Consider the following 56,450-nt stretch of genomic DNA (forward strand, 5'->3'; position numbering starts at 1 on the left):
GGTGGCGATGACCAACGACTCCGACTACGGCCTGGCCGGATCGGTATGGACGGCTGACACCGACCGGGCTCTGTCCATCGCCGCCCGGGTCCGCAGCGGCACCCTCGGGATCAACCAGGGCTACACCATGGACCCGTTCGCCCCGTTCGGCGGCGTCAAGGGCAGCGGCTACGGCCGCGAACTGGGACCCGAGGGAATCGACAGCTACCTGGAGATGAAATCCATAGCGGTTTCCTGATCGTCGTCAGCCGCACCGAAACCGATCGTCAACCCGCCGACGGCGCCGAGGCCCGTTCCATTTCACGGGCGCGCTTGAGCATGCTTTTTGCGGCCCGCATCGACAACGCGGGCGAGAGCCGCTCAAGGTACCAAAAGACCTTCCACCATGCGGGCACCACGATGATCGCGTCTCCGCGCAACACGGCGCGAAGGGCGCGCTCGGCGAATTTCTCCGGCGCCAGCGGGCGCATCCGCTCCCACATTTTCAGGATTTCCTCGTTGCTGATGCCTGCTAATTCCGTCCGTCCGTACTTGCCGCCGGTAAGGATCGGGGTCCGGATCACTCCGGGACAGAGCACCGAGACCTGCACCCCGTGGCGCTCGGCCTCTAGCCGTAACGATTTCGACAACGCGACGACGGCGTGTTTGGTGGCGGTGTAGCTTGCCTGGCCCGCGGTTGTCATGAGACCGGCCATGGAGGCCGTGTTCACGATATGCCCGGAGTGCTGCCGGATCATGATCGGATACACCGCTTGGATACCGTGCACGACACCGCGCAGGTTCACGTCGAAGACGTCGTTCCAATCGTCGAGCGTGTACTTGTCGACCTCACCGGCGACTCCGATGCCGGCATTGTTGAACAGGTAGTCGATCCGCCCGGACTGCTGCACCGCCTCGGCGACGGCGCGCTCAAACGATGGGTAGTCGCGCACATCGAGTTCGATCGCGTGCGCCTTACCACCGCCGCTGTTGAGGCGTTGTGCGAACTCCCGCGCAGGGCCGATCTGCCGATCGGCGATCCAGACCTCGGCGTGCCCGTCGACCAGCGCGGTGGTCAATGCCGCGCCGATGCCGGACGCGCCGCCGGTGACGAATGCAACCTTCCCGGACATGCTCGCTGCCATTTCAGCAGCCTAATCCCTGAATCGCGGCTGGTAGAGCGGATCGTGACAACGAAGCCGCCGAGGCGACCCACGTCTCTGTGAACCATGTGTCGGCCGGAATCGCCGGTTTCTCGGATACACAACGTGCCCGCGGTAACCTCATTCTCATAGCGCGCAACGCGCCAGGGAAGGGGACGAATCGCTCATGACCGACCTTGGCGACGACGTCGAAGTGACGCGCGGCGACCGCTTCATCAAGACGGCGGTCGAGATATTGGGCGAGACGGGACGCACCGACTTCACCGTGCAGGAGGTCGTCGCCCGCTCCAAAACGTCGTTGCGCGCCTTTTACCAGCATTTCAGCAGCAAGGACGAGCTGCTGCTCGCGCTGTTCGACCGGACCATCGCCCAATCGGTGCAAACCTGGCGCACCGAGACCGACGGGTTGGACAGCACCGCGGCGCTGAAGCTGGTGATCGATCGCGTCAGCCAGCAACCGGAATCGAGCACCCAAGACAGCCTCAATCGCGCACTGACCCTCTACAACCAACATCTGGCCGAGACCCGTCCACGCGACTACGCCCGGGTGCTCTCACCCTTGCATCGACTCATTCGCGACATCGTGGGGCAGGGCATCACCGAGGGCGTCTTCAACCCGGGAGTGGACGTCGGGGCGGCGGCCGCCATCGTCATGCAGACGGTGATGGGGGCACAGCGATTGCATTGGCTGGGAACGGAATTGAACGGAGCTCCGGTCGACGTCGGTCAACTGTATGACTTCTGCAGTCGCGCCCTGGGTATCCGGGACGGCGAAGAAGAATCGAGCACGCCGTCGCTGAGCGAACTTTTCGCGCAGATCGGCATGCGGCCGGGAACCCGCGATGGCGAATTCGCGATGACCATGCCGGTCAGCCCGGCCGTCGTCAACACGTCCGGGGCACTGCAGGGCGGCCTGATCGCGACGCTCGTCGATGTAGCGGGCGGACAATTCGGGCTGGACTACCTGCAGTCGGACACCACGATGACGACGGCGGACCTCTTCATTCGGTACCTGCGCCCGATCCGCCAGGGCTCCGCCTTCGCGGTCCCCCGGATGCTGCGGGCCGGGCGACGGGCGATGGTGATGCAGGTGGACATCTACGGCGAGGCCGGCGACGAGCTCGCCGCGACCGCGACGGTGAATTTCGCCGTCATCAACGGGACGACGCCGGAGCTTCCCAACTGGCCAGACGCTTAGCCGGGGCTACGAGCGTCACGCCAGCGTGGCAGTTGCCATCGAACGTCACGCCAGCGTGACGGCCAGCGCGACGACCGGGCCCCGGTGGCGCTACACGCGGCGGGACCAAAGTGGTAACGTCATTACCACCTACCGAGAACCCGAGTACTTCCGCAAGGAGATCGCCATGCCGTCTCGCGAACTTTCCTTCCCCGTTTTCGACGCGGACAACCACATGTACGAGCCGCAGGAGGCACTGACCAAGTTCCTCCCGGAGAAGCGCAAGAACGTCATCGACTACGTGCAGGTGCGCGGCCGCACCAAGATCGTGGTACGCGGCCACATCAGCGAGTACATCCCGAACCCGACCTTCGAGAAGGTCGCCAAGCCGGGCGCCCAGGAGGACTACTTCCGCAACGGCGCGCAGGGCAAGAGCTACCGGGAGATCCTGGGCGAGCCGATGAAGGCCATCCCCGCCTTCCGCGAGCCGGGCGCGCGGCTGGAGGTCATGGACGAGCTGGGCATCGACTACGCCCTGATGTTCCCGACCCTGGCCAGCCTGGTCGAGGAGCGCATGAAGGACGACCCGGAGATGACCCACGACGTCATCCACGCGCTGAACCAGTGGATGCACGAGCAATGGTCGTTCAACTACAAGGACCGCATCTTCGCCACCCCGGTGATCACGCTGCCGATCGTCGACCGCGCGCTAGAAGAGCTTCAGTGGTGCCTGGAGCGCGGCGCGCGCACCGTGCTGGTCCGCCCAGCGCCGGTGCCCGGCTACAAGGGCAGCCGGTCGTTCGGCCTCGAGGAGTTCGACCCGTTCTGGCAGGCCTGCATCAAGGCCGAGATTCCGGTCTCGATGCACGCTTCGGACAGTGGCTACTCGGAGTTCGCGAACGTGTGGGAGCCGGGCGACGAGTTCCTGCCTTTCAAGCCGACCGCGTTCCGGAGCTTCGCGATGGGCCACCGGCCGATCCTGGACGCGATGGGTGCGCTGGTCTGCCACGGCGCGCTCTCCCGCAATCCCGAGCTGCGGATCTTGTCGATCGAAAACGGCGCCGACTGGGTGCCGGACCTTTTCAAGGGCCTCAAGGGCGTCTACAAGAAGATGCCGCAGTCGTTCAGCGAGGATCCCATCGAGGCGTTCAAGCGCTGCGTCTACATCACCCCGTTCTGGGAGGACCGGTTCACCGAGATCGTCAAGATGGTGGGTACCGACCGGGTGCTGTTCGGCTCGGACTGGCCGCATCCCGAAGGCCTGAAGGACCCCATCTCCTTCGTCGACGAGCTCGCCGACTTCGACGAGGCCGACGTCGCAAAGATCATGGGCGGCAACCTGATGAAGCTGATGAAGGTGTCGGCGCCGGCGAAGAAACCCGTCTCGGCCTAGGGCGCTGGCCGGAACCTACTCCGATGCCCGGTGCCGTCGCGGGCCCGACCTGCTAAGCGCACACGAAAGAACTACATCGCCTCCTTGATCCCTCGTCGGATCAGCCAGACATTCGCCGGCCAGGCCGTTGCGAACCCGATGATCATCCCGATCTGCATCAGGAACCAGTACGCGGCCGAATCGGGATGCAGGGGCGACGGAAAGAGAGCGAACGACATCACGGCCATCCAGCCGAACAGGCCAACTTCAAATGCGGTGAGCGACAAGACGTCAGCCTTTGCCGCCGCGAGCATGCCTTTCCGGAAGCTCAGCCCGCGCATCGGGGCGATCGCGAAATACTGGAACAGGACACCCAACGCCAGGGCGGCGGCATAGTCGCCGATGTATTCGGGCAACAAGGCGCGCCCAAGCAGCTCCAAGCCGAGTGCGAAGACAGCGAATTCGGCGATGATGTCGCCGAGCGTGCATCCCGCGCCACAGTGACTTACCCCGATGGCGGTGGTAGCCCAATCCGGCTTATCGGGCGGTCGGTCGAGGTCGTGCTCGCGTAACCAGCGACGGCTGTTCGGACGGCCGTAGCGCCAATACATCCACAGCGCTACCGGCCCGAAATAGAGCGCGGTAACCGGCCAGACGGCCTCCATGATGCCCATCCGCTGTCGGTATCCGCGGGCGTAGATGTCGCCGAGAATTACGGCCGCCACTGTGAAGCCCAAAGCCAACGAGACCCATGAGACGGCGGTCAACCAGGTAGGTGGAACCATTATGAATCACCTCGCAGCGGGGTTGTCGTTTGCGTCCTGTCGGGACCGCCGAAGACCGAGACCACCCCTTTGGTCTCGAATAGCGCCAAGTGGACATCGGCAGCGGTTCGGTGACCGTGCTGGCGCAGGATCACATCCATGTCCTCGTGAGTCAGTCTGCAACGCAGCAGGTTCCGCTCGTCGAGTTGGCCATCACGGATGAGCACCCGTACCGGCGGATCGACGAGTCTGCGCACCCATGGAATGAACCGCAGGCGCGCGACAATGTCGTGCGCGGCGATCAGGGTGAGCAGCGCGGCCGCTCCGGTCAGCCACGAGGTGCCGGCGGCCGTCGCTGTGCGACCGACGATGGCACCCACCGCGACGGCGGTGACCCAGTCGAATGGCGTGAACTCAGCGATCGTGCGCCGCAGCGTCAGCCGGAAAGCCGCGGCGGCGGTGAGGAACAGTGCTAACGCCTTGACGGCCGCGTACAGCGCCGGCCGCCACCCGTTGTACAGCTCGAGTAATAGGTCGTGCATCACGATCACCCGTTTCACTCTCGATCGGTGCGCACATAACAGAACCACGTCAGGATCGCGAACCCGATGTAGCACCCGAGGAAGATCCATAAGGCCGGCGTCTCGGTGCGAGCGGTCAGGTAGGACTGCCGCAACACAATGTCGATGGCGAATCCACCGAACGCGCCGATCGAGTCGGCGAACCCAACCATCGCTCCCCCAACGTTTTTCGACCACTGCTTGCGGTCGTCGTCACTGAGATCGAGCGACCTACTGCGGGCCTCGAATACCGAGGGGATCATCTTGTATATTGATCCGTTGCCGGCCCCGGCTAGAAGGAACAGGCAGACGAAGCCGACGCCGTAACAGACTATCGACGTGGCGGTGAGGCGGCCGCCGTTGTTGTCCTCGAGCGTGCTGGCGAAGACGAGTAATCCGGCGGCGAGACTCATACCGCCGAAGACGGTCAACGTCACCCGGCCACCGCCTAAACGGTCGGCGAGCTTGCCCCCGTAGACCCGCGCCACTGACCCCAACAGCGGTCCCACAAAAGCGATTTGGGCCGCATGTAACGAAGCGTGGGCGGAGCTTTGCCCCGCTTCGGTGAATTTCATGTGCAGCACTTGGCTCAGCGCGAAGGAGAATCCGATGAATGAACCGAAGGTGCCAACGTAGAGCAGCGAGAGGAGCCACGAGTCGCGCTGCTTGATCATCTTTTTCATGGCAACGAAATTGACCCGGTACTCCTTGATGTTGTCCATGAACATGAAGGCGCCGATGCTGGTCGCGGTCAGCAGCACCATGTAGAGCCCCGACACCCAGTACGGCTGCCGGTGGCCGGCCACCGCGATCACCAGCAGGCCTACCAGCTGGATCGCCGGCACACCGATGTTGCCGCCGCCCGCGTTGAGCCCCAGCGCCCACCCCTTGAGCCGCTGCGGATAGAAGGCGTTGACATTGGTCATGGACGCGGAAAAGTTGCCGCCGCCGAGCCCGGTCAGCGCCGCACACACCAGATATGGCCACAGCGGCAGGCCTGGATTGGCCAGCAGGACGATCGTGCCCGCGGTGGGTATCAACAGCACCAGAGTGGAAACCACCGTGAAGTTGCGCCCACCGAAGATGCCGATCGCGGCCGTGTAGGGAATGCGCATCAGCGCACCCATTAGCGTATTGACGGCGACCAGGAGGAACTTGTCGCTTGCCGAAAACCCGTAGACCGATTCGGGCATGAAGAGCACCAGTACCGACCACAATGACCAGACGCCGAAGGCCACGTGGTCGGTCGCGATCGACCATGCCATGTTTCGGTGCGCGACGGCTTTGTTGCCGTCCTCCCAGGCCTTGGTGTCTTCCGGGTTCCAGTGCAGGATGTCGTGTGAGCGGGCCATGTTGACCGCGTGCCCGACCGCGCCTCTGGCAAACCCCACACACCGAATGATTGGCTGTGACTTACCTATTAAGTCGTTGTGAGGTGACCAAGCTATCCCATCCTCATCGGGCCCGGCCTTTGCAGCGGGCTGCTGGCGTGCCGAAGAGTCGGTACCCTTCGCCGGTGTCGATCTGCGGGTCCACCCCCTCCTGGAAGAGGATGATGATGTCCGAACCGCCGAATTGGAAGTAGCCGAACTCGTCGCCCTTTGCCATTTGTGTGTTTTCGACTGCGGTCAGCGTCACCGACGATACGTGCGCCATACCAACCGGAATCACCGCGACGACACCGATGTCGCCGCAGTCGGAAGCCGACGTGTCGATGGTGACCACGCCGCGGTTCTGAAAGAACTCGTAACCGGTGGTTGCGCTATCGCTGGACTTGAACTCGTGGCCGTCGAGAGACACCTGCATGAATACCTGTCCGCTGATGAGGAAGGTCTCTTTCACCAGGCCAGAGACGGGCAGGTGGTAACGGTGATACGAGTTGGGCTTCAGCATGTAGTGCACAAACGTCCCTCCGCCGAAGCTCTCGCTGTATGCGCTACCCTCAATGAGCTGCTTAATATTCCCAAAAGTGTTGACGCCTTTGAGGGTTACCGGCGGGATGTTGGAGTCGGTGTCGATGTCGTAGGCGTGCTGGAAGACGCAGTCGGCGGGAGAGGTCACCACCAAATTGCTGCCGGGTTCGGCGATCGGGCGCAGTCCCCCGTTCAATTCACGACCGAAGAACTGGTTGAACGTCAACCAACCGCTGGGCATGTTGGGCTTTCCGTCGACCAGCGACTCATGCACCCGATACTCGGGCGCGAAATCGATGAAGGACTGCAGGATCTCCGGGCTGAACGAATCAGCGGTGTCCAAGAAGCTGCCCCACTGCCGCGAGAACTCGGTCATCCAGTCGCGAAAGACCTTGGAGCCCTGCGGCGCGGCCCCGTCCACCCCCTGGTCAACGAGGAAGAAGAAGTGTGCTGTCCGGTCGCTGACCTCTTGGGCCTGTCGTTCAGCGGGGTCGGCCCCTTGCCATGCCTCCGCATCGGACTGGCGGGGCACCCATCTGACGAAGCTCTTCAGATACTCCTCGTACTCATCCAGGTTGGCCGGCCACTCCAGCGCGGCGAACAACTCCGGCCGCAACTCGGCCTCGGCCGATTCGCGAGCCTGCTTCAACGACCGCTCGAGGAGGTCCGCCAGTCCCTGTTCCTTCTCGATGACATCGCGCAGCTTTCGGATGATCGCATCAGGATCGCTCATCTCACTTCTCCCACGGTCATTCCCGACATGTTTCGTTCGTGAGGCGTACCCCCTCAAAGCCGAGATAACACAGGCCGCCGTGCGGCGGTCAGGCCAAGGGGACCGGCGAGCGAGTCCTTTTCCGGATTGCATTCGACCGTGATGGGTAGTCGGCGGTTGTGGTCGGGCTCATAGCTGAGCGATGATTCAAACGTAAAGAAGGCCCTGGCATGGCGATTCGACTGAGTAGCATCAACGTCTCCCCTGACGCGTTCGCAGCGGTGATGGCGACCGGAATCCTCTCCACCGCCGCCAAGGATCATCAGTACACGTCAACCAGCAACGCGCTCAGTGTGATCGCGCTGCTGGCTTGGGCGGTCTTGGTAGCACTTGCGGTGGTGCTCGCCACGGCCAAACGCCGGCTACTTCCCTGGGGCTTGGCGGAGCTCGAGAATTCGCTGCCCCTGTTCACTTTCGTTGCCGCATGCGCCGTGCTGTGCAACCGGCTTTCGTCCGCCCACCCGCTGATACTTCCGGTTCTTGGCGCCATTGCCGGTTCGGCTTGGCTGGGCCTGGCTCTATCCAGCCTGCGCAACCTGGCAACGCAGCGCTTGACTGCGTCGCGCGACCAGGTCCACGGCGCATGGTTATTGTTCAGCGTAGCCACGTCCGGCCTGGCAATCGTGGCCGCCAAGCTCGCAAGCAGTACCGGGCACGGTCAATGGTTGATAGCCGCGGTGGTTACGTGGGTTTTGGCACTGGCCATCTACATCGCGATGACCGCATTGATTGTGTGGCGCGCCGTCGACGAGCGGCTGGACCGTGAAGGATTCCAGCCTGACACTTGGATTTTGATGGGCGCGCTTGCCATCGCCGTGGTGGCTGGCCACGAAATTCACGTCCAAGCTCCAAACTGGCTGGCGGCGGGTGTGTTTGCGATCATGCTGACGGCGTGGGCAGCGGCAACGTTGTGGATACCGCCGTTGATCTATTTCGGTTTGCACCGCGTCGAGCAGCGGCCCAAGCTTTTGCGATTCACCGGCTCGTGGTGGACGCTCGTGTTCCCGCTGGGGATGTATTCGGTGGCCATCAACATGATCGCCAGCGAGGCTAATATGCGATCGCTGCACACCGTTGCACTAGTGTTCTTCTGGGACGCGCTGTTGGCCTGGTCGATAGTGGCGATCGCCGGTTTATTGCGCATCCCGCGAGCCCTCGCCGGTGCGCGCCAATAACGGCGCGCCGCCCCCGCCAAGTGGTTGTCCGGAGCCGTATTCGTCCGGGCCTGCGTCCGTTACGAACCCGGCAGCGTCACCCTGGGCTTTCCGTTCTTCACGTGTACCGCGTGCGTACCCGGTTTTTTTCGCAGTTCGTCCAGTAAGCCATCAAGGTGGTCGGGATCGGTGTGCCAATGCTGCACACTTTCCGGGTTCTCCGCCATGTCAGCCACAACGCGTTGCAAGTTTTCAGGCGAATCACTGTCTTTGAGACTTGCACCGTCTTTGGCCGAGCGGTCACGCCCCTTGCCGCCGGCGCCCGCCGCGGCCCTGGGCAGTGCGGCGCCGAGCGCGCCTCCGACCATGCCTGCCGCAGCCAACCCGCTGAAAAAGCTGCCCTCGCTCACCACGGCCGCGCCGATGGCGCTCTCCGAAGTGCCCGACAACACCGCGGCGACAGTCCTGATCGCGGGAGTGGCCACGGCCCAACTCGGTGGAACCGCTAGCCCTCCCACTAGGCCGGCCTGACCGACAGCCGCCGACACGGTCGTTCCCAATGCCGTTCCCGCCGAACCCAACCCGGTCGCGAGACTTGGGGTCGCGGCCTTGACCGCGACCGTCAGGTCACCCAGATGCCGCGCCCCGATCACCAAACCCATGATGGTGCTGATCATTACGTCATTGGCCGGCAGGACCGCCTTGGGTATCAGCTCCACGTTACCGGCGAGCTTCGCCAGCGGGGAAGAGTTCAGGCTGCTGAGAAAGCTCGCCAATGACGAGGACGGCGGCGGATCCACCGCCGCCGGAGCCGCAAGGCTTCGCAGCGCGGTGGGAGTCGCGGATGTCAGCTGGGACAAGGCGGACTGAGTGTTCGTTCCGGCTGAGGTGCCGACGCCCTGGTTCACGGCGGCGGTCTGCGCCGCGGTGCCGGCCGGGTTTGTATTTTGCGCGGGCGAATCGAACGGCGTTACCGCGGAGGCCGCCGCGGATTGGCCGGCGTAGCCGTACATTGCTGCGGCATCACGGGCCCACATGCCGGCGTATCGTGCCTCGTTTGCGGCGATAGCCGCGGTGTTCTGACCGAGTGTGTTCGTGGCAATGAGCGACTCGAGCTCGGCGCGGTTCGTTTCGATCACCGGCGGCGGTACGGTGGCCGCGAAGGCGGCCTCGTAAGCCGCCGCCGCCGCCCTGGCTTGGTTTCCCGTCTGTTCGGCTTGCGCTGCGGTGGCGTTCAACCACGCGGCGTATGGCGCGGCAGCGGCCGCCATGCTCGCCGATGCCGGACCCAGCCATGCGGTGGTCAGCCCCGAGATCACTGACGAATAGGAGGCTGCGGTCGAACGCAGTTCGGCGGCCAGCCCATCCCACGCCGCGCCGGCGGCCAGCATCGATCCCGATCCTGGGCCGGCATACATGCGCGCGGAATTGATCTCCGGTGGCAATGTCCCGTAATCCATTGCTAGCCTCCTTGATTCGCCGGGAGTGCGCTGGCGGTTTCAGCCGCTGATGGTGACGTCGCGCCGTTCGTCATCATTCGCCGGCCTCGTGGATCACAAAGATGTTCGCCGTGGTGGCCTCGCCGGCGGCGGGGGTGGCGCTCCCCATGCCGGCGGAACGGGCTGCCGCCCCGCCGGTTCCGGCCACGGCGCGGCCGGCCAACCCGGACAGGGCCATGTTGCCGACGAGGGTGCCCTGGCCGTCGGCGACAAGCGCCGCCGGGGCCGCAGCCAGGCTGCTCTGGGGCAATGTCGCGGCAACCGCCTTGATCTCGGGGGCGGCCGTTGCCCAGCCTTGCGGCACGGACAATCCGCCCACCACGCCCGCGCGGCCAATGCCCGCCGACACGGGCGCGCTGACCATGCGCGGCACTCCTACAGTGGTTGCCTTGGCCAGTGCTTTGGAGTAATTCTCCGCCGACCTGGTCAAGTTCGCGGCGGCCTGCGGGAGCAGATAACTTTGCGTGCCAAGGAGATAAGGAACACCGGGAATGGTGAACAACGACAATGGTGACAGCGGCCCGGTGATGAACCCGTCGAGCGCCGAAGCAAGGGATGGCGGATCGGCAGCCGCGGCGGGCGCCGCGGATTGCATGGGCGCGGCGAGGGTTTGCAGCGCCTCGGGCGTCGCGGCTAACAATTGCGGCAGGTGCGTCGCCTGGGCGCCGGCCGCCGTGCCGGTGGCTTGGCTGACCGCCGCAGCCTGCCCCGCGACGCCGGCCGGGTCGGTTGTCTGCGGCGGCGGCTGAAAAGGCGCCACCTGCGCAGCCGCCGCCGAGGAGCCGGCGTAGCCGTACATGGCGGCCGCATCCTGCGCCCACATCTCCAGGTACTCGGCCTGGGTGGCCATGATCGCCGGGGTGTTCTGCCCGAGAAAGTTCGTCGCGATCAGCGCCAGCAGCCGAGCACGGTTCGCCGCCACCGACGCCGGCGGCACGGTCGCCGCAAACGCGGTCTCGAACGCGGCGGCCGCGGCCCGCGCCTGGGCTGCCGTCAGCTCGGCCTGGCCGGCTGTAGTGCTCATCCACGCCGTGTAGGGCGCGGCCGCGGCCGCCATCGCCATCGACGCCGGACCCCGCCACCCGGCCGTCAACCCGGAGACAACCGAGGTGTGATTCGCCGCCGTGGCGTGCAGCTGCGCTGCCACGTCGTCCCATGCCACCGCCGCCGCCAACATTGGTCCGGCACCCGGGCCCGTATACATGCGAGTCGAGTTGATTTCCGGCGGAAGCACGCCGAAATCTATTGCCACACAATACCTCCTACCCAGGCCCGCAAATCGATCCACAATCCACCCCAAGCGCGGTGCATTGCTTCTTATCCCTCGGCGACTTCCCGGTTTGGACGTTTATACGCTGGGAGTGGGCGTACCGAATCCTGTCGATATCCTGAAAACAATTACTATGCGCAACTGTTTCCTGATGCATTATTTGGGGCATCGCATGTTGAAGCGATGCCCGCGGGGTACTCCCCGACCGATAGCGATGTCGGACGCTGCAGGGTGCGGGAAAGGAGGGCCCCATGAGCACGGCACCGGACGGTCATGTGCAAGTCAGCATCGATGACGACGTTGAGTTCTTTGCCGAGCAACTCAAGAGGTTGAAGGAACTCGGCGAGCAAAAGGAAGCGGAGGACGTCTTCAGCGACGAAGACATTTACGACCTCAGCGTCCGATGGGGAACGGCGCTCGCCGGACGGCTTCCGCGGATGGCGCACTACAGTTCCATCGGTCTGCTCACCGACGCCGACGAGCGCCGGTTTCAATCGCTGTGTGACGAATTTCGGGCGGTGTCGCCCCTGATCGAGAGATTCAAGCTGGCGCGGCCCAATCTCACGGATTTGCGAGAGGGCGGGACCAACAGGCGGGTGCGGCGCGCGGCGAAATGGCGACGCCTCCTTCGCCCATAGCTGGTGTCACGCGATTGTGGACCTGAGGGACACGGCGCGAGCCATTTGCTCCTCGGACAGAAAATCCTTGCCGCTCAACCTGATCGCGGTCCTGGGCTTGGGGCACTCGGGGTTGCGACACGTCAGCGCTACCAGGAAAGCGTCGGCGTCCTCGTCGAGAAAGAGAAAGCCCATGATCATCGCATCGCCGACCGCGAAATCCGTCGCGCCACAGGCCTCGCAGTGCCCGCCTTTGACGGCGATCAGGTCGAGCACACACTGACGCGCCACGGCATCCAAACCGATCAGCTCCGGACGCAAACCGACTTGCTCGCTGGCTCCCTCGGTCATGTCGGTCATCTCAGATCTCCACGTCCTTGTCGTAGAAGACGCGGTCCTCGCGCCAGCCCCCCGTCCCGAAGCCGATGCCGGCGAAGTCCTCGACGAACTCAATCTGGTTGATCCATTTGGTCATTTTGAAACCGACCTGAGTTTCGACCCGCAACCGCAACGGCGCACCATGCTTGATCGGTAGTGGCGCCCCGTTCATTTCGTATGCCAGCAGCGTCTGCGGCTTGCGGGCGAACTCCAGATCGATGACCTCGTAGAACTGGCCACCGCCATGTGAGGCCGGTTCGTCGGTGCTGTTGTCTTGCATGCTGAGGAAGCAGACGTATTTTGCCTGTGGCAGGGGGCGCACGAGTTCAACGAGTCGGCCCAAATGCAGGCCCTTCCATTCGGCGATGCTGGTCCATCCCTGTACACAGTTATGCATGACGCACTGCGACTCCGGCTCCGCCAGAGACCGCAGAGCGGCCAGGTCCAGCGTCACAGGATTCTCGACGAGGCCACCCACTCGCAGTCGCCAGTCAACGAAGTTATGGGCGGCCATCACTTTGAAGTCGATGCCCGTTGGGGGCTTGCCGTTGACTCGGTGTTGCGGAGAGATCTTGCTCGGCGGGTAATTCTGCCGGGAGTTGAGCGGCCGCAACAGGAGTAGCCGCGCACCGGTGGTCACGGCCCCGAGTACGCGCTGCACCGACCGGGGACTGCGATGGCTCCAGCTGGTGGCCGCCCAATGAATGGCGACAACGGCGCCGATAATCACGAAGGACAGCGCCGTAGCCCAATAGGCGTTGCGCACCGACCCGAAGATCATCAAGGCGGTGAGCCTGCCCCAGCCCCAGAAAAAAATCATCGACAGATGGATCGCGATGAACACAATGAACGCGAGCAGTCCGAAAAAATGGAGGCTGCGGGCCTTCTGACGGCCGCCGAACATTTGCACATACCACGGAAACCGCGCCTCGATCGCGGGAGACTGGGCGGCACCGGTCAGGATCTGGAAGGGTGCAAGCAGAAAGACAACACCCGCATAGGTCAGCTTCTGAATGGCATCCAAGGGTTCTCCGGGGAGCAGCGGCGGCAGGTTGAACGACATGTAGGTGACGATGTCGTTCCATGCCTCAGGAAAGATGGACCAGGAATACGGCCAATACCGGTGCCACTGCCCGGTCGCGAACAGCAGGATGTAGTAAGACAGCCCCACCAATATCCAGCCGATGACGGAGATGAAGTGCCAATGCCGCCCCATGCCCAACTGCGCATGGCCGGGCAGCGCAACGATCGGGTGATAGTCCTCTTCTTCGTCGAGCGTGTCGTATAACCGGTCCCGCGGCATGACTTTGCGGGTGAAGCGCGCCCATTCGCTGCCGGGTCTGCTGTCGTCCTGCCCATACAGCTTCGGGTGGGTGGAGAGGATTTCGATGCCGCTGCGAATGAGCAGCGTCAGAAACAGCACGTTCAGCCAATGGTCCACCCGCAGCCACACCGGGTAGTCGAGCGTCGTCATGCCTGAGCTCCAGTCAGTCGTACCACTGTTGTCGTTGCGGGTAGGCCACGTTGATGCCGGAGAGCACAGTCGTGTGCACCGCGATGAAGCCGGCGGCGAACACAACAGCGAACGTGCCCGGCGCTAGGTCCCATCGGCCGGTCAGCGCTTCCAGCCCCGGCAGGGTGACCCACCGGCTGACTACGTAGATGACGATGAAGGTCAGGCAGACCAGACTCCCCGAGTACCAGCCCACTTGTGGCACACGCGGTTTGGTGGCGAACACCATGGCGCCAGCGGCCGCCAGGCAACAGACGCCCAGCAAAGCAGAGTAGACGGCGAAGTACAGGGGCAACCCCGGTTCCGTGGTCAAGATGTAGGCATGCAGGGCCACCAGGCCCAGCAGCAGCGATCCGCCCAATGCGGTCACCGTTCGCGGCAGGTTGAAGGCGACCCAGCCATTGAGGGTAAGCACCGATGACGACACGATGCTTCGCCAGAGCGAGATCAGCCGCCCCAGGACGACATCGACCATGGGAGCGTGGTACCCACGCTGATTAATTACAAACCGTCCTGGTTAAATTGCCGGGCTCGAGCCGGCCCGCACGCCACGCTGGGAAACTGTTGCATTGAGCATGCGGCTGCCATTGATACTCTTACTGACTGTGCCTGGCGAGTGCTCAGCGCTTTGGGACCAGCTTGCGGGACTCAGCCCAGGAATGGGTCCGTAGGAGGAACGGTCAATGGCGGCCGAAAGAAACTGGGACAAGACCGTGGGCGCGGCCGACGACGTCCGCCGCATTTTCGAGAATGTCCCCGCGCTGTTGGTTGGCCTCGAAGGGCCCGACCACCGATTCATCGCGGTCAATGCCGCTTACCGAGCGCTCAGTCCGCCGATCGACAGCATCGGGCTGCTGGTGCGGGAGGTTTACCCCGAGCTGGAGAGCCAGCAGATCCTGCAAATGTTCGACCGGGTCTACGAGACGGGCGAACCGCAATCGGGAACCGAGTGGCGGGTGCAAGCCGACTTCGAGGGCTCGGGGACGGCACAAGAGCACTTCTTCGACTTCATCGTCACGGCGCGGCGCGGCGACGACGGCTCGATCGAGGGGGTACAGCTCGCCTTCGTCGACGTGACCGACCGGGTGCGGGCACGGCTGGCCGCCGAGTCGCGCATGGAGGAGTTGTCCGAGCGGTACCGCAACGTGCGCGACTCGGCCACCGTCATGCAGCAGGCACTGCTGGCGCCTTCGGTACCCGTCGTTCCCGGCGCCGACGTGGCCGCCGAATACCTCGTTGCCGCGGAGGACACGGCCGCCGGTGGCGACTGGTTTGACGCGATCCCCCTTGGGGATCGGCTGGTGCTCATCGTCGGCGACGTCGTCGGCCATGGCGTCGAGGCGGCCGCGGTGATGTCGCAATTGCGCACGGCGCTGCGGATGCAGATTGTGGCGGGGTACCCGCTCGCCGAGGCGCTGGCGGCGGTCGACCGCTTCCACGAACATGTGCCCGGCTCGAGGTCGGCCACCGTGTGCGTGGGGTCGCTCGACTTCGGCACGGGTGAATTCCAGTACTGCACGGCCGGGCACCCGCCGCCGCTGCTCGTCGGTTCGGAGAGCGATTCGCGTTACCTTGAGCCGTCCGGCGCCGGGCCGCTGGGCAGCGGCACGGGTTTCCCGGTGCGCACCGAATTCCTGGGCGTGGGCGACGCGGTCATGCTCTACACCGACGGTCTTATCGAACGTCCCGGCCGGCCGCTGGTGGCCAGCACCGCCGAATTCGCCGAATTGGCAGCCAACATCGCCGGTGGCCAGGGCGGGTTCGTGATCGAGTCCTCGGGGCGGCCAATCGACCGCATCTGTTCGGAGACGCTGGAACTGTTGCTGCGGTCGACCGGCTACAGCGACGACATCACACTGCTTGCGGCGCAACGGCGTACGCCGCCGCCACCGCTCCAGATGACGCTGGATGCCACGATTCATGCCGCACGCGCGGTTCGCTCCCGCCTGCGTCAGTGGCTCTCCGAGGTCGGCGCCGCCCCCGATGACATTTCCGACATCGTGCACGCGATCTCGGAGTTCGTCGAGAATGCGGTCGAACACGGTTACGCCACAGAGGTTTCCGACGGGGTTGTCGTGGAGGCGTCGCTGGCCGGAGACGGCAACCTGTACGCGTCGGTCATCGACCATGGGCAGTGGAAGGATCATCGCGAAGGCGAGCAGGGTCGCGGCCGCGGCCTGGCCATGGCCGAAGCCCTGGTATCCAGTGCCCAAGTCACTCACGGGCCCGGCGGAACCACCGCCAGCTTGACGCACCGCCTGTCGCGGCCCGCCAATTTCGTCACGGACACACTCATCAGCCGGGCCGATCAGCAGCAGCGGTCGGCGAACTCCGAATTCGTCTCCGTGGTCACCGAACCGGGCCGCATCGTCGTCAGCGGCGACGTCGACTCCACTACCGCCTCCACACTGGATCGCCAGATCGCGGTCGAAAGCCGTTCCGGCGTAGCGCCGTTGACCATCGATCTCAGCGCCGTTACCCAGCTCGGGTCGGCCGGCGTCAGTGCGCTGGCGGCCGCGCGCGACCGTGCACAACGACAGGGCAGTGAGTACGTGCTGGTGGCCCCGCCGGGGAGCCCGGCGCACCACGTCTTGTCTCTGGTACAACTGCCGGTGGCCGGCGGGCTCGCCGAGAATCTCGTCGCCGAGGGCTAGGGCCGGTCGGATCGCCGGCCGTGCCGCACCTCCTTGAACGGCACGCCCCGGTCGGCTGCGTATTCCCGCGGAAAGCCAAGCACCCGCTCGCCGATGACGTTGCGCGCCATCTCCGTGGTGCCGCCGCCCATCGCGACGGTCTGGCGGGCCAGGTAGCGCAGGCCGGTTTCCAGGCCGTCGCCGGGTTCTCCGACCACGCCGGCACTTCCCGCGATCGCCATGGCGGTATCGACATCCACGAACACGGTCTCGGCGTGGAACAGCCTGATGAGTGTGCCGACGGCCGGCGGCAGTGTGCCATCTCGGACGCTGCGGTAGACGTGACCGATCAACTGCTCGGCCACCGCACGTTGTACGAGTGCGCGCCCGGCCATCTGCTGCACGCGTTCGTTCCCGGCCTGACCCGTTTTCTCGATGAGGGCCACGTAGTCAACGGGATTCGCGTTGCCGCCCTCGCTGCCGCTGCCACTGGCGAACTCGGAGCCCTGCCCCACCGCCCGGCGCTCGTGGTACAGCTGCCGCGACGCCACCGCCCAGCCGCCGTCGACCTCCCCGACGACGGCGTCGTCGCCGACGTCCACCCCGTCGAGAAACTCCTCGCAGAACTCGGTGGAACCGCTCAGCATGGTGATGCGCCGCAACGTAATTCCCGGATGAGCAATGGGCACCAGGAACATCGTCAAGCCCTCGTGTTTGGGCACATCCCAGTTGGTGCGGGCCAGACACAGTCCGTAGTCAGCGGCGAACGCGCTGGTGCTCCACGTCTTGGCGCCGTTGAGTACCCAGCGGTCGCCCTGGCGCTCGGCCCGGGTCAGGACGCCGGCCAGGTCGGATCCGCCGCTCGGCTCGGACAGCAGCTGCACCAGCACCTCATCGCCACGCAGCGCCGCCGCGAGGTGTTGCTTCTTCTGATCCTCACTGCCGGTGTCGAGCAGCGTGGCGCAGCAGATGGTGAACGTGGGGGTGTTGAGGATCAGCGGCATCTCATAGTCGATGGTCTCCGCGTCGAATGCCTTCTGATATTCGTAGTCCAGGCCGAGGCCGCCGTACTCGCGCGGGAAACAGATCCCGGCGAATCCGCCTTCATACAGCCGTTTTTGCAATTCTCTGGCCCGCTGCCAGGATCGTTCGTCGTCGCGCGGGGCGGGCGGCGGGCACTCGGGATCGATGCGGGGCATGTTGTCTGCCAGCCATTCCCTGGCCCGGGCCGCGAACTCGGCAACGGATTCGGTAGGCGTCATTTGTTTAAACGCCCCGCCTTCTCGTGCTCATACACGCGCAGGTTGTGGTCCTCCGGCGTTCCGAACATGGAGCGATACAACGTGATTCGGCGCAGGTAGAGGTGCAGGTCGTGTTCCCAGGTGACGCCGATGCCGCCGTGCATCTGCACGCAGGCCTGGACGATCTGGCCGGCCATCTCGCCCACGTAGGACTTGGCGATGCTGGCCGACAGGCCCGCCCCGGGTGAGTTGGCGGCGACGTCGGCGACCGCCGCGGCCGTGGTGGCCCGGCAGGCTTCCAGCCACAGCTTCATGTCGGCGAACTTGTGCTTGAGGGCCTGGTAGGACGCCAGCGGGCGCCCGAAGGTGTGCCGGTCCAACGCCCACTGGACGGTCAGGTCGAACACCGTCTGCAGGACGCCGACCACCTCGGCGCACTGCAGGGTCTGCGCGATTTGGCTCTGCCGGTCGATCAGGGTGGCGGTCTCGCCGGCGGTGCCGACCACCGCCGTTCGATCCACCATCACACCGTCGAAACGCACCCGGGCATATTGCTTGACCAGGTCGACCGACTGCTGGGGCTCGATCGTGACGCCGGGCGCGTCCGTGGGGACCAAGAACTGGCGGAGCTCATCACCGCTGCGCGCCACCACCAGCAGCACCGCGCTCTGCGCGCCCGCCTCGACCCGGTCCTTGGTGCCGTCGATGCGATAGCCCGAATCGGTCGGGGTGGCCGTCACCGACGGATTCAGCGGCGCCCACCCCTGGCCCGGCTCCGAAACCGCCCACGATGCCACGCTTTCGCCGGACATCAGCGCCTCGATGGTGTCCGCGTGCGATTGCCGGTCCGCACACTCGACGAGCGCGGTCAGTACGACGCTGACCGGATACAACGGCCCGGGCGCCACGGTCTTGCCGAGCTGTTCGGCGACCATGGCCAGATCCGCCAAACCGCTGTCCGAGACGCTGCCGCCGCCCAATTCCTCTGGCACCAAAAGGGCCGTCCAGCCGAGTTCCGCGGCGCGCCGCCACCATGCCGGATCGAACGACACCCCCGCGGCGTGCAACTCCCGCACGCGCCGCAGCGGCGCTTCCTTTTCCAGAAAAGCCTGGGTGGTCGAGGTGAACAGCGTCTTTTCGGGAGAGTCGAGTGTGGTCATGCTGCCTCTCGTGGAGAGTTCTCCGGCGTTTTCGATGGTAGCAACGAGCACTACGGTAAGAGATACCGGAGTTCCGTCGATAGCGCTGCTCAGCGTTACATGGCGAATACACGGCGCAGCGAACGCGCGTGCAGCGCCCGGTTCTCCTGAGAAACCACCCAATCGGGAACCAACGAGTCAAACCCGTTGAATGCCGCTGCGATGACGTGCAATTCGGTGTGCACGTAGGCGTGCAACAGCCTGTTCGCGTAGTCGATGGCTTCGTCGCGGCACGGATCGATCTCCGCGCAGCTGATGAACGTCGGCGGCAGGCCCTCGAGGTTCGCGCGGTGCGCGGGGACGTGCTGGCCGTTGGCACTCGCATGACCGAGGTAATGGCCCCACGCCCGGCTCACGGCCGGCCCATTGAGGCCCGGCGTGCGCTGGAACTCGCGCCGGGATTGGGTGGCGTCGGAATCGAGCATCGGCTGGTGCAGGATCTGCACCAGAATCTGTGGGCCTTCGTCATCGAACATGCGCTGACTCAGGCCCGCGACCAGCGCCGCACCCGCGTCGCGGCCCATCACGGCGATGCGGTTGACGTCCGCCTTCAGCTCGGCGCAATTGCGGATGGCGTAGTAGAGGCCGGCCTCGACGTCGTCCAACGCGGCCGGGCACGGGTGTTCCGGCGCGAGCCGGTAGTCCACCGATACCACCAGGCATCCGGCTTCCTTGGCCAGCTCTACACACGGTGCATGATCGGTGTCCAAGTTGCCGGTCACGAATCCCCCGCCGTGGGCGTACAGCACAAGGGGTGCACCTGACCCGGCTTGATCGAGGTCGGGACCCCGGTAGAAGCGAAGGTTCAGCTCATGCCCGCCCGGGCCGGCGATGGTGCGCGTTTCGACGGCCACCTCGGCGGTGCCGGCCGCGGCGGCGCGCTCGGCTGCGAGCCGGTTGGCGTGCTCCCGTTCGGCGGGCAGTGTCTCGACGCGGAATTCGACGACGCCCAAGGAGGTGGCGGCCTCCCGGAGCACCGGGTCGATCCGGTTAAGGCCCTGTGGCCGCGTCAGATTCGTTTGTGTCATACCTTCTCGTCTTCCGGGCTCGGCATGCGGGCTCGTCCGGTCCCGGCGCGGGGCCGTGCCGGAAACCTTCTTCAAGGTAGACCTGCGATTCCGTGTGGTGAAAGACGAGGTGCGTATCGCTTCAGCTCGGGCGGGATTCACCGTTCCCCGGGAAGCGCCTTGACCGTCGCCGGTAGCCCGTAGAGAGCGGTCGCGTTGCCGCGCATGATCCGCTCGCGCTGGTCGGCCGGGAATCGGTTGATCGCATAGGTCGGCGAGTCGTAGCTCCAGTGCGGGTAGTCCGTCGAGAACATCAGGTTGTCGCCCAGGTCCATCATCTCGAGGTACTCGCGGAACTGCACGGTATCGGCATCTTCCAGCGGCTGGGTGGTGAACCGAACATGTTCGCGCACATACTCCGACGGGCGGCGCCGCACGTGGGGCAGGTCGCCGCGGCGGGCTTCCCAGATGCGGTCCATCCGCGACATCACCGGCATCGCCCACGTGAAGCCCCCTTCGACGAACACCACCCGCAGGTCAGGGTGGCGGTCGAAAGCGCCGTCGAAGACCAGGCTCATCAAGTGCGAGACATATAGCAATGGCCAGGACGCAAAGAAGTCGTGCCAATGCGCGGGGTTGCCGACGGGATAAAGCGGGATCAGCTCGAACGGTGTCTGCCCCATCAGGTGTGTGGCGACCGGGAAACCGTTGCGCGCCGCGGCTTCATAGAGCGGGTCGAAATGTGGGTTGCCAAAGGGGATCCCACGAGTCTGCGGTGTCATCAGCACCTGGGCCATGTACGGGTGTCCCGCCCACCGTTCGACCTCGCGCGCCGCCTGCTCGGGCGTCTGCGCGCTGACGCTGATCGATCCGCGCCACCGGCCGTGCTCGTTGTTCGTGTCGAGCCAGACGTCGGCAAGCCAGTCGTTGTAGGCGGACTTCAGAACGTGTTCGGCCTGTGGCAGCTGGGCGTCACACATCGGTTCCAGCGTCGCGATGCTAACGCCGGCGTCGAGCAGCAACTGCTTGGCGGCGAACCCCGGGTCGCTGCCCGCGAACCCGCCACCCGGCGGGGCGGCATCCATGCGCAGCGACATGGTCTTGTACGAATCCGGTGTGTCGTAGAAATGCGGCACCGGGGTGACGGCGTTTCCGGTCGGCCATATCTTGTCCACCCATTCGGGTGGCGCGTACGACTTGAGCACGTCGGTCGAGACGGGCAAGGGGTGCACGTCGGTGTCGACGATGCTCACCGCAATTTCGTCGTCATGACCGGTCGGCGAATCGACCCGTTCGATCGTGGTCATCGGACACGCTCCTTCAGCCCGTACAGCTCGCTGGCGTTTCGCCACAGCACCTTGTCGCGTTGGGAGGGATCAAGGCACTCGGCAACGGTCTGCGGCGGAGTAGTGGACCAATGGGGATACGCCGACCCGTACATCAGCAGGTCGGACTTGCCGCTGAACTCCATCCAGCGCTGCGCGTCGCCGGCGTCGGTCGGTCCGTCGAAGGCAGACGAGCAGAACCTGACGTGGCCAGGCAGGTATTCGCTCGGGTAGCGGTCGACCCACGGCGTCTGGTCGCGCATCGACACCCAGAAGGTGTCCAGCCGCCAGATCAACGGGGTGAGGATGTCGTAGCCGCCGTCGGCGAAAACGAATTTGAGGCCAGGGTGCCTGCCGAACATACCCTCGACGATGAGGGTCGCCAGATGTACGAAGTAGTTCAGCGGCATGAACGCGGCATATCCCGGATAGGTATGGGCGTGCCCGGCGAAGGTGGGCGGATAGTCGACGCCGTTGCCGCCGTTGATGTGCACCGCCACTGGCAACCCTTGTGCGGCCGCGGCCTCCCAGATCGGCTCGAACATCGGTTTGCCGTAGGGCTCGCGTGACTGCATCGGGACACCGACCTGGACCAGCTTCGGGTGATCGCCCAGGCGCTCAATCTCCGCGACGGCCCCCTTGGGGTCTTCCGGGTTGACGCGGATGGTGCCCCGGAATCGATCGGTGTTGTCGGGCTCGATCCAGCGGTCGAGCAGCCAGTCGTTGACCGCCGCGCAGATTCTGCTGTTGAGCAGGTAGTCGGCGATGTTGCCGCGGGTCAGCGGGTTGAGGATGGCGTACTCGACGCCCTGCGCGAACAGGTCGTGAATGACCGTCTCCGGGTCTGACCCCGGGTAGTGCTCCCCGTAGAGGTCTTGCCGGTAGTCGCCGCCGGGTGCGGAGTACCACTGCTGTTCGACGTCGGGGATCGACCGCAGCTGGTGGGCGGCGGGCAGGTAGCGCCGGATCTCCGCGTTGGAGCGGAAGTGCGGCTGCACATTGGCATCTATGACCGGGCTGATCATGCGGTCAGGTACACCTCCCCGTCGGTGACATCGACCGGGTAGGTGCGGATCCGCCGCGCCGGATCGGCGAGATTTTGACCGGTGGTGATGTCGAATTCCCAGTTGTGCCAAGGGCACCGGACGATTTGTCCGTCACGGACCCGCCGCAGCCCGCCGGGTTCGTCGGGGGCGAACTCGTTGGTCCCGCCGAGAAGACCCAGGCACAGCGGGGCGCCTTCGTGCGAGCAATAGTTCACGATCGCGTAGAACTGGCCGCGCACGTTGTACACGCCGACGCCGAACTTCCCGACGTCCACCAGCCTCATCCCGCCGGGCGGTAGGTCGTCCAGCGAGCACACGAATCGCCGCTCGGCCACTTGCATCACCGCCTCCGACGCCACGCAGCTTCAATACTGAGCCCGTTACGGTAACCACGACAAGCCCCGTTGGGCTTAATTGCTATTTATACTATGATAGCGATGATCCCGCGTACCAACCCGCTTACCGGCTGCCCAGGAGGAGCGCTGAATGACGCTCAGCACCGACCCCGCCAACCAGCCCGTCACACTCGACCTCACCGGCGAAACCAGTCCCTATCCGTTCTTCGAATACATGAGGCGCACGGAGCCCGTGTGGCACGGCGAACTGAGCGATCGTGAGCAGATACCGGAGGAGTTGCGGCCCAGCGACGAGTGGGTCTTGTTCAGCTACGACGCGGTCCATCGGGCCTTCCGCGACGACCGGATCTTCACGTCGGCCGCTTACGACAAGACGATCGGGTTGGTGATGGGCCATACCATCCTCGCGATGGGCGGGAAGGAACACCACGATCATCGCAGCCTGGTGGCGAAGGCTTTTCGAGCGACCGCCCTGGAACGTTGGGAACCGTCGGTCATCGCGCCGATCTGCGATCAGTTGATCGACGAGATCAAGAACGATGGCCACGCCGACTTGGTGAAGGCGCTGACGTTCGAATTTCCCACCCGGATCATTTCGAAGTTGCTCGGGCTACCGCCGGAGGATCTGGACATGTTCCGGCGGTTGTCCCTCGGCCTTATTTCGATCCAGGCCGACATCATGGCGGGGCTGAACGCGGCGGAGGAGCTGCACGGCTATTTTCTCGAACAAGTCGAGCAGCGGCGGCGCAATCATACCGACGACATCATCGGCGACCTGGTGGCGGCCGAGATAGACGGAGAGAAGCTCACCGACGAGGCGATCATCGCGTTCCTGCGCCTGTTGTTGCCCGCCGGGCTGGAGACCACCTACCGGTCGTCTGGCAACTTGCTGTACCTGCTGCTGACCCATCCCGACCAGTTGGCGATGGTGTCCCGGGACCGGTCGTTGATACCCGTGGCCATCGAGGAGGGTTTGCGGGTCGAGACCCCGCTGACCATGGTCATGCGAACCACCACCGAAGAAATCGAGATCGGCGGCAAGACAATACCGGCCGACGCCCAGATAGACCTGTGCATGGGCTCGGCCAATCGCGACGAAACGCGCTGGGCTGACCCAGATGTATTCGATATCAACCGGCCACGCAACGCCCACATCGCGTTCGCCGGCGGCATCCACATGTGCCTCGGCATGCACCTGGCTCGGCTCGAGACCCGGGTCATGCTGAACAGCCTGTTCGACCGCGTCAAGGATCTGGCTTTCGTGGCCGACGACGGAACCGGCCAGGAATCGAAGATCGTCGGGCTGACGTTCCGCTCCCCCAACAAGCTTCCGGTCACGTTCGCCCCGGCCACATGAAAAGCCGCGCGGCGCTCCTGCACGACGTCGGCGGACCCTGGTCCGTCGAGGAATTCGAACTCGATCCGCCCCGCGCCGGCGAGGTCCTGGTCGAGATGGCGGCCGCCGGCCTGTGTCACTCCGACGACCACATCCTCAAAGGGGACATGTCGGCACCCAACGAGGTGATGCGATCCCTCGGCCTACCAACCATGTTCCCGACGATCGGAGGTCATGAGGGATCCGGCGTCGTACGCCAAGTTGGTGATGGGGTAACGGACTTCGCCCCCGGCGACCACGTGGTGATGTCGTTCGTCGCGGTGTGTGGACAATGCCGCTGGTGCGCGACGGGTATGGAATATATCTGTGACGTCGGCGCTTTCACCCTCACTCCGGGTATGCCCACCGACGGCACCTTTCGCCATCACACCGCCGACGGCCGGCCGCTGGGCCATCTGGCCAAGGTCGGGGCGTTCGCCGAACACACTGTGGTGTCGACCAATTCACTGGTGAAGATCGAGCCGCACCTGCCGTTGGCGCCAAGCGCGTTGTTGTCGTGCGCCATTCCGACCGGCTTCGGTTCGGCCGCCAATCGCGCAGGCGTGCGCGGCGGTGACACGGTCGTCGTCATCGGCGCGGGCGGAATCGGCACGGGCGCGATCCAGGGCGCACGGATCAGCGGCGCCGCGCAGATCATCGCCGTGGACCCGGTGGACTTCAAGCAGAAATCGGCGCTGCAGTTCGGCGCGACCCACAGTGCTGGAACGATCGCCGAAGCGCAGGAGATGGTGCGGGACTTGACATACGGCGTCATGGCCGACGCCGTGGTGGTCTCCCCTTCGCTGATCACCGCGGGTGACGTCCGCGATGCGCTGCAGCTGACCCGCAAGGGCGGGACGTGTGTGCTCACCGGCATGACATCACAGCTCACCCGGTCGGTGAAGATCGACCTGCAGGACTTCATCCTGATGAACAAGACGCTGGCGGGGACCATCTTTGGCTCGTGCAACCCGAGGGCGGACATCGCCCGGCTGGCACGGCTCTATCAAACCGGGCAGCTCCAGCTTGATGAGATGATCACCCGCCGCTACCGCCTCGATGAGATCAACGATGCCTACGACGACCTCCGTAACGGCAAAATCATCCGCGGCATCATCGATTTCGGGCTCAGCTGAGGCCTTTCCGGCCCATCACCCGTTGCAGTTGACCGTAGGCGTCGATCGGACTGTGCAGCGCAAGGCCACCGTCCGCGTGGACGACTTGGCCCGTCACCCAGGGCAACTCGAGGACACCCATGATCGCGCCGGCCACGTCGACGGCGTCCCCCAGACCGCCCAGCGGCGTCCGTTCGGACAGTGCTTCCACCCAGCCCGGCAGCTGTTCGGGTTTCGCCAGCATCGGCGTGCGCGTGACGCCGGGCCCCACCGCGTTGACCCGGATGCCGTGAGCACCCCACTCCACGGCTGCGACCTTCACCAACATGTCCACTCCCGCCTTGGACACGCAGTAGGCACCCATGTCCCGATCGGCGACGGTGCCGCTGATGCTGGAGACCGCAACGATCGAGCCGCCGACCCCGGCGTCGACCAGTGCCCGCGCCCCGGCGCGAATCGTCAGCCAGGTGCCCGTGAGGTTGACCCCCAACACTCGGTTCCATTCCGCGGGTGACTGCTCGAACAACAGGCCCGACGCGCCGACTCCGGCGCAAGCGACGATTCGCGTGGGCGCGCCGTGGTCGCGCACGGTTTGTTCCATGGCGGCCGACACCGCGTCGGGATCGCTGACGTCGCAGGCGATGTCGCCACCGACCAGATCCCACACCACTACGTCATGGCGCGCATCGCGGAGCCGTCCGGCAACTTCACGCCCAATTCCGGATCCGCCGCCGGTGACCAGCGCCGTCATTGCGCCGGTCCGATCAGCTCGACCAGGACGCCATCGGGCGCGGTGATGATAGCCATCGGCACCGTCTTTCCGCCCAGAGCCGGCATGGTGATTCGATGAACACCGTCGGCGAATCCCAATTCGGCGAGCCTGGCGAGCGTCTCGTCGACGTCACGCTGCAGGGAGAGCAGGAAGAAGCCGTGCCGCGGACGCTGGAAAGGCACGGCCGCCTCGTCGGCGCCCTCGAAGACGACCAGTTCGACGATGCCGGTATCGGGCGCCTGGGGATCGCCCAGGAATATCGACTGCAACCGGTCGGTCTTGGCGCCGAACAGTTCTGGCCAGTTCCCGGTGAAGGTATGGTCGAACAGTTCGGCGAGTCCGAGGCCGTCGCGCCAGAACTGCTTCGAGCGCTCTACGTCGGCGGTGCAGATCGCGGCATGGTGAACACCCAACATTGGCTTCCTCTCGATTGCAGAGCTTGTCCACCATCATGCAACGTCGACTGTTGACGCGGAACGCCTGCCTACATCTTGATCGCGGGGATCAACCTGCTGAGATTCCAGACCCGGTCTCTTCGCGCGCACAGGCAGGAGATCGCCAGTGCGACAGCCGTTATCCCAACCAGGACGATGATCGCCTGCCATAGTCGGGCGTCGATGCCGCCGAGTATGAGCTGCCGGAGTCCGTTGACGCCATAGGTCATCGGGTCGAATCGGTGCAAGATCTGGAAAGGCCGTGACGTGGTTTCTACTGGATACATGCCGCCCGCGCTGACGAGCTGCAACATCAGCAGGGCCATGATCAGCACCCGGCCCACCGCGGGACCGACAAGCGCATTGATCGCCTGCGTCGCGGCCACGAATGCGCCGGAAATCAGCATCATGAACGCCAGCATCGCCGCCGGGTGCACGGCGTGCACGCCGAGGGCGAACCGGACCACGCAGTAAAGGATGATGGCTTGGAATATCGCGATCGCGGCGGCAGGTAGATAGCTGGCGAGCACCACGCGGATCGCGAGCACCTCCGCGGCGATCGCACGGCTCTGCAAGGGGCGCAGCACCATCCACAGCACCAGGGCACCGAAGAACAAGGCGAGCGTGAGGAAGAACGGAGCCATGCCGGTGCCGAAGTTGGGCGCGGCGTTCTCGTGTGAAGCCTCCAGTTTTACCGGACCACCGATGGTGTCGGCGACCGCATCTTTTTGCTGAGTTGTCCAGTTGGGCACCTGCTTGGCCCCGTCGGCGAGTTTGGTCGCCAGCTCGGCAGACCCCGTCTTGAGTTGTCGCGCGCCGTCGTCGAGTTTGGCTATGCCGCTGGCTAATTCGGCATTGCCGGTGGCAACCTGCTGGGCTCCGTCGCGCAGCTGGGTGAGCCTGTTCGTCAGGTCCTGCCCCTTGATGCCCACCTGGTCGAGGGCCGACCCGAGCGGACTGCCTGGGCTACGCAACCCCGATGTCAAGGCGATCGCCGCGTTCTGCGCATCGGTGAGCTGCTGGCGGATCTGGGGCGTGAACTGGTGACCCCGGAGCTGGTCTTGGATGCCGCGTAGGTTGTTTGCCAGCGGATCCTGTCGTGCGGAGAGCTGATCGATTACCGATGAGAGCGAGTTTGCGGCTGCATCCTGCGCCGTGGCGATGGCGCCGATCTGGTCGTTGGCCTGCGCAAGCGCGGTTGCACCCTGTTGCAGTTGCTGTGTGCTGCCGCCGATTTGCGACACCGCCTTGGTCACCGCGAGCAGCGGATCGGTGGCTTGGTTGATTCCGTCTGAGAGTTGCTTGGCTCCGGCGGCGAGCGTTGCCGAGCCGGATCGGGCGGTGTCCAGACCGGTTACCAGCTGACCGGCGCCGTCATCGAGTTGAGCGGCCCCGTCGGCCGCCTGCTTGATACCCGAACCCGACGAAACCACGACCGACAGCACCTGATTGACGGCTTGCCCCGAGATCCGGCTGGACACGGCGTTGAGTACCTGGCCGATGGCGGTGCGACCGATGCTCGTCGAGATGTAGTTGTTGGCGTCGTTGTAGACGGCGATCAGGTTGGCCTTCTTGGGTTGACCGGTCACCGGTGATGCGATCGCCGCGCTGAAGTCCGGCGGCAACTCGACCATGAAGTAGTACTTGCCGTGGTCGACTCCGTTGCGGGCCTCCGCCAAGTCCACGACGTGCCAGTCCAAACCGCCGTCCGCGGTCAAACTCTTGGCGATCTCCGCGCCGGCGTTGAATTGCTGCCCGGACACGACGGCGCCACGGTCGGAGTTGACCAGTGCCACCGGCATTTTGTTGGTGTGGCCGAAGGGATCCCAGAACGCCCACAGGTACAGCGCCCCATACACCAGGGGCAGCAGCATCAGCACGATGATGGCCACGCGCGTCAATCGGCTGCGGCCGAAACGTTTGATCTCCGAGCCGAATGCGAGTCCAGCCAGCATCTTCAGTCCTCTCCGATCACGATGCGGTGATCGTGTAGTTCATGGTCGGGTGCGTCCGCGCCAAGCGGGTTGGTCACCCCGACGACTACCGTGCGCTGCTTCGCGATCACGCCGAGCCTGTCGGCCGCGATCGCTCGCCGGGAATTGTCACGAACCTGCTCAAGGTCGCCGACCACCAGGATCGGACGATGCGATAGCAACGCCAGCGTGATTCGCAGCAAGAACAGTTCCAGGTCCGACAATTCAACGATGTAGGTGTCGGGGGACGGTGCGGGCATTTCACCGAAAACCTCTGTCAGCTCGGCCGGCCCCGATTGCAGCGGCACCGATGAATACCACGGCGCCAACCACCGGCGTTGCTCGGCGAGCACGGTCCCCACGGTCACCGATTCCTCCAGGTCGTCAATGTCTTCGAAGGCCGCGATCGAGCAGTGCCGCCGGATGGCGCGCGCGGTTGTTTCCCCGAGGACGGTCAGTGTGCCGCGGGTCGGCTTGAAACGTCCAGCGAGCGTCAGCAGGAGCGTGGTCTGGCCAGGTCCGCCGGGCATCTGAATCGCGTGAAAACCCGGAGTGAGCGTGAGATCGATATCCGAGAAGAGGGGGCCGTGCTCGCCGTCGACGCCTAAACCGTGGGCGGTGATCACCGGCGCTTCAGCATCCGGCACATCATTTGTATCCATGGTGAGGTCCTCCCTGCTCGGCGGAAACCAGGACCGATTCCAGCGCTGCGGTGATCAGCTGCGCGAGCAGATCGGGGTTCATGGCCCCAGGGCGCAGGATCTCTTCCATCGCGATACCGAGGTTGATCGTGACGACGAGCTGGGCGACGTCGACCAGCTCCCGATCCGACGCCTCGGAGGCGGTCGATCTGACGATGTGCAGCGCTTGGTCGGCGGCGGCGGCGCGGCGGCGTTCGATGAGGCGCTCGCGCAATTGGGGGTCACGCTGGGCGCGCAGCCAATACTCGACGAACAACACGTAATAGTCGGAATGGTCGCGAACCGTGTCAAGCACCGATCTACTCAATTCGCGTGCGGCCGCGCCGATGTCGCCGCCGCTGCTGTCCAGCGCTGTCGCAATCTGCTCGCCACGAAGCTCGAACTGGCGGTCGAGGAGGGCCAGGACCAGTTCGTCCTTGGACTCAAAATTCGAATAGACCGCGCCCTTGGTGAAGCCCGCGGCCTGCCCGATCGCGTCGATGGTGGCACCGGCGAACCCTTCGGCGGCGAATACCTTCGACGCCGCGTCCAGGATCCGGTCGCGGACCTCGTCGCGAGTGGGGCGGGTTCGGGGCGGCTTGACAGGCGACATGACCAGTAGCATACTCCTCAGTATCGGTTAGATACCACCTGGTATCGAACGCAGAGGCAGGCTGCCTTTCGGCTGGCTTCGGCGCCGCCATGCTGGCGTGGCGCTCGGCGGTCTGTGCCGCGGCTAGGTGACCTTGGCCAAGGCGCGATCCCACAGCTCCCGCGCGAGCACGGGATCGTCGGCCGCGCGGTTGGCCCTCGCGACTTTGCCCCTCGCGTAGTACTCGCCGGATGCCCAGTCGACGCCGGGCGTACTGGAGGCCAACCACACCAGCTGGTCGGCACCCCGGTCCGGGGTTTTGATGAGGCGGCTGACCGGGGTGCGCTGCATGGTCGTCAGAAAACGTGAGCCCGACGAGTGACCGATGTTGGTGTTGACGAAGCCCGGGTGCACCACGGCGGCCGACAGCCCGTCGGCGTGGTAGCGCCGATGTAATTCTTTGGTGAACAAGATGTTTGCCAGTTTCGCCAGCGCGTAGGCGGTGCTCGGCGTGCGCCGGGCGGTCGTTTCGAAATCGTCGAGGGTGACGTGGCGGAGCAGCCGCTGCGACGAGCTCGACGTGTTGACGATGACGGCGTGCGACGCGACGAGCACGTCGAGCAACATGGTGGTGAGCAGAAAGGGCGCCAGGTAGTTGACCTGAAGAGTGATCTCGTGGCCGTCTGCGGTGTTGCGCAACTTGCTGAACACGCCGCCGGCGTTGTTGCCCAGTACGTCGATGCGCGGGCATTCCGAGCGGATCTTGTCCGCCAGGGCCCGCACTTGGCACAGGTCCGCGAAGTCGGCCGCAAAGTAAGCGGCGTTCAGCTCAGCGGCAATGACGGCAATCTTGCTTTGGGTCCGTCCGACCACTACGACGTTCGCGCCGCTGCGGTGTAGCCGGCGGGCCGCCGCGGCGCCGATTCCGTCACTGGCGCCCGTGATGACAATCGTCCTACGCGTCATTGCCTAGTCCTCCACGGGGAGTCTAACCAGGGCGGGACGGCCTCCTGGGTCACGCCAACGCGTAGCGCACCGGCAAGTGTTTGAGGCCACCGACGAAGGTGGTGGCCATGAGTTCCGGGTCACCAGTCAGTTCAATGGATTTGAGCCTGGGCAGCAGCTCGGTGAAGAAGCTGTTGACCTCCATGCGAGCCAAAGCCGCGCCCATGCAGAAGTGCACCCCGTAGCCGAAGGCCAGGTGCTTGTTGGGGTCGCGCCCGACGTCGAAGCGGAACGGGTCGACGAAGACGTCCTCGTCGCGGTTGGCCGAGACGTAGGACAGCAGCACCGAATCCCCGGCCGCGATGGGCACTCCGCGCACGGTGGTGTCCTCGGTGGCGGTGCGCATGAATTCCTTGACGGGGGTGACCCAGCGGATCATTTCCTCGGTGGCCAGTGGCATCAGATCGAGGTTGTCGCGCAGGCGCTCGAGCTGGTCGGGATTGTCGATGAGCGCCTGCAGGCCGCCGGAGATGGTCGCACTGGTGGTGTCGTGCCCCGCGGTGGCGACGATGAGGTAATACGACACGGTGTCGATGTCCGATAGCGGCTCGCCGTCGACGCGGGCGTTGGCGATGGCGGACGCCAGATCCTCGGTGGGGTGCTCGCGGCGGGACTCGGTCACCCCGTTGAAGTACTGGAACATGTCGAACAAGGCGGGCAGCTGATCCTCGTTGGTGGTGCCCCGCTTGAATTCGGAATCGTCACTGCCGAACAATTCCTGGGTCAGCTTGAGCATCCTCGGGAAGTCTGCCTCCGGCAGGCCCAGCAGCGACATGATCACGTAGAGCGGGTAATTGACCGCTACCTCCTGGACGAAGTCGCACTCAGGGCTGGCGGCCATCATCTTGTCGACGTAGATTTTTGCGAGCTCGTCGACGCGAACCTTCAACGCCCGCATCGCCTTTGGCCTGAACCAGTCGGACCCGATCGCACGCACCACCCGATGCTGCGGGTCGTCGAGGTGGATCAGCGTGCGCACGCCCGCGGCCGCTTGCATCTCGTCGCCCTCTGCTGTCGTCAGGACGGGGCGGGGCCAGTTGGTGAACAGCATGTTCTCGCGTTCGATGTCCATAATGTCGGCGTGCTTGGTGATCGCCCAGAACGGCCGGTAGTCCGGCACCTCGACCCACGACACCGGTGCGTTGGCGCGCAAATGCGTCAGCGCCGCGTGCAAACGCCGCTCGTCGGTGTAGGCCAAAGGGTCCGCCAGCAGGTTAGCGGACTCGTCTACCGTGGTTGTGCTCACTCGCGAAACTCCTTCAGTGCGGCTGTGATACAGGACTGGGAGGCGTTGAAGAAGATGGGCAGAACCCGGTCGACGCCGTGGCAGCGATCCCTGAGGGCGGCGGCGATGGTGTCCACCGGGCCGACGACGGCAAAGGCCGCGAGCGCCTCGTCGTCGATCAGCGAGCCCATGGCGTCCCATTCACCCGCGATGGACAGGCGGTGCAGTTCGGTCTGCAGGTCTCCCCAACCGTGCAGTTCCAACACCCTGCGGTATGCGGGCGTCGACCCGTAGAAGGCGATCTGCTTGCGCACGGCGGCGGTGGCGGCCGTCAGTTCGTCCTCGTTCTCGCCGGTCGCGATCATCACCTCGCTGGACACTTCAAAGTCGCTGCGGCTCCTGCCGGTTCGCTGCATGCCGCGGAGCAGCGCCGGCATCGTGACCTCGTCCAGGTAGCGCTTGGAAACCATCGGGTGCCCCAGGTGGCCATCGGCGACCTCGCCGCACATCTCGGTCATCGCCTCGCCCACCGCCGCGATGAAGACTCTCGGCGCGGAATAGGGTTGCGGCTCCGGGGTGAACATCGGCGTCATGATCTTGTGCGTGTAGAACTCGCCCTCGAACCGCAGCTTCCCGCCGTCTTTCCAAGCCGACCAGATCGCATGCAGGGCGGCGACGAACTCGCGCATCCGGCGCGCGGGATGGCTCCACGGCATGCTGAACCGTTTTTCGATGTGGGGCTGAATCTGGGTGCCCAGCCCGAGGATGAACCGGCCCTTCGAGTACGCCTGCAGGTCCCAACCGATGTTGGCGACGATCATCGGGTTGCGGGCGAACGCCACGGCGATGTTGGTGCCGAGTTCGAGCCGCGACGTGCGCTCGGCGGCCAGCAGCAGCGGCAGGAACGGGTCGTGACTGGTCTCCGCGGTCCAGCCGCCGTCGTACCCGTCGCGTTCCAGGGCGACCGCCGCATCGGTCACCCGGGCGAGTTGATTGGGGATGCCCCCGTCGACCTTGAGGCGGGCGGCGTCGGGCATGCGGGTAACTTTACAGTAAGCAATCCAGTATGTGACCCTGCAGACGTAGCGACCGCAAGCGCGGCGTAGCCGGGCGCGGCGGGTCGCCGGCACCGGGCCTGCTCGCCAGACGAACCATCCATGAGGTAGGACAGAGGCATGCCGAAAGCCCAGGACTGGGGAGAAACGCTCGACGATCTCGGGCGGCGCCGCGAGCGCGCGTGGGGTATGGGTGGTCCCGAGCGGCTCGACAAGCACCGCGGCAAGGGCAAGCTCGATGCGCGGGCGCGCATCGAGCGCCTCCTCGACCCGGGGACCTTCCGCGAAATCGGCACGCTGGTCGGCGGTGACATCGCGGCCGACGGCCTGGTCGTCGGCTCCGGATTGATCAACGGTTCGCCGGTGATGCTGGGCTCGGAGGACTTCACCACCATGGCCGGCAGCATCGGACCCGGAGGCAACTCCAAGCGCTACCGCATCGCCGAACTCGCGCTGCGCGACAAGGTTCCCCTGGTGATGCTGCTCGAAGGCGCCGGCTTTCGCCCTGGCGGTGGACATTACGGCCGCGCCCCAACCGACCTGCTCGCCCAGGCGCAGTGCTCGGGCCGGGTACCGACCGTCGCCGCCGTACTCGGCCCCTCGGCCGGACACGGCGCCCTCGTCGCCCCGGTCTGCGACTTCCGGATCATGAGCGCTCAGGGCGCGATCTTCACCGCCGGACCGCCGGTCGTCAAAGAGTCCACCGGAGAAGAGATCTCGAAGGAGGACCTCGGCGGCCCCGGCACCGCCGTGCCGAGCGGCGTGATCCACAACGTCGCCGACGACGACGAAGCCGTGATCGACGATATTCGGCGCTACCTGTCGTACTTCCCGCCGAGCGCGTGGTCGTACCCGGCGCAGTTGCCGCCGGACGGGGACAGCGAGCCACGTGCGACGCCCGAACTACTCGACATCGTCTCTCGCGACAACCGCCGCGTCTACGACATGCGTGCCGTGCTGGACGTGGTCTTCGACCGGCCCGACTGGTTCGAAGTCCAGCCGCAGTACGGCAAGGCGATCATCTGCGCGTTGGCCCATCTCGGTGGCCACCCGGTCGCGGTTGTCGCGAACCAGCCCAACGTGCTCGCGGGCTCCATCGACGCCGACGCGGCGGACAAGGCGGCACATTTCATCATGGTGGCCGACTCTTTCCATCTGCCCATCGTGTTCCTCGCCGATAACCCCGGCATGCTGCCAGGTAGTCGGTCCGAGCGCAGCGGCGTGCTGCGCGCCGGTGCGCGGATGTTCGCCGCGCAGACGGCGGCGACCACGGTCAAGTTGCACGTCACTTTGCGCAAGGCATACGGATTCGGCTCGATGGTCATGTCGCTGTTGGGTTTCGATCACCAGAGCGCGACCTTCGCTTATCCGGGCGCGACCATGGGCGCCATGAGCGCCGCCGCGCTGGGCCGGGCGACGCATGCCGGTGAGGACATCGCCGCGAAGCTGCGTGACGCCGAGCTGCAGGCGTCCTATCGCTCGGCCGAACATCTGGGATTCGACGAATTGATCGATCCCCGCGAAACCCGTGATGCCTTACTCAGTTCACTGCTTCGTGGACTGTCCAGCCGGCAGGCCGCCGCCGAACCGGTCAGCCGGACCGTCATCATGCCTTAACGGGCTAAGCGCTCCCCCGATAGGCCGCGATCACGGGCTCGAGTTCGTCCGGTGTCGCGCCGTGCATGATCACCGCGTCGGCCCCGTAGTCGAATTCCTTGCGCACGCGATCCGCGCATTGCCGGGCAGACCCGGTAGCCGACGGCGCCAGCCACTCGTCGGGGATCAACGTCGCGATGTGCTCGATCTGCTCGGCCGTGGCCTTGTGGTCGATCCCGCCGGCGATCGACGTCACCACCGGGTCGTCCCGGAAGCGTTGCAGCACAGCCGGATCCCAGTTGTTAGTCCGCACCATCAAGTCGCCGTAGCCCTGCAGATAGGTGGCCAGGCGCGCGACCGTCTTCTTCAGCCGCAGCTCCTCGGGAAGGTGGTCGCCGACGGTCGCAAAGCACGACCACACCCGCACGCTGTCCGGGTCGCGGCCGGCCTTTTCGGCCGCGGCCTTCACCGTCTTCGCGCAGCGCTGCAGCGTCTCGGGGGTGAAATAGGTGTGCAGGATGACGTCGTCGAACACGCGTCCCCCGAGTTCGAGTGTCTTCGGTCCGAAAGCCACCAGCGCCAACCGGATTTGCTCGTTGAAGTCGGGGTCGAGGAACAGGATCGGGTATTTGCCCATCGGCCCATCGTGGTTGAAGATCAGCTCGCCGCGCCACAGGCGCCGCATGACCTGTGCCCAGTCCTCCATCTGCGCGGTGGTGACCGCCGGTATGCCGAACGCCCCGTAGATCGCCGCGATTCCCCGGCCGATCCCCAGCGTGAAGCGCCCGCGGGAGAGCCGGTGCATGGTAGTGGCCCACGACCCGGTGATCAGCGGATGGCGGGTGTTGTGATTGGTTGCGGCGGTGGCGATCTGCATCCGGGTCGTCACGGCGCACGCTGCCCCCGTCAGCGACGACGCCTCCTTGACGTTCCAGCGCTCGGAGATGAACGCGGTGCCGAGACCCAGCTCCTCGCCCCGGCGGGCCTCGTCGACCAGTGTTGCCGGGCCTTCCCCGCCGGCACCAGCCAGCAAGTAGTAACCCAATTCATCAAGCGTGCGATCGCTCAACTCCAAACTCCTTGCTGATAGCCGCAATTCCAGACCTCGGCGATCTTCCCGTCGACGACGCGGAACACCTCGATGCTGGCGACGTTGCTCTCGGCGCCGTCCTTGGTTGTCATCGACGAGTCGTAGACGATCGCGACATGCTCGCCGTCGTCTCCGGCGGCGACGACGTTCAGATCGAATCTCAACTTGTCGAACATCGCCCAGACGTCCTTGACCCGGCTGACGGCCTGGTCGCGGGTCAGCGTATGCGCCTCGCCCACCCCGTGCCGGATCACGGTGTCGGCGAACAACTCCTCGGCCAGCTCCAGGTTGTGCTCGTTCCAGACGACGAGGTTGTAGAGTTCGACGACTTCGCGGGCCGTGCGGGCGGCTCCCATCAGCCGGTGACCTCGCGCAGGAATCGATCGGTCACCCGCTGCACGCGCCGGGAGAAAATGTGCCCGACGTGGCTGCCGTCGTACCAGTACAGTTGGCCGCCCCAGCGCGCCTGCAACTCGACCGCGGGATCGCGCATCGCCATCCGGTCATGCCACGCGCCGACGATGAGCCGGCGATGCGGCGGGGGCGCGGGGTCCACCCGCAGCGGATCGATCACCGAGGTCAGCTTAACTACCTCCGGAGACGCCAGCAGGTCGCGGAAGCCGTCGCGGGAGGCCCCCCAGCGCCCCAAGTGCCGGGCAATCATCGCGTTGAGTCCCAGTATCGGCGTGTACAGCGCAACCGCCTCCACCTGCCTTTCCAGGTGCGAAACCAGCGCGGCGACCGGGGTTCCCATTGAAATCCCCGCTACCACAACGGCACTGGCCTGCGGCCGCGCCCAGCGCACCACCGCGCGGATCTCGGACACCGAACGCATCATGCCGGCGACGTTGCCCAATGGGTCCATGTCCGGGTAGGCGGGCCACTCCCGGCGTCGGCAGCCGTGACCGGGCTGCACCGGCAGTGCGACGTTGAACCCGAGTTGGTGGTGTATGCGGCCGATGCGACTCAGCAGCAGGTCTTCGGTGCCGCCCTGACCGGCGCCGTGCACCCAGATCAGCCACGGCCTCGGGCCATCGGGGTGCCGGCACAGGTGCACCACCGCTCGCGCCGGCCCGCCCAGCCCCTCGGCCGCAAGGGATTCCGGCAACGCCGGGTCATGTTCGAATGCCATCCGTTCATACGCGAGGTTGCCGATGCGGCGCCGCCCCACCGAGGTCGCCCGCAACGGTCTCGGCTCGGCGTGCGCACGGTCGATACCCAGGGCGGCCAATTCTTCGGCAGCGGTGGTGCAGCCATGGAGCGACCGGATGCCCGCGGGAGTCCCGCCCAATAACGAAAACCCGCTCAGGACAAGCTCGTCCAGCATCACCTCGCCGAACTGGCGTAGCCCGCGTGGCGACGCTGGAACCCAGCGCGTCGATTGGTTCAGGCCGGCGACCGTACGGGGCACCAACATGCCGAGTTCGCGGGTCACGTCCCTGGCGAGACCCAGGCCTTGCGTTACCTTCGACATTTCAGTCACCTACGCCAGCTTGAAACCGGCGCGTCCGCCGGCCGCGATTTCGTCGCGGCGCTGGGAACACATCGCGCCAAGACTCGGCATCCTTGGTGCCCGGGCATCGGCAGCAGTGCGCCTTCGAACGGCCGGAAAGCTTCCGGCTCGTCAGCCGCCTCCGTCATTTCGCTCCTTGCCGTGCACAGGCTGGACTGCTGAAATCTATACTGTAACGGACTTAGTATCAGGCAATCGGAGGCTTCGGCGTGAAAGTGCCCTTCACCTGGAAGGTCACCGGGTGGTTCATGGTCGGGTGGTCGCCCGAATTCCCGGTTGGCGAGGTGCGGCCGCTGCACTACTTCGGCGAGGATCTGGTCGCCTACCGCGACGAGTCCGGCGAATTACACGTCCTGGAGGCGCACTGCAAGCACCTCGGTGCCCACATCGGCCACGGTGGAAAGGTGCTCGGCGACTGCGTCGAATGCCCCTTCCATGGCTGGCGCTGGGGCCCGGACGGCACCAACCGGTACATCCCCTATCAACCCGACCGGCCCAACCGCGCGCTTCGGCTGCGGGTGTACCCGGTGCGCGAGCAGTACGACTGCGTGTTCGTCTGGCACCAGCCGGAAGGCAAGGAGCCGCAGTGGGACATGCCGGACATCTTCCGGAAATTTCCGCAATTCGAAACCGACCCGGCGGCGTATTACCGCGCGTACCCGGAGTTCTCTCGGCGCGCCGAACGCGAGCCGGTGCATCCGCAGATCGTGGCGGAGAATGCTCCCGACAGCGCACATTTCGAATACGTACACCACGCCACGGTGACGCCGCGGGTGCTGGACTGGAAGATCGTCGACCACGAGTGGCAGTTCGTCGCGGGATGGCCAGACGCGCGCAGCGACAACCCCGACGATCTCGCGCTGCGGTTCCACAGTCACCTGTTTGGCCTGGGCGGAGCGATCAGCGTCTTCGAGGGGGCACAGAACCATCGGCTGATCTTCACCTGCACGCCGGTCGACGACGAGTGTTCGGACCTGTTCTATTCGATCTGGTGGCCACGGGTCCCCGGCGACACATCCGATGTACCGCAGGGCAAGCTGCGCGACGTGATCGAACAGCAATTCCTGTCCACCGTCTTCGACGATCTGCAAATCTGGCGCTACCAAAAGTACGTGGAGAATCCGGCGCTTTCCAAGGTCGACGCGAAAGGGTATATGGCACTGCGGAAGTGGGCGAAGCAGTTCTATGACGTCCCGGCCGAAGTGTCCGCATCGGCATGACAGCGAAACTTGCCGAAGTCGCGGCGCCCGAGCACACCGCGATCGTCACGCAGGAATGCCAGGGCGCCGTCATCGGGCCCAACGCCGGACTGGCGATGCTGGCCGAGGAAGCACGGCGGGTCGCCCTGCCTAATATCGTGCGGCTGTTGCCGGCGGCACGGGCGGCCGGGGCACGCGTCGTGCACTGCCTGGTGCAACGGCGGCCCGATGGGCTCGGCTCCAACCACAACGCCAAGATCTTCGCCATGGGGCACGGTCAGGTTGACATCACCCTGGGCACCCCCGGTGCGGCCCTGCTCCCCGAATTGGGCCCCGAGCCCGACGATCTGGTGCTGAGCCGCTGGCACGGCGTCGGGCCGATGGGCGGCACGGACCTGGACGCGATACTGCGCAATCTGGGGGTCTCCACCATCGTTGTCGTCGGGGTGTCGCTGAACATCGCCATCCCCAATGTCGTCATGGACGCCGTCAACGCCGCCTACCGCGTCATCGTGCCCCGCGATGCGGTCGCCGGCATACCCACCGAATATGGAGAGGCCATCATCGCCAACACCCTGTCCCTGCTTGCGACCATTACCACCACCGAAGAGCTGCTCGACGTGTGGACGCAGCGATGACCGACACCGCACCCGGAGTTCGCGGCGGGTTCCCCGACGTCAAACCAGTCGAGGACGCTCCCGAGGAACTGGGGCCCTTCGTCGCCGCGCTGCGCCGCCTGCAGGACCTGACCGTGTCCACCAAGCCTGACCCCGCGCTTTGGGCCGCCGCGACCGTGCACCTGGAGAACGCATGCGCGCTGCTGAACGGCCACCAGGTTCCGGAGACCGAGTCGGTAGCCGGCCGAGTGCTGAGCCTGCCCGGGTTGGCCCATCCCTTGATGCCGCCCTGGATGGTCACCGAGTCATGTCCCGATGGCGTGACTATGGCGGGCCATTTCACCACCGCCCACATTGGCGGGAACCGGGCCGTGCACGGCGGCATGATCCCGCTGTTCTACGACTGGCTGTTCGGGATGGTGGTCTCCACAGCGGGCACGCCACCCACCCGGACCGCATACCTGCACGTCGATTACCGCAACATCACCCCGATCGACGAGCCGCTGACCGCCCAGGGACAAATCTCCGCCATCGACGGCAGGAAAGTTTTCATTGACGCTACTATGACAGCCGGCAATGGAACCTTGCTCAGCGAAGCCAACGGCTTGATGGTTCGCCTGCTACCCCACCAGCCGTGAGAGGCCTAATGTCCGACACAGCAACACAATTCACGGTTCCCGCCGTCGCGGCGGCCGTCGCGGCCGCGATTCCCGATCGGGAGCTGCTGATCCAGGGCGGACGGCGGTACAGCTACGTAGAAGTGCTCGAACGGTCGCACCGCCTCGCCGCGTACCTGCACTCCCGTGGGCTGGGGTGCCACACCGAACGCTCCGCGATTCCCGGCCATGAGGCCGGCCAGGACCTGCTCGGCATCTACGCCTACAACGGGAACGAATTCGTCGAGGCGTTGCTGGGCGCGTTTCAGGCCAGAGTCGCCCCGTTCAACGTCAACTTCCGCTACGTCAAGAGCGAGCTGCAGTATCTCTTGGCGGATTCCGGGGCGACCGCGCTGATCTACCACGCCACGTTCGCGCCGCGGGTGGCCGAGATCTTGCCGGACCTGCCCCAGCTGCGCGTCCTGATCCAGATCGCCGATGACTCCGGCAACGAATTGATCTACGGCGCAGTGGATTACGAGAGCATTATCGCGTCTTCCACGCTGGAGCCACCACCGGTACAGCCTTCGCCCGACGATCTGTACGTCCTGTACACGGGCGGCACGACGGGGATGCCGAAAGGTGTGCTGTGGCGCCAGCACGACATCTTCATGACGTCCTTCGGCGGGCGCAACCTGATGACCGGGGAGCCGTTCGGATCCGTCGACGAAATCGCGGCGGGGGTCGCCGCGGGCCCCGGCACCAAGCTGATGATCCTGCCGCCGCTGATGCACGGCGCGGCTCAGTGGAGCGTGATGACGGCGATCACGACCGGACAATCCGTCGTCTTCCCGTCGGTCGTTGACCGTCTGGACGCCGAAGAGGTCGTCCGCACCATCGAGCGCGAGCGGGTGACCGTGGTGACGGTGGTCGGTGATGCGATGGCCCGCCCGTTGGTCGCCGCCATCGAGAAAGGGATCGCGGACGTGTCGTCGTTGGCCGTGGTCGCCAACGGGGGCGCGTTGCTCACCCCGTTCGTCAAGCAGCGGTTGATCGAAGTCCTGCCTAATGCCGTCGTCGTCGACGGTGTCGGATCCTCGGAAACCGGCGCGCAGATGCACCACATGTCGATGTCGGGAGCGGTTTCGACCGGCACCTTCACCGCGGGACCGGACACGTTCGTGGCTGCCGAAGATTTGGCCTCGATCCTGGACCCGGGTCACGACGGAATGGGCTGGCTCGCGCAGCGCGGGTACGTTCCGCTCGGCTACAAGGGCGATGCGGCCAAGACCGCCAAGACATTTCCCGTCATCGACGGGGTCCGGTATGCGATCCCGGGTGACCGGGCCCGCCACCGCGCCGATGGCTCTGTCGAACTGCTGGGCCGCGATTCCGTGACGATCAACTCGGGCGGCGAAAAGATCTTCGTCGAGGAGGTCGAGACCGCCATCGCGTCGCACCCCGCAGTGGCCGACGTGGTGGTCGCCGGACGTCCCAGTGAGCGGTGGGGCCAGGAGGTCGTGGCCGTCGTCGCACTGGCCGAGGGTGCCCGCGCCGACGCCGAGGAGTTGGTCGCCCACGCCGGGCAATCGCTGGCCCGCTACAAACTTCCCAAGGCGATCGTGTTCCGCGCGGCAATCGAGCGCAGTCCGTCGGGCAAGGCCGACTACCGGTGGGCGCGCGAGCAGGCGGTAAACGGCTGACCGGCGGGCACGCCCATATTGTCTACTGTAAGAATTACAGTACGATCTTACGCAAGGGCATGCCATTCACGCAGAAGATGCTGGAGAGCCAAGGTGACGACCAACGTTCACGCCGCCGGTGCCGACGGCCGGACCGTCAGCCTGCGTGATCCCTACCCGTTCTTCGCGCGAAAGCGCCGCGAATCCGGGGTGTTCCGCGAGACGGTCATGGACTACTCCAAGACGCCCGAGTCGCTCATGCCCAAGCGGGAGTACTCCGCGGTGTCCTTCGACGCGGTGAATACGGTGTTCCGGGACGGCCGAGTGTTCAGCTCCGCACCGTACGACAAGACGATCGGCCTCTTCATGGGGCCGACCATCCTGGCGATGGAGGGAAAGAAGCATCGCGACCATCGCAACCTGGTGTCCGCGGCGTTCAAGTCCAAGGCGCTGGCCCGCTGGGAGAACACCATCGTGCGGCCGATCTGCAACGCGCTGATCGACGAATTCATCGCCCGCGGTGCAGCAGACCTAGTCCGCAACTTCACCTTCGAATTCCCCACCCGCGTCATCGCCCAACTGCTCGGGTTGCCGGCCGACGACTTGCCGATGTTCCGCAAGCGCGCCGTGCAATTGATCAGCTACCACGTCGACTACGAGAGCGCGTTCGAGGCGTCGGCGGCGCTCAAGGACTACTTCGTCGAGCAGATCGAACAGCGCAAATCCCAGCCCACCGAGGACATCATCGGCGATCTGGTCACCGCCGAGATCGACGGCGAAAAGCTAAGCGACGAAGCCATTTACTCCTTCCTGCGGCTGCTGCTGCCGGCCGGCTTGGAAACCACGTACCGGTCGTCGGGCAACCTGCTGTACCTGCTGCTCACCCACCCGGACCAGTTCGACGCGGTGCAGGCCGATCGCGAACTCCTGCCCCAGGCGATCGAGGAAGGGCTGCGCTTCGAGACGCCGCTCACCACCGTGCAGCGATTCACCACCGAGGACACCCAACTCGAAGGAGTCGAGATTCCGGCACGCGCGGTGGTGGGCGTGTGCATAGGGTCGGCGAACCGCGACGAACGGCGCTGGGATCGTTCGGAAGAGTTCGACATCTTCCGCAAGCACCAACCGCACATCTCCTTCGCCGCCGGTGAGCACACGTGCCTGGGGCTGCACCTGGCGCGGCTGGAGACCCGCGTCGCGGTCGAATGCCTGCTGGACCGGATGACCGACGTCAGGCTGCTCACGGACGACGACCCACACATCCACGGCCAGCCCTTCCGTTCGCCGACGGCGCTTCCCGTGACGTTCAAGGCAAAGTAGGGTCCGAAAATGGTCAAAGTGATGTCGGGCTTCCGGGTCCTGGAACTTGCGCAATTCACCTTCGTCCCGGCGGCCGGCGCCATCCTGGCCGACTGGGGCGCGGACGTCATCAAGGTCGAGCACCCGCTGCGAGGTGACACCCAGCGCGGCTTCATCAACATGGGTGGCATTCAACTCGATCCGGAGCGGCACCCGCTGATGGAGCATCCCAACCGGGGCAAGCGCAGCGTGGGGATCGACGTGTCCACGCCGGGCGGTCAGGAAGTGATCTACGAACTGGCCAGGACCGCCGATGTGTTCCTCACCAACTACATGCCCGCGCAGCGGCAGAAGCACAACTTCGACGTGGAGCACATTCGCGCGGTGAACCCGAACATCGTCTATGCGCGCGGTTCGGCGTACGGCGACAAGGGCGCCGAGCGCGACGTCGGTGGCTATGACGGGACGGCGTTCTGGACGCGCAGCGGCATCGGGTACGCGCTGACGCCCGAGGAGCTGGGCGGCGCACTGGGGCAAGGCATTCCCGCGTTCGGCGACTCCATCGGCGGCATGTTCATCGCCGGCGGCATCTCGGCGGCGCTGCTGCATCGCGAGCGCACCGGAGAAGCCCTCGAGCTCGACGTGTCGTTGCTGAGCACGGCCTGGTGGGCGGCGGGGGCGAGCGTGACGCAGGGCATGGAGACCGGGCAGGTGATGCGCACTCCCATGCCGGGCTCCGCCACCGCGATGTCGGTGAACCCCTTCATGGGCAACTATGAGACCTCCGATGGCGGCACCATCAACCTGTGCATCATCAGCCCGACCGGCTTGATCCGCGACACGTTCGAGCATCTCGGCATCCCCGAGGCGGCCGACGATCCCCGCTTCTCCGACGTGCTCCCGCTGATCCAGAATGCCAACGCGGCCGCCGAACTGATCGCAAAGGCCTTCGCCGGCAAGCCCTTCGAGTACTGGCGGCAGCACCTGAAAACGATGAAGGGTCAGTGGGCGCCGTTCCAGAGCCTGCTCGACCTGGTGGACGACGAGCAGGCCCTTGCCAACGACATGGTCAGCGAGGTCGAACTCGCCAGCGGCGGAAAGCCTTTCCGCGTCGTGCGCGGCCCCGTGCAGTTCAACCACGAGCCGCTGGTCACCACGCGGGCGCCCCAGGCCTCCGAGCACACCGAGATCGTGCTGATGGAACTGGGCATGGATTGGGACCGCATCGAGGAACTGAAGGACTCGGGAGCCATTGCGTGAATGACGTCGCGGTCATCGGTGTCGGCCTGCACCCGTTCGGCCGCTTCGAGGGCAAGTCCGCGATGGAGATGGCCGCTGGCGCCATCCATCTCGCGGTCGCCGACGCGGGCATCGAGTGGAAGGACATCCAAGCCGCCACGGGGGGCAGCTGGACCGTGGCCAATCCCGACGCGATCGTCGCCATGGTCGGACTATCGGGCATCCCGTTCACCAACGTGTTCAACGCGTGCGCGACCGCCGCCAGCGCCGCCAAGGCGTGCGCCGACGGCATCCGGCTGGGCGACTACGACATCGGGATCGCCATCGGTCTGGACAAGCACCCGCGCGGTGCCTTCACCGAGGACCCCGCCCTGGTGGGGATGCCTCGGTGGTACGCCGAGAACGGCCAGTACCTGACGACAAAGTTCTTCGGCATGAAGGCCAACCGCTATTTGCACGATCACGGCATCTCGCAGCAGACACTGGCGAAGGTGGCCGCGAAGAACTTTCGCAATGGGGCGTTGAACCCCAATGCGTTTCGCCGCAAGCCTATCGCCGAAGACGACATCCTCAACTCCGCGATGCTGAACTACCCACTCACGCAGTACATGTTCTGTGCACCCGACGAGGGGGCCGCGGCCGTGGTGATGTGCCGCGCGGACATCGCGCACCGCTATACCGCGACGCCGATTTTCCTGCGGGCGGTCGAGGTGCGCACCCGTCGATATGGCGCCTACGAGGTCAACACCACCTTCGCTCCGGTCGACGAGGACGTCTCCCCGACTGTGTACGCGTCGCGCGCCGCGTTCGAGAAAGCGGGCGTGGCACCGCAGGACGTCGACGTCATCCAACTGCAGGACACCGACGCCGGCGCGGAGATCATTCACATGGCCGAATGCGGGTTCTGCGCCGACGGCGAGCAGGAAAAGCTATTGGCCGACGGCGCAACCGAAATCAGCGGATCGATGCCGGTCAACACCGACGGCGGGCTCATTGCGAACGGCGAGCCGATCGGGGCTTCGGGTCTGCGGCAGATCCACGAACTGGTGCGACAACTTCGCGGCCAGGCCGGCGATCGCCAGGTAACGGGTGAGCCGCGCGTGGGCTTCGCTCAGCTATACGGCGCACCGGGCACCGCCGCGGCAACGATCCTGACTCTCTGAGCGCAGTTTGCCGACCTCGGGACGGGGCCCGGGCACTATCTGGCGACGCTCTGGCGGCAGGCACATCGCTGATCGGCGGGCACCCGTTTCATCACGCTCTCGGCGTGCGCCCCACATCCCGCCCAGGTGATCTTGCCGCAGCGCCCGCAGCTCACGGGGTAACACATGGTTGCTTCCCTACCGTTGAGGGCGAACCGATTGCGCCATTACGCCTTCACCGCAGCTTTTCGCTGTGCGATCTTGGCACGGACCTGCGCCATGTCAAGACGCTTGACCTGATCGATCAAATCGTCCAGCACGGCTGGTGACATCGCTCCCGGCTGACTGTAAACGAGGATTCCATCGCGGAACGCCATGATCGTCGGCACTGAGCGGATGCCTACCGTCGCGGCTAGTTCGCGCTCGGCGTCGGTGTCCACCTTGGCGTACACGATATCCGGGTGGGTCTGCGCGGACCGTTCGAAGACGGGCGCGAAAGCCCGGCATGGCCCACACCATGGGGCCCAAAAGTCAACGAGCACAATCGGACTTGCGAGTACCGTCGACTCGAAGTCGGCGGCGGTCAGTGACTTGACGATCATAATTGCTCCTTTCGAGAGTTTCAGGTGAGGATCGGATCCAGACCTGAGCGGGTCCAGCAAGCTGGGCTGATTACGGACCGAACGCGATAGTGCCCGTTTATTGCGTCGGTTCAGCGGTGCCCGCGGTCCCGTCAGCGAATTCGCAAAATGCGCTGTACGCGCGCGCACCGTAGATCGTCGCCGGACCACCGTGCATGAGAATGCTGACGCCGATCGCCTCGGCGGCCTCTTCCTTGGATGCTCCGGCACGGGCCGCCCCCTGAGCGTGGGAGGCGATGCAGCCATCGCATCCGGCGACGACCCCGATCGCCATCGCGATCAGCTCCTTGAACTTCTTGTCCAAGGCTCCTGAGGTCAGTGCGCCGCTGCTCATCTCGGCGAAACCCCGGTACACGTCGGGGATCATCTTGCGCAGGGCGCGGTGCTGAGGGTTGAGGTCGTCCAGCACCTGTTGGTAGTGGTTGTGTTCGGTCATAAGAGCTATAATACCTATACGGGTAGGGGTATTACTCGATGCGACTGATTTTTCCTTCGGCGCACATATTCCTCCCCCCAATAGAGTCCATCGGCCCTAGAAACGCGTCATCGCGGAGCGCAATCTGGCCTCGGAGCGCCTGGCGTTCCCGCACGGCGGCAACCATGTCGTGCGGCGATGCCGGCGCACGACATAGAGGAGCATCAATGGCACGAGTCGTCATCCTCGGCGCTGGTATCGCCGGGCATACCGCCGCGCTACACCTTCGCCGATGGCTGGGCCGCAGTCACGAAGTCGTCGTGATTTCACCCAACGCCGACTGGAACTGGATCCCGTCCAACATCTGGGTCGGAGTGGGCCGCATGGATCCCGCCAAGGTGCTCATTCCGCTCGAACCCATCTACCGCCGCAAGGGCATCGTGTTTCACCAAGCGCTTGCCACCGCGATCCATCCGGAGGGCACCAAAGATCAGCCGGCGCCATCGGTGGACTTCACCTACACCGACGAGGAGCGCGACGGTCAGAGCGGCACCATTACGTATGACTACCTCATCAACGCGACCGGACCGCGCCTGAATTTCGCGGCTACCCCCGGGCTCGGCCCCGCAGGCCACTCTTACTCGGTGTGCACCGCGGCCCACGCCGTCGAGGCGGCCGAGGCGCTCGACCGGGTCATCGCCAGGTTGAAGGCCGGCGAGAAACAGCGGCTGGTCATCGGCGTCGGACACGGCACCTGCACCTGCGAGGGCGCGGCGTTCGAGTACGCCTTCAACGTCGAGCACACGTTGCGGGCCAAGGGCGTGCGAGACCTGGCGGACGTCGTCTACCTCACCAACGAGTACGAACTGGGCGACTTCGGCGTCGGCGGCATGAGCTTCGTCGAGAAGGGCTTCGTGCAGTCCAGCCGGCTGTGGACGGAATCGCTGTTCCGCGAGCGCGGCGTCAAAGCGATCACGCAAGCTGCCGTGCACGAGGTGATGGACGGCAAGCTGCGCTACGAGCAACTCGACGGCAGAGAGCACGAGTTGGATTTCGACTTCGCCATGCTCCTGCCTCCGTTCAGGGGAGCCGCACTGATGGCATACGACAAGGACGGCAACGACATCAACTCCGTTCTGTTCGCGCCGTCGGGCTTCATGAAGGTCGACGCAGACTACTCGGGCAAACCGTATGACGAATGGTCCGCCGAGGATTGGCCGTACACCTACGAGTCGCCGGCCTATCCCAACATCTTCGCCCCGGGCATCGCGTTCGCGCCCCCGCATCCCATCTCCCGGCCGCGCACGAGTCCCAACGGGACCGTCATCACGCCCAGTCCACCGCGCACCGGCATGCCGTCGGGCATCATGGCCAAGACGGTTGCCGAGACCATCCGCGATCGAATCACCAAGGGAACGACCGTAGTTGCGCACCGCGCCTCGATGTCGAGCATGGGTGCCGCATGCGTCGCCTCGGCAGGCACCGGTTTGCGCGAGGGTTCGGCCGCCGCCATGACGATGTTCCCGGTCGTCCCCGATCCGGTGAAGTACCCGCAAACGGGTCGCGACATCGCCGGCACCTCCGGTGAGCTCGGATTGGCCGGTCACTGGATCAAGCTGCTGCTGCACTATCTCTTCATCTACAAGGCTAAAGCCCGCCCATTCTGGTGGCTGATCCCCGAATGAAAGGCACTTCGATGGACGACGAAACCTCCTACTCGGACGTGAACGCGCTGACGGCCGAGCGCATCGCCGATGCACCGCTGCCCACCCCGGCAACCCTGCGGACGCGTCAGAACCTCTTTGTGCAATTCGGACGTTTCATCCGTATCAATCTCAAGATGCTGCGGATCATTTACGGGCACGGCTGAGGGGCGCCCGGGTCCGAGAGACATCAACCCGGCCGCGCTGGTCAGGAGACTTTCTTGACCGGCGACGCGTAAGCCGGCTTGCCGAGACCGAGCATGTACTGCGCGATCATGTTGCGGAACACCTCCAGCGTGCCGCCATATATCCCCACCAGCGGGGCGAATCGGTAGGCGTATTCGGCGCTGCCGTCGTCGGCTGCCGCTTCGGTTCCGTACGGCAGCGTTGAGGCGGTCCCGAGGATGTCCATCAGTTCCGGAGCGATGTCACGCATTGTTTGCGCGATCGCGACCCGGCCGAAGATGCTCGGGGTGGCCAGCGCCGTCTCCAGTCGGGCGATGCAGCGGCCCAGCCGGTATGCCACCGATTTGTCGTCGATGAGCCGGCGCCCGTCGCCGTCGGGCCGCGTCACGCTCGCCGCGGCCTTATCCACCGCCTGCGATAGAAAACCGGCCTGGTGCATCATGATTGAGGTGTCTTGCAGCCCGTCGGGGGCGGCGGCGACAGCGCCGTGTTCGACGTTGAGCGGCTCGCGCAGCACGGTCCAGCCACCGTTCACCTCGCCCAGCCGATACTTGTCGTCCACCCGCACGTCGCTGTAGTAGACGATGTTGGTCCGATCGCCATCCACCGTGCGAATTCCCTGGATTTCGATCCCCGGCGAATCCAGTGGCACCAGGAACATGGTCAGGCTCTTGTGCTTTGACGCGTCCGGGGCGGTGTTGGTGATCAGGAAGACGTACTGACAGTTATGGGCACCGGTCGTGAACATCTTGGAGCCGTTGATGACCCAGCTCGATCCATCCGCCTCCCGCACGGCACGGGTCTTACAGGTGGCGATATCGGAGCCGCCTTCGGGCTCGGTGTAGCCGAGGCACAACCGGACTTCGCCGCTGAAAACTTTCGGTAGTACCTCGTCGCGCAGTTGCGGCGACCCGAACTTGTTCACCGATCGGGCCACCATCGCGGTCGTCCCCCAGGTCACCCAGGGCACGTGTGCACGCCGCTTCTCCAGCTCCCAGATGCGCCGCCGCACCCGGGTGAACCCTCCTTCGGATTCCGGTTTCCACTCGGCTTCCAGATAGCCTGCCGCGCCGAACTTCAGGTGCAGACCTTCGTCGAAATTGTCGCCCGTTTCGCGGTCCCGACGCCTGATCTCCTCGGTCATATGGGTATCCAGGAAACTGCGCGCTTCGTCGCGGAATGCCTTGTCCTCGTTCGACAATTCGACGCGAGAGAAATCCATGATGTCGTCCCTTCCTAGGCCGGCTGCGCGGCGCCCTCGCGGGCGGTCACGATCTCGGCGACCCGTTGCGCCGTGGCGCCCGGATCACCACCGGCCAGTGGCCATCCCCGGGCGCGCACCAGATACGCCGTCGCGGCGGCTTCGGACGAAACCCCGAGTCCGCCCTGGATGTGAACCGCCATGGTCGCCGCCTTGGCGGCCTCCTCGGCCATGAAAACGAAAGCGGAGGGCGCCAATTCGGGCCGCTCGTCGGGTTCGTTGTCCAAGAACCAGGCGGCGCGTCGCGCCAGGTTCCGTCCACCCTGGACGGTGATGGCCATGTTAGCGAGGGGGTGCGAGATCGCTTGCAGCGTGGAGATGGGCACGCCCAGCGTGTAGCGGGTCCTGGCGAACTCGGCCGCGATCGTCATGGTCTCCTCCACCAGCCCGACGAGCGCTGCCGCGGTGAGCAGCCGCCACTCGTCGAGCGCCAGTCGGTACGTCGCCAGGGCATCGGGTCCTTCGGCGACGACCGTACGGGTGTCGGCCGCGGCCGGGTCAACCCATGCCATCGGCAGCCGGCCGATGTTGTCGACCTTCGCGGGGCGGGTGGCGAAGGTGAGCCGCACGACCTCGTCTCCGTCGCGGACGATGACGTGGTCGGCGATCGAGCCAGAGGGAATCAACCGCGGACCGCGTCCGGCGTCGAGGCGCGGGTCCAGCGCGGCCAGCTGTTCGCCATCCGCCACGCCGGCGGCGTGCGCCCCTAGCGCGCCGAGACGGCCCAGCAGGCGAGCCGTGCACACATGGTCGATCCACGGAACGGGTGCCAGCGACCGGCCGAGCTCTTCGGCCACCAAGGTGAGATCGACCAAGGTGGCGCCGTCGCCGCCGCATGACTCCGGAAGTGCCATCGTGGTCGCTCCCATCCCGCACAACCGCTCCCAGAGGTTCTTGTCGAAGCCGGATGGCTCTGCGGCCCGGACGGTTTCGATCGAGCAGTGGGTCTTGAAGAACTGTTTGTAGGCTTCCTGCAGCGCCACATGGTCGTCGGACAGGCTGTAGTCCAGCCGGCGGAGTTCGAAGCGGTCCATCGTTATTCGTCCTTCCCGAAGAAGAAGTCTCGCGCGTTGTGGTAAAGGTAGTTGTCCAGCACCTCGGCGGGCAGGTCAAGGGCACGGGCCTCGGGTATGACGCGACGCATGGGCAATACCGGCCAGTCCGACGCGTAGATCACCTTGTTGGGCCCACGCGTGCGCATGTAGTGCAGCAGACTCTCGGGCAGCCGCTTGGGCGACCACGCCGACGTCATGAGGCGCAGGTTGGCGTACTTCAACAGCAACCGGATCGCGACGTCCCACCACGGGTCGGCGCCGTGAATCATGCACAGCCGCAGTTCGGGGAATCGCACGCACACGCGGTCCAGGTGCATCGGGTGCTGAACCTCCCCGGGTATCGGTGGTCCCGGGATACCGGTGTTGATGCAGAGCGGAAGGTCCAGTTCCGCGCATTTGGCGTAGAGCGGGTAGTACACGGCGTCGCTGGGCGGGTACTGGCCGTCGCCCCAAAAGCTCGGCCCGACTACGGCATACGCGACGGGCAACTCGGCCGAGACGGCGGTCAGTTCGCGCAGCGACCGTACCGGCCGCAGCAAGTTGGCCCCGCCCATGGCCAGCGCGAACCGGTCCGGCCTAGCTTCGACGAATTTGCGCGCGGTCGTGGACGGGTTGGCAAGCGAGTCCATCAGGATCGCCTTCTGCACGCCCTGTTCGTCCATCTCGGCGAGCAATTCGGAGAGGTCGACCGGGGCGAACATCGACTTGGGGCCCTTGAAGTAATCGTCCCTGACCTTGAGCATCCACGTCGGCTGAGATTCGGCTTCCCCGAAGTGGACGTTCACCAGGCAGTCAATCGCTTTGGTGTTCATGACTTCCTTCGGGGTCGGACGGGACCAGCGCGATCGCCGGAACGTGTTGAGTGGCTTGCTCTCTGGCCCAGCGGTAATTCGGCTTGCCGTTGCCGAGGCGTTCGATCTGCTCGACGAAAATGAAGGCCTTGGGCGCCTTGAAATGCGCCAGCTGCGTCGTGCACGCGCCGTAGAGCGCATCTTGGGTGAGGTCGGCATCGGCGTGCGTCGCGACGAGCGCGACGACCTCTTGTCCCCACCGCTCGCTCGGCCGCCCTACGACCAGGGCATCGACGACGCCCGGTTGCGCTCGCAGCACTTCCTCGACTTCTTCGACGAATACCTTTTCGCCACCGGTGTTCACGACCAGCGAATCGCGCCCGAGTAGGCGAATGGTGCCATCGGGTTCGAAAGATGCCCGGTCGCCGGGGATCACCACCCGCTGTCCCCCGATCTTCGGAAAGGTTCGCTGCGTGGCCTCGGCGTCGCCGAAATACCCGAGCGGGATCCGTCCCGTCCGGGCGGCCCAGCCGACCTCCTGCTCACCGGGCCGCAGGAACCGGCTGCGATCGGCCGACACGACGGTCGCGCCGTCCCTGGGCTGGAAGGTTTCGCTGGCGTTCCCTTCGCGGCTGTGCCCGAACGCCATGTTGCCGCTCTCGGAGGAGCCGTAGCCCTCGATGATGGTGATGTGCGGCAGGCATTCCATCAGTGCGCGTTTGTGTTTCGCGTTGGTCGCAGCCCCCCCGGTGCCGATCGCGTTCAGCGAGGACAGGTCGTAGGAGCGCGCGCGCAGCTCGCCGATCAGCGGCCCGGCGTAGGCGTCGCCCACCATGGTCATCATGCCCACCTTCTCGCGCTCGGCGGTTTCCCACACCGACCGTACGTCCAGCTTGTTGCGGTCGTCGTAGAGCACCACCGGCAGGCCGGCGCAGAGCGCGGCGAAGGCGGTCCACATGCCGGCCGCGTGCATAAGCGGAGAGACGGCGAACCACGGCTGTCCGCCCCCGGCGACCTTGTCATGGATCTCGGTGACGCTGGCATGGTCGGCGCCCACCATCGACGACACATACATGTCGCTCTGTCGCCACAGCACACCCTTCGGGCGCCCCGTCGTCCCGCCGGTACACATCATGATGAGGTCATCCGGGGAGCCCGCGTCCTCGCGGTCGGGGCCGGCGGCCGCCAGCACATCGTCGAACGAGATCGCCTTCGGCAGCTGGGGAACGGTACTGCCGTCATCGATTGATATCAGCAACTCCGTGCCGGTCGGGGGCAACACGTCGGCGAACCGGGCGCCGAGCGAGCGGTGGTAGATGATGCCTCGGGGGCGCACATAGTCGAGCAGGTCGCGGATTTCCCGCGGCGAGTAGTGGTGATTGACGTTGACCGGGACGGTGCGCGCCTTGAGGCATCCGATCACCATGTCGGGGTAGAGGTCGTTGTACATGATGAGCGCGATCCGATCCTGGCCGCACTCCCAGGGCTGCAACTCATCGCGCGCGGCGTAGACGCCAAAACCCCTGCCCTCGAGGTAGTTCGCCAACCGGTTGGTGCGACGTGCCGATTCGGCGAACGTGCTTTTACGGTCTCCGCACATCGTCATCAGGCGGTCGGGCACCACGTCGGCAATGGCGTCGAGAACGGCGCCCACGGTCCATTCGCTCATAGTGCGAGCGACTAGACGGCCGACGCGACGGGAACGCCGAGCAAGTCGAGGGCGTTGTGGCGCATCACTTTACGGATATCTTCTTCGCTGAAGCCGTTGAGCTCTCCGGCGAACGCCACCGGCGTCTCGAGGCCCTCGCCGTGCGGCCAGTCGGAACCGAACAAGATCTTGTCGATGCCGATGACATTGGCAAGCTCCACCAGGTCGTCCTCGTAGTACGGAGCGATCCAGACATTGTTGCGCAATTGCTCCACCGGATCCTCGGGAAAGTCACGGGGCTGGGTATTGGCCGCCTTCTTCAACCGCTTGATCAGCCGATGGACGAAGTACGAGCCGTTCTCGATGCTGACCGCCTTGAGCTTCGGATGACGGGTGAACACGCCGTGCACGATCATCGAGGCCATCGTGTCGTGAATGGCACGGTCGTCGAGGAGCACGTTGTCCAGCGGATCCTTCGCGCCGAACCCCTCGAATGTCGCCTTGCCACCCCACGCCGCCGCGATGTGCAGATAACCGCTGTCGCTGAGGTGGAATCCGACCGGAACTCCCGCCTCGGCCAGCCGGGCCCACACCGGGTCATGGCTGGGATCACCCAACGAGCGCGGCTTGACCAAGCCGGGCACCGGCGCCGGGCGCACCAGCACCAGCTTGGCGCCGCGTCCCAGCACGAACTCCACCTCGTCGAGCGCCACGGCCGGATCGGCCAGCGAGATGATCGGCGCGGCAATGATCCGGCGATCGGGCCGGTCGAAGCCCCAATCCTCGTCGAGCCACAGGTTGAATGCGTGCAGCGACGCCATCGTCGCTTCGATGTCGTGCTTGAGTGCCTCCTCGACCCCGCATGCGAAAGTCGGCAGCATGAACGCCGTTTCGATTTCTTGGGTATCCATCACCGCGACACGGGCATCGCGGTTCTGGTACTCGGGGTGGTCGGCGAGCCGCTCGACCTTCATCAGCGACGCCGGATCGACGCCTTCGGGGATCTCCCCACGGAACAACAGATCCAGACAACCCGGCACGATAATCGGGTCGAAGGTGGGGTTGGGAACGAAATGGTTGACCCGGCCCCCGATCACGGCAAGGGTGCGCTTGCCCTGACTGACCATCTGGACGCCGCGGCTCTTGAAGGCCCTGTCGAGGTGGCGGGTGAAGGCGTCCAGGGGCTCGTAGTAGTGGTTGTCGACGTCAATCGCCTTGTAACCCAAGTTGACCATGATCTTCCTTTCCGGGCGGTACCGGCGAGCGCTAAGCGTCGGTCGAGTTGAGCGAGGGGAACTGCGGGGGCCGCTTCTCGAGGAAGCTGGTGATGCCTTCGATGACGTCCGGCCGCGGCATCGCTTCGTGCAGCAGGGTTTCGGCGCGCGAGGTGGCGTCCACGACATCGCGAGTGGCGTCACCGTAGACCTGCCGCTTGATCACTTCCATGGACGCCGGCGAACAATTGCGGGCGATGTCCTCGGCGTAGTCCAACGCGCGCTTCATCAGATCTTCGGGCGCGACCACTTCCTTGACCAGGCCGAGCTCGGCGGCCTCTTCGGCGAGGAAGGTGCGGCCACTCAGCAGCAGATCCAGGGCGACGCCCCACGTGGTGAGGCGCGGGAGTATCCACGAGATGCCGAACTCGGCGATCAGTCCGCGGCGGGCGAAGACCGCGGCGAACTTGGCACCGGCGGAAGCGAACCGGACGTCACACATGAGCGCCTGGGTCAGGCCGATGCCAACACAGGCGCCATTGATGGCCGCGATCACGGGCTTGCGCAGTGTGGTCACGAAATGCGGTGGCCGCTCGCCCACCAAGTCGGCGAGTTTGGTCTGGCCCGCCTTCTTCATCGTGTCGCCGTAGCTCGGCGCGGAACTCGGCGTGCCGAGATACGCGCCCGCGCAAAAGCCCTTGCCCCGCCCGGTCAACACGATCACCCGGATGGCCGGGTCCTGTTCGGCGCGGTCGATCGCGGAGTAAAAGTCGGCGGCGATGTCAGGGCCCCAGGCGTTGAGACGGTCCGGACGGTTGAAGGTCAGAATCGCGACGCCGCTGCCGGTGGCCTCGTAGAGCACTGCGTCCTCGGAAGCGCCGTCGCTGCCGGACATCTCCCCCGGTACCTCCTCGTCGTTCGCCTACCGGATTCCGCGATGTTTTGTACGCATACTGTATACCTATCGGTACCGTTTTCCACAACCGTCGCCACGCCCCCGCGCACCCCGGCCGAACAGCGGATTTCCGCCCAGTTGACCGGACTGTCCACCGCGATCGCCAGCACCGCGGATCGCCAGGCGGACGGGCCTCGTCCAAGCTGTGGCGAGCGCCACGTCCGGATCACGTTTTTCCCGACCGCCGAACAGGGAAAGCAAACTCAAACACCCATTACCAGGGAGGGGAAACGCAATGGCTGACATCAAGAGCGGCCCGATCGAGGCGGTCCAGGGCATCGTCGAAGCGGTCTTCGGCAAGGCCAAGGAGATCATCGGCACGATTATCGGCCGCAACGATCTGGTCAACGAGGGCCAAGCCCAGCAGGACAAGGCCGACGCTCAGCGCAGCGCGGCGAAGAAGGAAGCCGCGGCCGAGAAGGCCCGGGGCAAGGCCAAGACGGCGGAGGCGCGCCAGAAGGCCGAACAGTAGTCGGTTTGGTGAACGGCCCGGTCACCGTGTCGGTGGCCGGGCCGTCGCTTGTGAGTTATCTTGCGGTGCCGGCTTTTTGTGGACGCTACGTTCCGATCAGCCCGAGCCGGCGGTAAGCCTCTTCGATCTGCGACTTGGCCTCCGGCGGCAACTCCGCTTGCGGTGGGCGCGAATGCGGATACTCGCCTATCGGCAATCCGAGCAGCGAGGCGGCGTATTTGAACGCGCCAGCCCAATGAGTGAAGTAATCCGGCCGCCCCGGGTAACAGGTCCACCAGGATCCGACGTCCAGGTCGAACTGGTCCAGTCCCGACTCACGACCGAAATCCATCGCCTCGATCAACTTGTCGCTTTGCACCAAATCCCAATAATGGGAGAACAATCGCCGCTGTGGGGTCTCGAACAGGTAGCCCGCGGTGCCCAGCTGTGCCGGACAGACGATGCCGTCGCGCAGCCATCCCGCGCGATAGATCGTTTTGTCGCATTCCCAGAGCACCAGGCCAGGCGCCAACTGATGCAGCATCCGGCTGCTCGCCGGCCGGAAGGCGCCCTCCTTCGTGGCACAAACCGCGGGCACCTCGTCGTAGATCCGTGCGCTCTCGGCCGCGGTCAGCACGTAACCGGACGACGGTGAGTTGAACATGCCCAGGGCGATGTCGGTGCGGGCAGCGATGTACTTGAAGAATCGCAGCACGCCCTCGCCGCCGTGCGCCTCCATCATCGGCGTCTGGATGTAGGCAATGTCGGCGCCGGCCTCTTGGGCGTGCAGCGTCAACTCGAGACAGTCCTTCGCCGCCATGGCCGCCGTGCAGGCTTGCACTACAACATCGGGGTTGACGGCGCGGGCTTCCTCGATCGCCACCTCCAGCAAGCGTTTTCGCTCGTCGAGAGTCAGCGACCAGAATTCGGCGAGGCCGCTGGTGCACCACAACATCGGGTGTCCGAGGTCGCCGACGCAATACCGCACCAGCG

General features: G+C 65.3%; 55 protein-coding genes (1 of these 55 running past the window's edge). 19 read left to right on the plus strand and 36 right to left on the minus strand.

Features of this window, described 5'->3' with window-relative positions; translation table 11 throughout:
- Positions 1–238, plus strand: a 238-nt coding sequence (locus A5756_RS21205) for an aldehyde dehydrogenase family protein (protein ID WP_156659748.1), incomplete at its 5' end; no start/stop codon positions are given.
- A 28-nt stretch (positions 239–266) separates the two neighbouring features.
- Here the strand turns inward: A5756_RS21205 and A5756_RS21210 are convergent.
- On the minus strand, positions 267–1,124 hold the full coding sequence (locus tag A5756_RS21210; protein WP_066957146.1) for an SDR family oxidoreductase: 858 nt from the start codon (positions 1,122–1,124) through the stop codon (positions 267–269).
- A 184-nt stretch (positions 1,125–1,308) separates the two neighbouring features.
- Between A5756_RS21210 and A5756_RS21215 the strand changes: the two genes are divergently transcribed.
- A complete protein-coding gene (locus A5756_RS21215; RefSeq protein WP_066957149.1) occupies positions 1,309–2,340 on the plus strand; it encodes a hotdog fold thioesterase in 1,032 nt (343 codons plus the stop codon).
- Positions 2,341–2,506: 166 nt separating this feature from the next.
- Positions 2,507–3,712, plus strand: a complete 1,206-nt coding sequence (locus tag A5756_RS21220) for an amidohydrolase family protein (RefSeq protein WP_066957282.1) — start codon at positions 2,507–2,509, stop codon at positions 3,710–3,712.
- Between the two features lie 71 nt (positions 3,713–3,783).
- Here A5756_RS21220 and A5756_RS21225 read toward each other — a convergent pair whose 3' ends face one another.
- The 4 genes from A5756_RS21225 to A5756_RS21240 all read right to left on the minus strand — a co-directional run bounded on the left by A5756_RS21225 (position 3,784) and on the right by A5756_RS21240 (position 7,661).
- Positions 3,784–4,365 (minus strand): DUF4396 domain-containing protein, encoded by a 582-nt coding sequence (locus A5756_RS21225; protein WP_231989103.1) that lies wholly within the window; start codon positions 4,363–4,365, stop codon positions 3,784–3,786.
- Between the two features lie 110 nt (positions 4,366–4,475).
- Complete coding sequence (locus tag A5756_RS21230) at positions 4,476–5,015, minus strand: DUF421 domain-containing protein (protein ID WP_231989102.1); 540 nt, start codon at positions 5,013–5,015, stop codon at positions 4,476–4,478.
- Positions 5,012–6,367 carry a NarK/NasA family nitrate transporter gene (locus A5756_RS21235; protein WP_066957284.1) on the minus strand — a complete coding sequence of 452 codons (1,356 nt, stop codon included), beginning with the start codon at positions 6,365–6,367 and terminating at the stop codon, positions 5,012–5,014. The genes A5756_RS21230 and A5756_RS21235 overlap by 4 nt, the downstream gene beginning before the upstream one ends.
- 103 nt (positions 6,368–6,470) lie before the next feature.
- A complete protein-coding gene (locus tag A5756_RS21240; protein ID WP_066957155.1) occupies positions 6,471–7,661 on the minus strand; it encodes a phosphatidylserine decarboxylase in 1,191 nt (396 codons plus the stop codon).
- A gap of 209 nt (positions 7,662–7,870) precedes the next feature.
- Here A5756_RS21240 and A5756_RS21245 point away from each other — a divergent pair, with 209 nt between their 5' ends.
- A complete protein-coding gene (locus A5756_RS21245; protein ID WP_066957158.1) occupies positions 7,871–8,875 on the plus strand; it encodes a tellurite resistance/C4-dicarboxylate transporter family protein in 1,005 nt (334 codons plus the stop codon).
- A 59-nt stretch (positions 8,876–8,934) separates the two neighbouring features.
- Here A5756_RS21245 and A5756_RS21250 read toward each other — a convergent pair whose 3' ends face one another.
- Positions 8,935–10,314 (minus strand): PPE family protein, encoded by a 1,380-nt coding sequence (locus tag A5756_RS21250; RefSeq protein ID WP_066957161.1) that lies wholly within the window; start codon positions 10,312–10,314, stop codon positions 8,935–8,937.
- 73 nt (positions 10,315–10,387) lie between these two features.
- Positions 10,388–11,599, minus strand: coding sequence for a PPE family protein (locus A5756_RS21255; protein WP_066957288.1), 1,212 nt, complete (start codon positions 11,597–11,599; stop codon positions 10,388–10,390).
- A gap of 275 nt (positions 11,600–11,874) precedes the next feature.
- On the opposite strand from A5756_RS21255, the gene A5756_RS21260 reads away from it, so the two are divergent.
- Entirely contained in the window at positions 11,875–12,261 is a 387-nt protein-coding gene (locus A5756_RS21260; RefSeq protein WP_066957163.1) for a hypothetical protein, read from the plus strand.
- 6 nt (positions 12,262–12,267) lie between these two features.
- Here the strand turns inward: A5756_RS21260 and A5756_RS21265 are convergent, their stop codons facing one another.
- Genes A5756_RS21265 through A5756_RS21275 form a run of 3 tightly spaced genes read right to left on the minus strand, consistent with a single transcriptional unit; the run spans position 12,268 to position 14,606 of the window.
- Complete coding sequence (locus tag A5756_RS21265) at positions 12,268–12,600, minus strand: hypothetical protein (protein WP_231989101.1); 333 nt, start codon at positions 12,598–12,600, stop codon at positions 12,268–12,270.
- 1 nt (position 12,601) lies between these two features.
- On the minus strand, positions 12,602–14,092 hold the full coding sequence (locus A5756_RS21270; RefSeq protein WP_066957166.1) for a molybdopterin-dependent oxidoreductase: 1,491 nt from the start codon (positions 14,090–14,092) through the stop codon (positions 12,602–12,604).
- 13 nt (positions 14,093–14,105) lie between these two features.
- Entirely contained in the window at positions 14,106–14,606 is a 501-nt protein-coding gene (locus A5756_RS21275) for an oxidoreductase (RefSeq protein ID WP_066957169.1), read from the minus strand.
- Positions 14,607–14,814: 208 nt separating this feature from the next.
- Here A5756_RS21275 and A5756_RS21280 point away from each other — a divergent pair, with 208 nt between their 5' ends.
- Positions 14,815–16,785: a SpoIIE family protein phosphatase gene (locus A5756_RS21280; protein ID WP_066957172.1), complete on the plus strand. Its 1,971-nt coding sequence runs from the start codon at positions 14,815–14,817 to the stop codon at positions 16,783–16,785.
- Here A5756_RS21280 and A5756_RS21285 read toward each other — a convergent pair.
- The 6 genes from A5756_RS21285 to A5756_RS21310 form a co-directional block, all read right to left on the minus strand.
- Positions 16,782–18,026, minus strand: a complete 1,245-nt coding sequence (locus tag A5756_RS21285) for an acyl-CoA dehydrogenase family protein (protein ID WP_066957175.1) — start codon at positions 18,024–18,026, stop codon at positions 16,782–16,784. The two genes, A5756_RS21280 and A5756_RS21285, sit on opposite strands and share 4 nt — an antisense overlap.
- The gene (locus A5756_RS21290) at positions 18,023–19,165 is read right to left on the minus strand and encodes an acyl-CoA dehydrogenase family protein (protein ID WP_066957178.1); all 1,143 of its coding nucleotides are present in this window, start codon (positions 19,163–19,165) and stop codon (positions 18,023–18,025) included. The genes A5756_RS21285 and A5756_RS21290 overlap by 4 nt, the downstream gene beginning before the upstream one ends.
- Positions 19,166–19,260: 95 nt before the next feature.
- Entirely contained in the window at positions 19,261–20,232 is a 972-nt protein-coding gene (locus A5756_RS21295) for an alpha/beta hydrolase (RefSeq protein WP_066957182.1), read from the minus strand.
- Between the two features lie 137 nt (positions 20,233–20,369).
- A complete protein-coding gene (locus tag A5756_RS21300; protein ID WP_066957185.1) occupies positions 20,370–21,518 on the minus strand; it encodes an amidohydrolase family protein in 1,149 nt (382 codons plus the stop codon).
- Positions 21,515–22,561, minus strand: coding sequence for an amidohydrolase family protein (locus tag A5756_RS21305; protein WP_066957188.1), 1,047 nt, complete (start codon positions 22,559–22,561; stop codon positions 21,515–21,517). The genes A5756_RS21300 and A5756_RS21305 overlap by 4 nt, the downstream gene beginning before the upstream one ends.
- Complete coding sequence (locus A5756_RS21310; RefSeq protein WP_232005385.1) at positions 22,558–22,941, minus strand: Rieske (2Fe-2S) protein; 384 nt, start codon at positions 22,939–22,941, stop codon at positions 22,558–22,560. Before A5756_RS21310 ends, A5756_RS21305 begins: the two co-directional genes overlap by 4 nt.
- Positions 22,942–23,068: 127 nt before the next feature.
- Here A5756_RS21310 and A5756_RS21315 point away from each other — a divergent pair, with 127 nt between their 5' ends.
- Positions 23,069–24,295, plus strand: coding sequence for a cytochrome P450 (locus tag A5756_RS21315; protein ID WP_066957191.1), 1,227 nt, complete (start codon positions 23,069–23,071; stop codon positions 24,293–24,295).
- Complete coding sequence (locus A5756_RS21320; protein ID WP_066957193.1) at positions 24,292–25,449, plus strand: Zn-dependent alcohol dehydrogenase; 1,158 nt, start codon at positions 24,292–24,294, stop codon at positions 25,447–25,449. Before A5756_RS21315 ends, A5756_RS21320 begins: the two co-directional genes overlap by 4 nt.
- On the opposite strand, the gene A5756_RS21325 is transcribed toward A5756_RS21320, so the two are convergent.
- The 8 genes from A5756_RS21325 to A5756_RS21360 all read right to left on the minus strand — a co-directional run bounded on the left by A5756_RS21325 (position 25,442) and on the right by A5756_RS21360 (position 33,146).
- Entirely contained in the window at positions 25,442–26,179 is a 738-nt protein-coding gene (locus tag A5756_RS21325) for an SDR family NAD(P)-dependent oxidoreductase (protein WP_066957195.1), read from the minus strand. The two genes, A5756_RS21320 and A5756_RS21325, sit on opposite strands and share 8 nt — an antisense overlap.
- Positions 26,176–26,616: a VOC family protein gene (locus tag A5756_RS21330; protein WP_066957196.1), complete on the minus strand. Its 441-nt coding sequence runs from the start codon at positions 26,614–26,616 to the stop codon at positions 26,176–26,178. Before A5756_RS21330 ends, A5756_RS21325 begins: the two co-directional genes overlap by 4 nt.
- 68 nt (positions 26,617–26,684) lie before the next feature.
- Positions 26,685–28,589 carry a YhgE/Pip domain-containing protein gene (locus A5756_RS21335; protein WP_066957198.1) on the minus strand — a complete coding sequence of 635 codons (1,905 nt, stop codon included), beginning with the start codon at positions 28,587–28,589 and terminating at the stop codon, positions 26,685–26,687.
- A 2-nt stretch (positions 28,590–28,591) separates the two neighbouring features.
- Positions 28,592–29,269 (minus strand): hypothetical protein, encoded by a 678-nt coding sequence (locus tag A5756_RS21340; protein WP_066957200.1) that lies wholly within the window; start codon positions 29,267–29,269, stop codon positions 28,592–28,594.
- On the minus strand, positions 29,256–29,912 hold the full coding sequence (locus A5756_RS21345; RefSeq protein WP_066957202.1) for a TetR/AcrR family transcriptional regulator: 657 nt from the start codon (positions 29,910–29,912) through the stop codon (positions 29,256–29,258). Before A5756_RS21345 ends, A5756_RS21340 begins: the two co-directional genes overlap by 14 nt.
- Positions 29,913–30,023: 111 nt before the next feature.
- Positions 30,024–30,845, minus strand: a complete 822-nt coding sequence (locus A5756_RS21350) for an SDR family NAD(P)-dependent oxidoreductase (RefSeq protein WP_066957204.1) — start codon at positions 30,843–30,845, stop codon at positions 30,024–30,026.
- A gap of 49 nt (positions 30,846–30,894) precedes the next feature.
- A complete protein-coding gene (locus A5756_RS21355) occupies positions 30,895–32,130 on the minus strand; it encodes a cytochrome P450 (RefSeq protein ID WP_066957206.1) in 1,236 nt (411 codons plus the stop codon).
- Entirely contained in the window at positions 32,127–33,146 is a 1,020-nt protein-coding gene (locus A5756_RS21360; RefSeq protein ID WP_066957208.1) for an LLM class F420-dependent oxidoreductase, read from the minus strand. Before A5756_RS21360 ends, A5756_RS21355 begins: the two co-directional genes overlap by 4 nt.
- 138 nt (positions 33,147–33,284) lie before the next feature.
- Between A5756_RS21360 and A5756_RS21365 the strand changes: the two genes are divergently transcribed.
- Complete coding sequence (locus tag A5756_RS21365; RefSeq protein ID WP_066957210.1) at positions 33,285–34,781, plus strand: acyl-CoA carboxylase subunit beta; 1,497 nt, start codon at positions 33,285–33,287, stop codon at positions 34,779–34,781.
- 4 nt (positions 34,782–34,785) lie between these two features.
- Here A5756_RS21365 and A5756_RS21370 read toward each other — a convergent pair whose 3' ends face one another.
- From A5756_RS21370 to A5756_RS21380, 3 genes are read right to left on the minus strand one after another with little or no spacing between them, the layout of a single operon-like run.
- A complete protein-coding gene (locus A5756_RS21370) occupies positions 34,786–35,829 on the minus strand; it encodes a TIGR03857 family LLM class F420-dependent oxidoreductase (RefSeq protein WP_066957294.1) in 1,044 nt (347 codons plus the stop codon).
- Complete coding sequence (locus tag A5756_RS21375) at positions 35,826–36,206, minus strand: nuclear transport factor 2 family protein (RefSeq protein ID WP_066957212.1); 381 nt, start codon at positions 36,204–36,206, stop codon at positions 35,826–35,828. Before A5756_RS21375 ends, A5756_RS21370 begins: the two co-directional genes overlap by 4 nt.
- Entirely contained in the window at positions 36,206–37,324 is a 1,119-nt protein-coding gene (locus tag A5756_RS21380; protein WP_066957214.1) for a PHB depolymerase family esterase, read from the minus strand. Before A5756_RS21380 ends, A5756_RS21375 begins: the two co-directional genes overlap by 1 nt.
- A gap of 248 nt (positions 37,325–37,572) precedes the next feature.
- On the opposite strand from A5756_RS21380, the gene A5756_RS21385 reads away from it, so the two are divergent.
- The 7 genes from A5756_RS21385 to A5756_RS21415 all read left to right on the plus strand — a co-directional run bounded on the left by A5756_RS21385 (position 37,573) and on the right by A5756_RS21415 (position 45,158).
- Complete coding sequence (locus A5756_RS21385) at positions 37,573–38,583, plus strand: Rieske 2Fe-2S domain-containing protein (protein WP_066957216.1); 1,011 nt, start codon at positions 37,573–37,575, stop codon at positions 38,581–38,583.
- Positions 38,580–39,200 carry a cysteine hydrolase gene (locus A5756_RS21390; RefSeq protein ID WP_066957218.1) on the plus strand — a complete coding sequence of 207 codons (621 nt, stop codon included), beginning with the start codon at positions 38,580–38,582 and terminating at the stop codon, positions 39,198–39,200. Before A5756_RS21385 ends, A5756_RS21390 begins: the two co-directional genes overlap by 4 nt.
- Positions 39,197–39,817, plus strand: a complete 621-nt coding sequence (locus tag A5756_RS21395; RefSeq protein WP_066957220.1) for a PaaI family thioesterase — start codon at positions 39,197–39,199, stop codon at positions 39,815–39,817. Before A5756_RS21390 ends, A5756_RS21395 begins: the two co-directional genes overlap by 4 nt.
- A gap of 8 nt (positions 39,818–39,825) precedes the next feature.
- Positions 39,826–41,478, plus strand: coding sequence for an acyl-CoA synthetase (locus tag A5756_RS21400; RefSeq protein WP_066957222.1), 1,653 nt, complete (start codon positions 39,826–39,828; stop codon positions 41,476–41,478).
- Positions 41,479–41,571: 93 nt separating this feature from the next.
- Entirely contained in the window at positions 41,572–42,777 is a 1,206-nt protein-coding gene (locus tag A5756_RS21405) for a cytochrome P450 (RefSeq protein ID WP_066957224.1), read from the plus strand.
- A 21-nt stretch (positions 42,778–42,798) separates the two neighbouring features.
- Complete coding sequence (locus tag A5756_RS21410; protein ID WP_066957296.1) at positions 42,799–44,016, plus strand: CaiB/BaiF CoA-transferase family protein; 1,218 nt, start codon at positions 42,799–42,801, stop codon at positions 44,014–44,016.
- Positions 44,013–45,158, plus strand: a complete 1,146-nt coding sequence (locus tag A5756_RS21415) for a thiolase family protein (protein WP_066957226.1) — start codon at positions 44,013–44,015, stop codon at positions 45,156–45,158. Before A5756_RS21410 ends, A5756_RS21415 begins: the two co-directional genes overlap by 4 nt.
- A gap of 206 nt (positions 45,159–45,364) precedes the next feature.
- On the opposite strand, the gene trxA is transcribed toward A5756_RS21415, so the two are convergent.
- The gene (trxA, locus tag A5756_RS21420; RefSeq protein WP_066957228.1) at positions 45,365–45,739 is read right to left on the minus strand and encodes a thioredoxin; all 375 of its coding nucleotides are present in this window, start codon (positions 45,737–45,739) and stop codon (positions 45,365–45,367) included.
- 97 nt (positions 45,740–45,836) lie between these two features.
- A complete protein-coding gene (locus A5756_RS21425; RefSeq protein WP_066957230.1) occupies positions 45,837–46,214 on the minus strand; it encodes a carboxymuconolactone decarboxylase family protein in 378 nt (125 codons plus the stop codon).
- A 206-nt stretch (positions 46,215–46,420) separates the two neighbouring features.
- Here A5756_RS21425 and A5756_RS21430 point away from each other — a divergent pair, with 206 nt between their 5' ends.
- On the plus strand, positions 46,421–47,878 hold the full coding sequence (locus tag A5756_RS21430; protein ID WP_066957232.1) for an NAD(P)/FAD-dependent oxidoreductase: 1,458 nt from the start codon (positions 46,421–46,423) through the stop codon (positions 47,876–47,878).
- 11 nt (positions 47,879–47,889) lie between these two features.
- Positions 47,890–48,063, plus strand: coding sequence for a hypothetical protein (locus tag A5756_RS21435; RefSeq protein WP_156659752.1), 174 nt, complete (start codon positions 47,890–47,892; stop codon positions 48,061–48,063).
- 41 nt (positions 48,064–48,104) lie between these two features.
- Here the strand turns inward: A5756_RS21435 and A5756_RS21440 are convergent, their stop codons facing one another.
- Genes A5756_RS21440 through A5756_RS21465 form a run of 6 tightly spaced genes read right to left on the minus strand, consistent with a single transcriptional unit; the run spans position 48,105 to position 54,946 of the window.
- Positions 48,105–49,304 (minus strand): acyl-CoA dehydrogenase family protein, encoded by a 1,200-nt coding sequence (locus tag A5756_RS21440; RefSeq protein WP_066957236.1) that lies wholly within the window; start codon positions 49,302–49,304, stop codon positions 48,105–48,107.
- Positions 49,305–49,318: 14 nt separating this feature from the next.
- Positions 49,319–50,377: an acyl-CoA dehydrogenase family protein gene (locus A5756_RS21445; RefSeq protein WP_066957238.1), complete on the minus strand. Its 1,059-nt coding sequence runs from the start codon at positions 50,375–50,377 to the stop codon at positions 49,319–49,321.
- 2 nt (positions 50,378–50,379) lie between these two features.
- The gene (locus A5756_RS21450) at positions 50,380–51,210 is read right to left on the minus strand and encodes an amidohydrolase family protein (protein WP_066957240.1); all 831 of its coding nucleotides are present in this window, start codon (positions 51,208–51,210) and stop codon (positions 50,380–50,382) included.
- Positions 51,191–52,858, minus strand: a complete 1,668-nt coding sequence (locus A5756_RS21455) for an acyl-CoA synthetase (protein WP_066957242.1) — start codon at positions 52,856–52,858, stop codon at positions 51,191–51,193. The genes A5756_RS21450 and A5756_RS21455 overlap by 20 nt, the downstream gene beginning before the upstream one ends.
- Positions 52,859–52,869: 11 nt before the next feature.
- Positions 52,870–54,072: an amidohydrolase family protein gene (locus tag A5756_RS21460; RefSeq protein ID WP_066957244.1), complete on the minus strand. Its 1,203-nt coding sequence runs from the start codon at positions 54,070–54,072 to the stop codon at positions 52,870–52,872.
- A gap of 31 nt (positions 54,073–54,103) precedes the next feature.
- Entirely contained in the window at positions 54,104–54,946 is an 843-nt protein-coding gene (locus A5756_RS21465; protein ID WP_066957247.1) for an enoyl-CoA hydratase, read from the minus strand.
- Between the two features lie 295 nt (positions 54,947–55,241).
- Here A5756_RS21465 and A5756_RS21470 point away from each other — a divergent pair, with 295 nt between their 5' ends.
- Positions 55,242–55,478, plus strand: a complete 237-nt coding sequence (locus A5756_RS21470) for a general stress protein CsbD (RefSeq protein WP_066957249.1) — start codon at positions 55,242–55,244, stop codon at positions 55,476–55,478.
- 85 nt (positions 55,479–55,563) lie between these two features.
- Here A5756_RS21470 and A5756_RS21475 read toward each other — a convergent pair whose 3' ends face one another.
- A protein-coding gene (locus tag A5756_RS21475; protein WP_066957298.1) for a dihydrodipicolinate synthase family protein crosses the window boundary here: on the minus strand, positions 55,564–56,450 show its 3' portion. The gene runs 121 nt beyond the window's last position; 887 of the gene's 1,008 nt are visible here — the last part of the coding sequence; its start codon lies off the right edge, out of view; the stop codon is at positions 55,564–55,566.

Origin of the sequence: Mycobacterium sp. 852002-53434_SCH5985345 (assembly GCF_001667155.1) — a bacterium.
GTDB lineage: Bacteria > Actinomycetota > Actinomycetes > Mycobacteriales > Mycobacteriaceae > Mycobacterium.

Coding starts and splice junctions, on each gene's coding strand:
- A5756_RS21435 (WP_156659752.1), top strand. CDS start 47,890: ATGGACGACGAAACCTCCTACTCGGACGTGAACGCGCTGACGGCCGAG.
- A5756_RS21220 (WP_066957282.1), top strand. CDS start 2,507: ATGCCGTCTCGCGAACTTTCCTTCCCCGTTTTCGACGCGGACAACCAC.
- A5756_RS21470 (WP_066957249.1), top strand. CDS start 55,242: ATGGCTGACATCAAGAGCGGCCCGATCGAGGCGGTCCAGGGCATCGTC.
- A5756_RS21335 (WP_066957198.1), bottom strand. CDS start 28,589: ATGCTGGCTGGACTCGCATTCGGCTCGGAGATCAAACGTTTCGGCCGC.
- A5756_RS21315 (WP_066957191.1), top strand. CDS start 23,069: ATGACGCTCAGCACCGACCCCGCCAACCAGCCCGTCACACTCGACCTC.
- A5756_RS21460 (WP_066957244.1), bottom strand. CDS start 54,072: ATGGTCAACTTGGGTTACAAGGCGATTGACGTCGACAACCACTACTAC.
- A5756_RS21375 (WP_066957212.1), bottom strand. CDS start 36,206: ATGGGAGCCGCCCGCACGGCCCGCGAAGTCGTCGAACTCTACAACCTC.
- A5756_RS21400 (WP_066957222.1), top strand. CDS start 39,826: ATGTCCGACACAGCAACACAATTCACGGTTCCCGCCGTCGCGGCGGCC.
- A5756_RS21240 (WP_066957155.1), bottom strand. CDS start 7,661: ATGAGCGATCCTGATGCGATCATCCGAAAGCTGCGCGATGTCATCGAG.
- A5756_RS21285 (WP_066957175.1), bottom strand. CDS start 18,026: ATGACGCCTACCGAATCCGTTGCCGAGTTCGCGGCCCGGGCCAGGGAA.
- A5756_RS21320 (WP_066957193.1), top strand. CDS start 24,292: ATGAAAAGCCGCGCGGCGCTCCTGCACGACGTCGGCGGACCCTGGTCC.
- A5756_RS21290 (WP_066957178.1), bottom strand. CDS start 19,165: ATGACCACACTCGACTCTCCCGAAAAGACGCTGTTCACCTCGACCACC.
- A5756_RS21425 (WP_066957230.1), bottom strand. CDS start 46,214: ATGACCGAACACAACCACTACCAACAGGTGCTGGACGACCTCAACCCT.
- A5756_RS21295 (WP_066957182.1), bottom strand. CDS start 20,232: ATGACACAAACGAATCTGACGCGGCCACAGGGCCTTAACCGGATCGAC.
- A5756_RS21360 (WP_066957208.1), bottom strand. CDS start 33,146: ATGCCCGACGCCGCCCGCCTCAAGGTCGACGGGGGCATCCCCAATCAA.
- A5756_RS21260 (WP_066957163.1), top strand. CDS start 11,875: ATGAGCACGGCACCGGACGGTCATGTGCAAGTCAGCATCGATGACGAC.
- A5756_RS21275 (WP_066957169.1), bottom strand. CDS start 14,606: ATGGTCGATGTCGTCCTGGGGCGGCTGATCTCGCTCTGGCGAAGCATC.
- trxA (WP_066957228.1), bottom strand. CDS start 45,739: ATGATCGTCAAGTCACTGACCGCCGCCGACTTCGAGTCGACGGTACTC.
- A5756_RS21340 (WP_066957200.1), bottom strand. CDS start 29,269: ATGGATACAAATGATGTGCCGGATGCTGAAGCGCCGGTGATCACCGCC.
- A5756_RS21300 (WP_066957185.1), bottom strand. CDS start 21,518: ATGACCACGATCGAACGGGTCGATTCGCCGACCGGTCATGACGACGAA.
- A5756_RS21250 (WP_066957161.1), bottom strand. CDS start 10,314: ATGGATTACGGGACATTGCCACCGGAGATCAATTCCGCGCGCATGTAT.
- A5756_RS21345 (WP_066957202.1), bottom strand. CDS start 29,912: ATGCTACTGGTCATGTCGCCTGTCAAGCCGCCCCGAACCCGCCCCACT.
- A5756_RS21350 (WP_066957204.1), bottom strand. CDS start 30,845: ATGACGCGTAGGACGATTGTCATCACGGGCGCCAGTGACGGAATCGGC.
- A5756_RS21450 (WP_066957240.1), bottom strand. CDS start 51,210: ATGAACACCAAAGCGATTGACTGCCTGGTGAACGTCCACTTCGGGGAA.
- A5756_RS21325 (WP_066957195.1), bottom strand. CDS start 26,179: ATGACGGCGCTGGTCACCGGCGGCGGATCCGGAATTGGGCGTGAAGTT.
- A5756_RS21440 (WP_066957236.1), bottom strand. CDS start 49,304: ATGGATTTCTCTCGCGTCGAATTGTCGAACGAGGACAAGGCATTCCGC.
- A5756_RS21210 (WP_066957146.1), bottom strand. CDS start 1,124: ATGGCAGCGAGCATGTCCGGGAAGGTTGCATTCGTCACCGGCGGCGCG.
- A5756_RS21365 (WP_066957210.1), top strand. CDS start 33,285: ATGCCGAAAGCCCAGGACTGGGGAGAAACGCTCGACGATCTCGGGCGG.
- A5756_RS21380 (WP_066957214.1), bottom strand. CDS start 37,324: ATGTCGAAGGTAACGCAAGGCCTGGGTCTCGCCAGGGACGTGACCCGC.
- A5756_RS21455 (WP_066957242.1), bottom strand. CDS start 52,858: ATGAGCGAATGGACCGTGGGCGCCGTTCTCGACGCCATTGCCGACGTG.
- A5756_RS21390 (WP_066957218.1), top strand. CDS start 38,580: ATGACAGCGAAACTTGCCGAAGTCGCGGCGCCCGAGCACACCGCGATC.
- A5756_RS21430 (WP_066957232.1), top strand. CDS start 46,421: ATGGCACGAGTCGTCATCCTCGGCGCTGGTATCGCCGGGCATACCGCC.
- A5756_RS21330 (WP_066957196.1), bottom strand. CDS start 26,616: ATGTTGGGTGTTCACCATGCCGCGATCTGCACCGCCGACGTAGAGCGC.
- A5756_RS21245 (WP_066957158.1), top strand. CDS start 7,871: ATGGCGATTCGACTGAGTAGCATCAACGTCTCCCCTGACGCGTTCGCA.
- A5756_RS21265 (WP_231989101.1), bottom strand. CDS start 12,600: ATGACCGACATGACCGAGGGAGCCAGCGAGCAAGTCGGTTTGCGTCCG.
- A5756_RS21465 (WP_066957247.1), bottom strand. CDS start 54,946: ATGTCCGGCAGCGACGGCGCTTCCGAGGACGCAGTGCTCTACGAGGCC.
- A5756_RS21235 (WP_066957284.1), bottom strand. CDS start 6,367: ATGGCCCGCTCACACGACATCCTGCACTGGAACCCGGAAGACACCAAG.
- A5756_RS21270 (WP_066957166.1), bottom strand. CDS start 14,092: ATGACGACGCTCGACTACCCGGTGTGGCTGCGGGTGGACCATTGGCTG.
- A5756_RS21280 (WP_066957172.1), top strand. CDS start 14,815: ATGGCGGCCGAAAGAAACTGGGACAAGACCGTGGGCGCGGCCGACGAC.
- A5756_RS21445 (WP_066957238.1), bottom strand. CDS start 50,377: ATGGACCGCTTCGAACTCCGCCGGCTGGACTACAGCCTGTCCGACGAC.
- A5756_RS21225 (WP_231989103.1), bottom strand. CDS start 4,365: ATGGGCATCATGGAGGCCGTCTGGCCGGTTACCGCGCTCTATTTCGGG.
- A5756_RS21395 (WP_066957220.1), top strand. CDS start 39,197: ATGACCGACACCGCACCCGGAGTTCGCGGCGGGTTCCCCGACGTCAAA.
- A5756_RS21305 (WP_066957188.1), bottom strand. CDS start 22,561: ATGATCAGCCCGGTCATAGATGCCAATGTGCAGCCGCACTTCCGCTCC.
- A5756_RS21215 (WP_066957149.1), top strand. CDS start 1,309: ATGACCGACCTTGGCGACGACGTCGAAGTGACGCGCGGCGACCGCTTC.
- A5756_RS21410 (WP_066957296.1), top strand. CDS start 42,799: ATGTCGGGCTTCCGGGTCCTGGAACTTGCGCAATTCACCTTCGTCCCG.